At 49.4% G+C, this 57,671-nt stretch carries 56 protein-coding genes (2 of these 56 running past the window's edge); 27 read left to right on the forward strand and 29 right to left on the reverse strand.

Features of this window, described 5'->3' with window-relative positions; all coding sequences use genetic code 11:
* From GEV47_RS07785 to GEV47_RS07800, 4 genes are all read right to left on the reverse strand, one after another.
* Nucleotides 1-267 carry the start of an ABC-type transport auxiliary lipoprotein family protein gene (locus GEV47_RS07785; RefSeq protein ID WP_228124613.1) on the reverse strand. The gene continues 324 nt to the left of window position 1, outside the view, so only the first 267 of its 591 coding nucleotides appear in the window; the start codon lies at nucleotides 265-267; its stop codon lies beyond the left edge, outside the window.
* A gap of 27 nt (nucleotides 268-294) precedes the next feature.
* Nucleotides 295-1,260 carry an MlaD family protein gene (locus GEV47_RS07790; protein WP_153234164.1) on the reverse strand — a complete coding sequence of 322 codons (966 nt, stop codon included), beginning with the start codon at nucleotides 1,258-1,260 and terminating at the stop codon, nucleotides 295-297.
* Between the two features lie 80 nt (nucleotides 1,261-1,340).
* Entirely contained in the window at nucleotides 1,341-2,123 is a 783-nt protein-coding gene (locus GEV47_RS07795; RefSeq protein WP_153234165.1) for an ABC transporter ATP-binding protein, read from the reverse strand.
* Nucleotides 2,123-3,250, reverse strand: coding sequence for an MlaE family ABC transporter permease (locus tag GEV47_RS07800; protein ID WP_153234166.1), 1,128 nt, complete (start codon nucleotides 3,248-3,250; stop codon nucleotides 2,123-2,125). The genes GEV47_RS07795 and GEV47_RS07800 overlap by 1 nt, the downstream gene beginning before the upstream one ends.
* 187 nt (nucleotides 3,251-3,437) lie before the next feature.
* Here GEV47_RS07800 and GEV47_RS07805 point away from each other — a divergent pair, with 187 nt between their 5' ends.
* The 3 genes from GEV47_RS07805 to GEV47_RS07815 all read left to right on the forward strand — a co-directional run bounded on the left by GEV47_RS07805 (nucleotide 3,438) and on the right by GEV47_RS07815 (nucleotide 5,917).
* Complete coding sequence (locus GEV47_RS07805) at nucleotides 3,438-4,280, forward strand: biotin--[acetyl-CoA-carboxylase] ligase (protein ID WP_153234167.1); 843 nt, start codon at nucleotides 3,438-3,440, stop codon at nucleotides 4,278-4,280.
* A gap of 5 nt (nucleotides 4,281-4,285) precedes the next feature.
* Nucleotides 4,286-5,125 (forward strand): type III pantothenate kinase, encoded by an 840-nt coding sequence (locus GEV47_RS07810; protein ID WP_153234168.1) that lies wholly within the window; start codon nucleotides 4,286-4,288, stop codon nucleotides 5,123-5,125.
* Nucleotides 5,126-5,191: 66 nt separating this feature from the next.
* The gene (locus GEV47_RS07815) at nucleotides 5,192-5,917 is read left to right on the forward strand and encodes an SPOR domain-containing protein (RefSeq protein WP_194270610.1); all 726 of its coding nucleotides are present in this window, start codon (nucleotides 5,192-5,194) and stop codon (nucleotides 5,915-5,917) included.
* On the opposite strand, the gene GEV47_RS19845 is transcribed toward GEV47_RS07815, so the two are convergent.
* Entirely contained in the window at nucleotides 5,914-6,108 is a 195-nt protein-coding gene (locus GEV47_RS19845) for a cysteine-rich CWC family protein (RefSeq protein ID WP_407646212.1), read from the reverse strand. The two genes, GEV47_RS07815 and GEV47_RS19845, sit on opposite strands and share 4 nt — an antisense overlap.
* A gap of 306 nt (nucleotides 6,109-6,414) precedes the next feature.
* Here GEV47_RS19845 and argB point away from each other — a divergent pair, with 306 nt between their 5' ends.
* Nucleotides 6,415-7,317, forward strand: coding sequence for an acetylglutamate kinase (gene argB, locus GEV47_RS07820; RefSeq protein WP_153234170.1), 903 nt, complete (start codon nucleotides 6,415-6,417; stop codon nucleotides 7,315-7,317).
* 96 nt (nucleotides 7,318-7,413) lie between these two features.
* On the opposite strand, the gene GEV47_RS07825 is transcribed toward argB, so the two are convergent.
* Nucleotides 7,414-8,130 carry a pseudouridine synthase gene (locus GEV47_RS07825; protein WP_153234171.1) on the reverse strand — a complete coding sequence of 239 codons (717 nt, stop codon included), beginning with the start codon at nucleotides 8,128-8,130 and terminating at the stop codon, nucleotides 7,414-7,416.
* Between the two features lie 262 nt (nucleotides 8,131-8,392).
* Between GEV47_RS07825 and GEV47_RS07830 the strand changes: the two genes are divergently transcribed.
* Both GEV47_RS07830 and GEV47_RS07835 read left to right on the forward strand, forming a co-directional pair.
* A complete protein-coding gene (locus tag GEV47_RS07830; RefSeq protein ID WP_153234172.1) occupies nucleotides 8,393-8,683 on the forward strand; it encodes a hypothetical protein in 291 nt (96 codons plus the stop codon).
* A gap of 28 nt (nucleotides 8,684-8,711) precedes the next feature.
* Nucleotides 8,712-9,251: a DUF1697 domain-containing protein gene (locus tag GEV47_RS07835; protein ID WP_153234173.1), complete on the forward strand. Its 540-nt coding sequence runs from the start codon at nucleotides 8,712-8,714 to the stop codon at nucleotides 9,249-9,251.
* Between the two features lies 1 nt (nucleotide 9,252).
* Here the strand turns inward: GEV47_RS07835 and GEV47_RS07840 are convergent, their stop codons facing one another.
* Nucleotides 9,253-9,756, reverse strand: a complete 504-nt coding sequence (locus GEV47_RS07840) for a BON domain-containing protein (protein ID WP_153234174.1) — start codon at nucleotides 9,754-9,756, stop codon at nucleotides 9,253-9,255.
* Nucleotides 9,757-9,829: 73 nt separating this feature from the next.
* Here GEV47_RS07840 and GEV47_RS07845 point away from each other — a divergent pair, with 73 nt between their 5' ends.
* The 3 genes from GEV47_RS07845 to GEV47_RS07855 all read left to right on the forward strand — a co-directional run bounded on the left by GEV47_RS07845 (nucleotide 9,830) and on the right by GEV47_RS07855 (nucleotide 13,150).
* A complete protein-coding gene (locus GEV47_RS07845) occupies nucleotides 9,830-11,017 on the forward strand; it encodes an acyl-CoA dehydrogenase (protein WP_153234175.1) in 1,188 nt (395 codons plus the stop codon).
* Between the two features lie 29 nt (nucleotides 11,018-11,046).
* On the forward strand, nucleotides 11,047-11,547 hold the full coding sequence (locus GEV47_RS07850; protein ID WP_153234176.1) for a GNAT family N-acetyltransferase: 501 nt from the start codon (nucleotides 11,047-11,049) through the stop codon (nucleotides 11,545-11,547).
* Between the two features lie 169 nt (nucleotides 11,548-11,716).
* Nucleotides 11,717-13,150, forward strand: coding sequence for an NAD-dependent succinate-semialdehyde dehydrogenase (locus GEV47_RS07855; protein ID WP_153234177.1), 1,434 nt, complete (start codon nucleotides 11,717-11,719; stop codon nucleotides 13,148-13,150).
* A 39-nt stretch (nucleotides 13,151-13,189) separates the two neighbouring features.
* Here the strand turns inward: GEV47_RS07855 and GEV47_RS07860 are convergent, their stop codons facing one another.
* From GEV47_RS07860 to xdhA, 6 genes are all read right to left on the reverse strand, one after another.
* Complete coding sequence (locus GEV47_RS07860) at nucleotides 13,190-13,777, reverse strand: DNA-3-methyladenine glycosylase I (RefSeq protein WP_153234178.1); 588 nt, start codon at nucleotides 13,775-13,777, stop codon at nucleotides 13,190-13,192.
* A 143-nt stretch (nucleotides 13,778-13,920) separates the two neighbouring features.
* Nucleotides 13,921-15,240, reverse strand: coding sequence for a guanine deaminase (guaD, locus tag GEV47_RS07865; RefSeq protein WP_153234179.1), 1,320 nt, complete (start codon nucleotides 15,238-15,240; stop codon nucleotides 13,921-13,923).
* Between the two features lie 54 nt (nucleotides 15,241-15,294).
* Nucleotides 15,295-16,395, reverse strand: a complete 1,101-nt coding sequence (gene xdhC, locus GEV47_RS07870; RefSeq protein ID WP_153234180.1) for a xanthine dehydrogenase accessory protein XdhC — start codon at nucleotides 16,393-16,395, stop codon at nucleotides 15,295-15,297.
* Entirely contained in the window at nucleotides 16,392-16,673 is a 282-nt protein-coding gene (locus tag GEV47_RS07875) for a hypothetical protein (protein WP_153234181.1), read from the reverse strand. The genes xdhC and GEV47_RS07875 overlap by 4 nt, the downstream gene beginning before the upstream one ends.
* Before the next feature lie 161 nt (nucleotides 16,674-16,834).
* Nucleotides 16,835-19,201, reverse strand: a complete 2,367-nt coding sequence (xdhB, locus tag GEV47_RS07880) for a xanthine dehydrogenase molybdopterin binding subunit (RefSeq protein ID WP_153234182.1) — start codon at nucleotides 19,199-19,201, stop codon at nucleotides 16,835-16,837.
* A gap of 100 nt (nucleotides 19,202-19,301) precedes the next feature.
* Nucleotides 19,302-20,891: a xanthine dehydrogenase small subunit gene (xdhA, locus tag GEV47_RS07885; protein ID WP_322741585.1), complete on the reverse strand. Its 1,590-nt coding sequence runs from the start codon at nucleotides 20,889-20,891 to the stop codon at nucleotides 19,302-19,304.
* A 557-nt stretch (nucleotides 20,892-21,448) separates the two neighbouring features.
* Between xdhA and GEV47_RS07890 the strand changes: the two genes are divergently transcribed.
* Nucleotides 21,449-22,750, forward strand: coding sequence for an NCS2 family permease (locus tag GEV47_RS07890; RefSeq protein ID WP_153234184.1), 1,302 nt, complete (start codon nucleotides 21,449-21,451; stop codon nucleotides 22,748-22,750).
* 444 nt (nucleotides 22,751-23,194) lie between these two features.
* The gene (locus tag GEV47_RS07895) at nucleotides 23,195-24,262 is read left to right on the forward strand and encodes a sterol desaturase family protein (protein WP_228124630.1); all 1,068 of its coding nucleotides are present in this window, start codon (nucleotides 23,195-23,197) and stop codon (nucleotides 24,260-24,262) included.
* 77 nt (nucleotides 24,263-24,339) lie between these two features.
* Here GEV47_RS07895 and GEV47_RS07900 read toward each other — a convergent pair whose 3' ends face one another.
* Nucleotides 24,340-24,975 (reverse strand): LysE family translocator, encoded by a 636-nt coding sequence (locus GEV47_RS07900; RefSeq protein WP_153234186.1) that lies wholly within the window; start codon nucleotides 24,973-24,975, stop codon nucleotides 24,340-24,342.
* 217 nt (nucleotides 24,976-25,192) lie between these two features.
* Nucleotides 25,193-25,369: a hypothetical protein gene (locus GEV47_RS07905; protein WP_153234187.1), complete on the reverse strand. Its 177-nt coding sequence runs from the start codon at nucleotides 25,367-25,369 to the stop codon at nucleotides 25,193-25,195.
* 109 nt (nucleotides 25,370-25,478) lie between these two features.
* Between GEV47_RS07905 and GEV47_RS07910 the strand changes: the two genes are divergently transcribed.
* Nucleotides 25,479-26,429, forward strand: a complete 951-nt coding sequence (locus tag GEV47_RS07910; protein ID WP_153234188.1) for a helix-turn-helix transcriptional regulator — start codon at nucleotides 25,479-25,481, stop codon at nucleotides 26,427-26,429.
* Here the strand turns inward: GEV47_RS07910 and GEV47_RS07915 are convergent.
* Nucleotides 26,424-27,533, reverse strand: a complete 1,110-nt coding sequence (locus tag GEV47_RS07915; RefSeq protein ID WP_153234189.1) for a threonine aldolase family protein — start codon at nucleotides 27,531-27,533, stop codon at nucleotides 26,424-26,426. The genes GEV47_RS07910 and GEV47_RS07915 overlap by 6 nt on opposite strands.
* A gap of 342 nt (nucleotides 27,534-27,875) precedes the next feature.
* On the opposite strand from GEV47_RS07915, the gene GEV47_RS07920 reads away from it, so the two are divergent.
* The 4 genes from GEV47_RS07920 (at nucleotide 27,876) to GEV47_RS07935 (ending at nucleotide 32,975) form a co-directional block, all read left to right on the forward strand.
* Nucleotides 27,876-29,903, forward strand: a complete 2,028-nt coding sequence (locus GEV47_RS07920) for a DEAD/DEAH box helicase (RefSeq protein WP_153234190.1) — start codon at nucleotides 27,876-27,878, stop codon at nucleotides 29,901-29,903.
* A 160-nt stretch (nucleotides 29,904-30,063) separates the two neighbouring features.
* Nucleotides 30,064-31,566: a S41 family peptidase gene (locus tag GEV47_RS07925; protein WP_153234191.1), complete on the forward strand. Its 1,503-nt coding sequence runs from the start codon at nucleotides 30,064-30,066 to the stop codon at nucleotides 31,564-31,566.
* A 1-nt stretch (nucleotide 31,567) separates the two neighbouring features.
* Entirely contained in the window at nucleotides 31,568-32,359 is a 792-nt protein-coding gene (locus tag GEV47_RS07930; protein WP_153234192.1) for a GNAT family N-acetyltransferase, read from the forward strand.
* 175 nt (nucleotides 32,360-32,534) lie between these two features.
* The gene (locus GEV47_RS07935; RefSeq protein ID WP_153234193.1) at nucleotides 32,535-32,975 is read left to right on the forward strand and encodes a hypothetical protein; all 441 of its coding nucleotides are present in this window, start codon (nucleotides 32,535-32,537) and stop codon (nucleotides 32,973-32,975) included.
* Between the two features lie 72 nt (nucleotides 32,976-33,047).
* Here GEV47_RS07935 and metH read toward each other — a convergent pair whose 3' ends face one another.
* The 3 genes from metH to rocD all read right to left on the reverse strand — a co-directional run bounded on the left by metH (nucleotide 33,048) and on the right by rocD (nucleotide 39,197).
* Nucleotides 33,048-36,806, reverse strand: a complete 3,759-nt coding sequence (gene metH / locus GEV47_RS07940) for a methionine synthase (protein ID WP_153234194.1) — start codon at nucleotides 36,804-36,806, stop codon at nucleotides 33,048-33,050.
* Nucleotides 36,807-37,092: 286 nt separating this feature from the next.
* The gene (locus GEV47_RS07945; protein ID WP_153234195.1) at nucleotides 37,093-37,938 is read right to left on the reverse strand and encodes a dimethylarginine dimethylaminohydrolase family protein; all 846 of its coding nucleotides are present in this window, start codon (nucleotides 37,936-37,938) and stop codon (nucleotides 37,093-37,095) included.
* Nucleotides 37,935-39,197: an ornithine--oxo-acid transaminase gene (gene rocD, locus GEV47_RS07950; protein WP_153234196.1), complete on the reverse strand. Its 1,263-nt coding sequence runs from the start codon at nucleotides 39,195-39,197 to the stop codon at nucleotides 37,935-37,937. The genes GEV47_RS07945 and rocD overlap by 4 nt, the downstream gene beginning before the upstream one ends.
* Nucleotides 39,198-39,327: 130 nt before the next feature.
* Here rocD and GEV47_RS07955 point away from each other — a divergent pair, with 130 nt between their 5' ends.
* Both GEV47_RS07955 and GEV47_RS07960 read left to right on the forward strand, forming a co-directional pair.
* Entirely contained in the window at nucleotides 39,328-39,795 is a 468-nt protein-coding gene (locus GEV47_RS07955) for an Lrp/AsnC family transcriptional regulator (protein WP_153234197.1), read from the forward strand.
* Nucleotides 39,796-40,300: 505 nt separating this feature from the next.
* The gene (locus tag GEV47_RS07960; RefSeq protein WP_153234198.1) at nucleotides 40,301-40,918 is read left to right on the forward strand and encodes a cysteine hydrolase family protein; all 618 of its coding nucleotides are present in this window, start codon (nucleotides 40,301-40,303) and stop codon (nucleotides 40,916-40,918) included.
* Nucleotides 40,919-40,939: 21 nt separating this feature from the next.
* Here GEV47_RS07960 and GEV47_RS07965 read toward each other — a convergent pair whose 3' ends face one another.
* The 5 genes from GEV47_RS07965 to GEV47_RS07985 form a co-directional block, all read right to left on the reverse strand.
* Entirely contained in the window at nucleotides 40,940-41,842 is a 903-nt protein-coding gene (locus GEV47_RS07965; RefSeq protein WP_153234199.1) for a LysR family transcriptional regulator, read from the reverse strand.
* 52 nt (nucleotides 41,843-41,894) lie between these two features.
* Entirely contained in the window at nucleotides 41,895-42,719 is an 825-nt protein-coding gene (locus GEV47_RS07970) for an alpha/beta fold hydrolase (RefSeq protein ID WP_228124614.1), read from the reverse strand.
* Between the two features lie 57 nt (nucleotides 42,720-42,776).
* Entirely contained in the window at nucleotides 42,777-43,745 is a 969-nt protein-coding gene (gene pip, locus GEV47_RS07975; protein WP_194270611.1) for a prolyl aminopeptidase, read from the reverse strand.
* A gap of 88 nt (nucleotides 43,746-43,833) precedes the next feature.
* On the reverse strand, nucleotides 43,834-44,529 hold the full coding sequence (locus GEV47_RS07980; protein ID WP_153234200.1) for a Dph6-related ATP pyrophosphatase: 696 nt from the start codon (nucleotides 44,527-44,529) through the stop codon (nucleotides 43,834-43,836).
* Between the two features lie 166 nt (nucleotides 44,530-44,695).
* Nucleotides 44,696-45,844 (reverse strand): nucleoside hydrolase, encoded by a 1,149-nt coding sequence (locus tag GEV47_RS07985; protein WP_153234201.1) that lies wholly within the window; start codon nucleotides 45,842-45,844, stop codon nucleotides 44,696-44,698.
* Nucleotides 45,845-46,061: 217 nt separating this feature from the next.
* Here GEV47_RS07985 and GEV47_RS07990 point away from each other — a divergent pair, with 217 nt between their 5' ends.
* The 7 genes from GEV47_RS07990 (at nucleotide 46,062) to GEV47_RS08020 (ending at nucleotide 52,420) form a co-directional block, all read left to right on the forward strand.
* Entirely contained in the window at nucleotides 46,062-47,048 is a 987-nt protein-coding gene (locus tag GEV47_RS07990) for a sugar ABC transporter substrate-binding protein (RefSeq protein WP_153234293.1), read from the forward strand.
* A gap of 112 nt (nucleotides 47,049-47,160) precedes the next feature.
* A complete protein-coding gene (locus GEV47_RS07995) occupies nucleotides 47,161-48,714 on the forward strand; it encodes a sugar ABC transporter ATP-binding protein (protein ID WP_153234202.1) in 1,554 nt (517 codons plus the stop codon).
* A gap of 24 nt (nucleotides 48,715-48,738) precedes the next feature.
* Complete coding sequence (locus tag GEV47_RS08000; protein WP_153234203.1) at nucleotides 48,739-49,701, forward strand: ABC transporter permease; 963 nt, start codon at nucleotides 48,739-48,741, stop codon at nucleotides 49,699-49,701.
* A 69-nt stretch (nucleotides 49,702-49,770) separates the two neighbouring features.
* On the forward strand, nucleotides 49,771-50,802 hold the full coding sequence (locus GEV47_RS08005; protein ID WP_153234204.1) for a LacI family DNA-binding transcriptional regulator: 1,032 nt from the start codon (nucleotides 49,771-49,773) through the stop codon (nucleotides 50,800-50,802).
* Nucleotides 50,803-50,817: 15 nt separating this feature from the next.
* Nucleotides 50,818-51,741 carry a ribokinase gene (rbsK, locus tag GEV47_RS08010; RefSeq protein ID WP_153234205.1) on the forward strand — a complete coding sequence of 308 codons (924 nt, stop codon included), beginning with the start codon at nucleotides 50,818-50,820 and terminating at the stop codon, nucleotides 51,739-51,741.
* A 65-nt stretch (nucleotides 51,742-51,806) separates the two neighbouring features.
* Nucleotides 51,807-52,199, forward strand: coding sequence for a D-ribose pyranase (rbsD, locus tag GEV47_RS08015; RefSeq protein WP_153234206.1), 393 nt, complete (start codon nucleotides 51,807-51,809; stop codon nucleotides 52,197-52,199).
* 2 nt (nucleotides 52,200-52,201) lie between these two features.
* Complete coding sequence (locus GEV47_RS08020; protein WP_153234207.1) at nucleotides 52,202-52,420, forward strand: DUF3717 domain-containing protein; 219 nt, start codon at nucleotides 52,202-52,204, stop codon at nucleotides 52,418-52,420.
* Nucleotides 52,421-52,682: 262 nt separating this feature from the next.
* On the opposite strand, the gene GEV47_RS08025 is transcribed toward GEV47_RS08020, so the two are convergent.
* From GEV47_RS08025 to GEV47_RS08035, 3 genes are all read right to left on the reverse strand, one after another.
* Nucleotides 52,683-52,952: a BrnA antitoxin family protein gene (locus tag GEV47_RS08025; RefSeq protein WP_228124616.1), complete on the reverse strand. Its 270-nt coding sequence runs from the start codon at nucleotides 52,950-52,952 to the stop codon at nucleotides 52,683-52,685.
* On the reverse strand, nucleotides 52,924-53,229 hold the full coding sequence (locus GEV47_RS08030) for a BrnT family toxin (RefSeq protein ID WP_322741586.1): 306 nt from the start codon (nucleotides 53,227-53,229) through the stop codon (nucleotides 52,924-52,926). Before GEV47_RS08030 ends, GEV47_RS08025 begins: the two co-directional genes overlap by 29 nt.
* Nucleotides 53,230-53,331: 102 nt before the next feature.
* Entirely contained in the window at nucleotides 53,332-54,237 is a 906-nt protein-coding gene (locus GEV47_RS08035; protein WP_153234209.1) for an NAD-dependent epimerase/dehydratase family protein, read from the reverse strand.
* Nucleotides 54,238-54,361: 124 nt separating this feature from the next.
* Here GEV47_RS08035 and GEV47_RS08040 point away from each other — a divergent pair, with 124 nt between their 5' ends.
* On the forward strand, nucleotides 54,362-55,243 hold the full coding sequence (locus GEV47_RS08040) for a LysR family transcriptional regulator (RefSeq protein ID WP_153234210.1): 882 nt from the start codon (nucleotides 54,362-54,364) through the stop codon (nucleotides 55,241-55,243).
* Nucleotides 55,244-55,337: 94 nt separating this feature from the next.
* On the opposite strand, the gene GEV47_RS08045 is transcribed toward GEV47_RS08040, so the two are convergent.
* Complete coding sequence (locus tag GEV47_RS08045) at nucleotides 55,338-55,988, reverse strand: TetR/AcrR family transcriptional regulator (RefSeq protein ID WP_194270612.1); 651 nt, start codon at nucleotides 55,986-55,988, stop codon at nucleotides 55,338-55,340.
* A gap of 122 nt (nucleotides 55,989-56,110) precedes the next feature.
* Here GEV47_RS08045 and GEV47_RS08050 point away from each other — a divergent pair, with 122 nt between their 5' ends.
* Complete coding sequence (locus GEV47_RS08050) at nucleotides 56,111-57,376, forward strand: MFS transporter (protein ID WP_153234212.1); 1,266 nt, start codon at nucleotides 56,111-56,113, stop codon at nucleotides 57,374-57,376.
* 50 nt (nucleotides 57,377-57,426) lie between these two features.
* Here the strand turns inward: GEV47_RS08050 and GEV47_RS08055 are convergent, their stop codons facing one another.
* Nucleotides 57,427-57,671, reverse strand: the final stretch of a protein-coding gene (locus GEV47_RS08055; protein ID WP_153234213.1) for a PepSY domain-containing protein. 2,401 nt of this gene lie beyond the right edge of the window; only the last 245 of its 2,646 coding nucleotides appear in the window; its start codon lies beyond the right edge, outside the window — the gene reads right to left on this strand; it ends in the stop codon at nucleotides 57,427-57,429.

Consider the following 57,671-nt stretch of genomic DNA (forward strand, 5'->3'; position numbering starts at 1 on the left):
CTGACTGAATAACTGTCCAGGTGTCATGCTCCAGCGCGTAGTGGCATATGGATGCGGTTGCAGGTCATTGGCATAGGCCAATCGATACATCATCATCGTGTTATCAAGCCAGGCTGGCGAATCAACGTCGGCCAGGCTGATGGCTGGCAGTACCTTGGTCGTAATGGCCGTGCTTGGCAATGGACCGAAGTCATATTGCGTCGGAGGTGTTATTTTGCTGGCACATCCAGCAAGAAATATGATGGCGATTGCAGCAAAAGTTTTCATGATGTTGTGCATGTTATACCTGTTTATTTATTTAGCAGGAGTAGAAGTAGCTGCAGGTGCCGCAAAGCCAGCTTCACCCGGTCCCGGAGGCAAACCTTTGGTACCAAAGATCAAGCTTTGTGGCTGCTGATTAAAATTGTCCACTGCCTGATTAACTCCCCGCATAGTCGTCCGCACTTCGCTCACGGCACCGGAAATCTTCGGCAGGGTTTCGAACTGCACATTATCAACAGCTGAACCGGCATTTTCTGCCACTGTACCAACATGGTTGATAACGCCATTGAGCTGCGCTATCGTCCCATTTGGCGCTTGTAAATTCTGACTCAATGCCGCCACACTTTTGCTCAACACATCAATCGATGCTAATGCCTTATTGAGCTGATCAGTCATCGCCGGCAACTTGTCTAAAGTAGGCTGCATCTGGTGCGGAATCGTTTGAAATTCATTTGCCGTTTTACTGACGTCACTAAACGCTGCGACCATTGTTTTTTGATTTTCCGGGTCCAGAAAGTTATTCAGCTTGGCCACCGTTGTCTCTGCTGATGCCAAAATCGCCGCACCTTTGCTTTGAAGATTATCAAACAAGCTAGGGCGTAATTCGATACGTGCCACCTTGTTAAGACTACTCACCAATCTGGTTGGTTGAGTGCCGTCATCGTCAAGCTGCACATAGGCGATACCGGTCACACCTTGATAGCCCAGCGTGCCATAAGTCGAATGGGTCATCGGCGTATCAGGATTGACTTTCAAACGGATTAATACTTGCCCCGGCGTGCTGGGATCAAATTTAATGCTGTCTACTTTGCCGACATCCAAACCGCGATAACGTACATCGGCTTGCGCATTCAAACCCGGCACCGATAACTTGGTAGCTATATCATATGGAACGCGCACCACACGGTCGCTGTTGAACCACATTACGCCGAGAATCGCCGCCGCCAATAAGACGATGGTGAACAATCCGGCCATCAGGGCATGTGCTTTATTTTCCATGGCTTATTTCCATAATTCGTTTCCTGGTCTCCTAAGTACGCTGCTTTACAACATTTAGGATAGACGCAATTGTTTTGTTGTTATCCAACAGTATGTTGTTCTTCTCGTGCCGAAAGGAAGAATTTTTCTATAAACGGATGTTTCACTTTCATCACGTTTTCCGGGGTGTCATAAGCAATCACGTGCTTGTCAGCCAACACCGCGATTTTGGTGCACATGGATAACAATGATTCCAGATCGTGCGTAATCATCACCACCGTCAAACGCATGTCTTTGTGCAGGGATAGAATCAGTTGCACAAAGGCTGCAGACGATGCCGGGTCGAGGCCGGCGGTTGGTTCGTCGAGAAACAGCAATTCTGGCTCCAGCGACAAGGCACGCGCCAGGGCAACCCGCTTAATCATACCGCCAGATAAATCCGACGGCATTTTTAATGCATGTTCCGGGCCGATGCCCGCCAGTTGCAATTTCAGCAAAGCTGCGTCTTTGATCAAATAATCCGGTAAAGCACGCAATTCACGCATCGGCAATGCCACATTATCAATGACTGTCAAAGCCGAAAACAATGCGCCCATCTGGAACAACATGCCCCAGCGGTTTTGCAACGCCATCATTTGATTGACATTGGCTTTACTCAAATCAGTACCGAATACGGTAACTTTACCGCGAGTTGGTCGATTTAAACCCAGAATTTGTCGCACCAGCGTGGTTTTACCAGAACCGGAACCGCCCACAAGACCGACGATTTCACCTGGCTCAACTGTCAGATCCAGATCCTGATGAATTACCGTCTCGCCAAATTGCGTCCACAGTTTTTCAATCTGAATGACAGGCTGCGCATGCGTGCTGTTTGTATCGGCCATCAGAACCCCACGCTACTAAAAATAATCGCAAACACTGCATCTGCCAGAATCACAATGGTAATCGCCGTCACGACCGAAGTAGTGGTGCCGTGACCTAAACTCTCGGTATTAGGTTCAATTCGCAACCCGAAATAACAGGCAACCAACGCAATCAAGCTACCAAATACCGCTCCTTTGCCCAAACCAATCAGATAATTTGGCAGAGGCACTGCACCCGGCAATTGTTGCAAAAAATAAGTCGGCGACAAGCCTAGCTGTACTTGAGCCGCAAACATGCCGCCTATCAGTGCCACCGCATCAGTCCAAATCACCAGTAGCGGCATCGCAATTAATAAGGCCAGTACGCGCGGCAAGATCAGGCGGAATCCATGCGGCAATCCCATCACTTCCATCGCGTCAAGTTCCTGTGTTACTCGCATCACGCCCAGCTGCGCGGTAATCGCTGAACCGGAACGGCCTGCCACCAAAATCGCAGCCAGCAACGGTCCCAACTCACGGATGATACTCATGCCCAAAATGTTAACCAGATAAACGTCACCGCCGAAAGTATGCAATTGTTGTGCCGACAGAAAGGACAGCACGACTCCAATCAAAAAACCGACAACGGCCGTAATTCCCAACGCTTGATATCCAGCGTGATAAATATTGGCGGAAATTTCTTTCCAAGGCGCGCGATGCGGCATTTTCAACATCCGCGCAAAATCCAGTATCAATTGCCCTATCAGTGTGATGAAGCCGGTCACATGTACATAGGCGGCACGCCAAAAATCATAAATGACCGTAAACAGTCTGCGACGCGGTGGCTTCGGCGGCAAAGCCAACGGTCCGGCATCGGCCAGGCGTTGGAAGAAATCTTGATGTTGTGGCGAAATCACCAGCTGGGCCGGACGCGCTTTACCCCAGACATCCCAGAGTAATTGCGCACCGATATGATCGATTCCAGTGATGCTGGACAAGTCCCAATGCAGCGACGACGGGGCATTTTTTGCGGCGACTTTCTTCAATTGCGCCAGCAATGAGCGCATCACCCCCGGCGGTGTGAAGGAATGCACTTGCCAGTTACCACTCACGGTAACTACGCCCTGAGCAATTGCCAGAGCGGGCAAAGAAGTGTCTGAATTTGGCATTGCGCAAGTTTAAATGAGAATTAGTGGAAAAGTGCACTTATGGTCAAATTACTTGTAAAAATGGTTATTTTTCTCACAAGCAAAAAACTTGCTAGTTGTTTGGCATCGCTTGAGCAATAAACGGCAATTCGCATAACCCCTCGTCAGCCCATTCCGTCTTAACCAGCATCCCGTTACAATGCGCACTATGACATCTCATCTCTCCGCAGAGCGCATCTTTGCCCTATCCGCAGTACAGCCCGACGACATCACGATTGAGGTTGTGACTGAGACCGGCTCAACCAATGCCGATTTATTAACACGGATTCAATCTGCTCCGACCGCAACCAAGCCCATTTTACGTATTGCAGAAAACCAAACCGCTGGTCGCGGTCGTGCCGGACGAGCTTGGCTATCAACTCCTGAGACCGCGTTGATGTTTTCTTTTGCATGGCCTTTCGCCCGATCTGTGCAAGATTTGGTGGGATTGCCGCTGGCGGTTGGCGCGACGATAGCAACAGCCATTACACATTTTTTAGGTAAGGATGTCGGGATTCGTCTGAAATGGCCGAATGACTTGATGCTGGACAGCAATAAATTAGGCGGCATCCTGATTGAAACCACCAGTACCACCAACGCCGCGGCCAAGATTGCTGGCGGTGCCGCCAAGAAACAAACCTGGGCAGTTATCGGTGTCGGCTTGAATCTGGCCGTTCCAGCTAGTTTGCAACAGGATATTGGTCGCAATATCGCCAATCTGCCCGCACCGGTTGATCTGGATCGTGATGCCCTCATGGCGGCATTACTATGCGATTTAATCCTAGCCTTACAAAGTTTTGAGCAACATGGATTACACGACTTTATTGGGCAATGGAATCAGCTCGATGCGTACGCCAATCAGGAAGTGAAGATTTTAGATCAGGAAAAAGTTGTGCATGAAGGTACTGCCTTGGGTATTGATCAGACCGGACGTTTATTGCTGCAAACAACAGATCAGCGCATCGCCATCATGGCTGGCGACATTTCACTACGCGTGAAAGTGTCGCAATGAAATCCATGAAAACAACATTGCCGACATTATTGATTGATGCTGGCAACACCCGTGTTAAATGGGCATTGCTGACATCTCATGTCGAGAATATCCAGGCATCGACTTCGATGTGGAGCACATCCGACTCCGTCACGCATGCAGAGATGGCAACATTGCAGGATCAATGGCGCGACCGGATAAACATCGATCACAAATTACACGTTCTGATCTCCAATGTCGCTGGCAAGACCATGCATGCGCAATTGGAATCTGCTTTAACCGCCGCCTTTGGCGACAATCTGGCGGTGACTTGGTTTGCCTCTGAAGCGCAGTTAGCCGGTATCCGTAATGCTTATCGCGACCCGACTCAATTAGGTTGCGACCGTTTTGCAACGGCGATTGCGGCGCATTATTTGTTTCCGCAACAAACTTTGTTAGTCGTCACTTGCGGCACAGCAACCACCATAGACGCCATCAGTGCTGAAGGCGTATTCATGGGCGGTATGATTTTGCCGGGGCTAGGCACGATGGCAACTTCGCTGGCGAGAAATACCGCGCAACTACCACGCATAACCGATTACGTCGGCATCGCAGCACATTTTGCGGACAATACGGATGATGCCATTGTCAGCGGCTGCATCGCCGCGCAAGTTGGTGCGATAAACCATGCCATCACACTGCAACAGGAGCACATGCTGCAAATGCCGCACATGTCTACCGACGACATCAAATGCATACTGTCCGGTGGCGGAGCGCCTTACATTGCACCGCATATGCTGCACGCATGTGAAATAGTCGATAATTTAGTGCTGACCGGATTGGCGCTGGTTGCCTCATCTCCTCAACATTCAGCTTCGAACGCCTGACTATAACCATTCACAATCACACCTCATCCCCAATCACTCATGTTGAAATATTTTTTCGGACTACTTTTGCTATTAAATATCGGGCTGTTTGCTTTGCAAAAAGGCTATTTCGATGGCATCTACAGTAACGGCAGAGAACCAGAGCGCATGTCGACGCAACTTGCCTCCGACAAAATCGTATTGTTAGCAAACATGCCCGAGCCATCAGTTGTTACGCCAACGGATACGCCCGCAGCAACACCGACCGCGCCGATTGCAGCGAAACCTGAGGTCGCAACGCCGACCAAACCCGCCGTGGCAAAACCTGCTGCGTCGCTGGCTGTGGTGTCTGCTTGTACGGAAATAGGAAATTTCAGTGCTGCTGAAGCACGCAAATTTGCCAGTCTGGTAGCCGAAAAAATACCTGCCATTACGGTCAATCGCCACGAAGCGCAAGACGTCAGCAGTTACATGGTGTATTTACCCTCGCTTGGCAGCAAAGAAGCAGCAGATAAAAAATCGGATGAACTACGCGGTCTGGGAATTAATGATTTTTTTGTCATTCAAGACAGCACAAGCAATTTGCGTTACGGCATATCACTCGGTATTTTCAAGACTTCTGAAAACGCAAACACACAGATTGCCAATCTGGCCAAGAAGGGCATCAGCGGCGCGCAAATCAGTCCGCGGAATAGCACTGGCAGCAACATCAAAGTCGCCTTCCAATTGCACTCTTTGACAGCAGCAGCGAAAACCGAATTCGATAGTATCAAAGCCAGTTTCCCGCAACAGGAAGTGCGTAGCTGTCATTAAGAGTGAGGTTGTGCCTGGTCTCGTAATAAATCCTGCAGACAGTCCGGGCAATAACAACCGGGCGGTTCAGTTGTGTGTAGCACTGTGGCTGGCAACGTTATCAACAACGGCACAGCATCGCACCAGCACGCCGCACAAGGCACTGCAGGTCCGCAAAAAAATGTTTTTCGGCAACTAGGGCACTGCTTCATGATGATAACTTTTGTATTGATTTACGACAGTGAAGCACTATTATGGGACGTCATCAACTTTGACGCATCAGCGATATAACAAAGCTGAACATTTCCATGTAAAATTCGGCACATTCGCCGCACATCTCTGCGCAATACATTAGGACTTACACAAAATTGCCCCAGCAAGGCATTCCGACGAAGACGGTACGAACGTACGGCCAGACGAAGTAACGCAGCTGGAGCAGTTTTGTGGAGGTCCTGTTATTGCACATTTATTACCGGTCACCTGTCCATCCCCTTTTAGACTTTCATGCAGGACACGCTATGCTCGACTTGACCGAAGAACTTGCCAAAATTGCGCCAGCAATAAAAGCCGGAATCCTGGCTGAGGCGTTGCCGTATATACGAAAATTTCACGGCAAAACCATTGTTATTAAATACGGCGGTAACGCCATGGTTGAAGAGCGCTTAAAACACGGCTTTGCGCGGGATGTGATTTTGCTGAAACTGGTCGGTATGAATCCGGTCGTAGTGCATGGCGGTGGTCCACAAATTGAGAATGCACTGAAAAAAATCGGCAAGCAAGGCACCTTCGTCCAAGGCATGCGCGTCACCGACGAAGAAACCATGGAAGTGGTCGAATGGGTGCTGGGCGGTGAAGTGCAGCAAGATATTGTGATGCTGATTAACCACTACGGCGGTCAGGCTGTGGGTTTGACTGGCAAAGATGGCGGCCTGATTCGCGCACGTCGCATGCAAATGCCGGATAAACAACATCCTGGCGAATTTTTGGATATCGGTTTCGTTGGTGAAATTGAAGCCATCAATCCTGCCGTCGTCAAAGCGTTGCAGGACGATGCCTTTATTCCTATCATTTCACCTATCGGTTTCGGTGTGGATGGCCAAGCCTACAACATTAATGCTGACGTTGTTGCCGGCAAAATTGCCGAAATTCTGCACGCAGAAAAGTTGATCATGATGACCAACATCGCTGGCGTACAGAACAAAAAAGGTGAGTTGCTGACCGATCTGACAGCCCGTGAAATCGACGAAATGTTTGAAGATGGCACCATCTCCGGCGGCATGCTGCCAAAGATTTCTTCCGCGCTCGACGCCGCTAAATCCGGTGTCAATGCAGTCCACATCATTGATGGTCGTATCGAACACTCATTGCTGCTGGAAGTGTTGAGTGAACAGTTCTTCGGTACGATGATTCGATCGCATTAATTCAGTCGTACCAAAGCACTGCATTAGTGCTTGATTAATACTCGCATGGTTCGCCGTCTTCATTCACGTGAAGACGGCGAAATTTTTAGTGCATCCTCAAGCTGGCACTAACAACGCCAGTTGTTCCGGCTCCAGATAACACCAATCCCCCTCATCCAGCGCCAATGCCGCCAAGGTCAAGCCACCAATCGCGGTGCGTTCCAAAGCCGTGCAGTGATTCCCAGCCGCGACCAGCATGCGTTTGACCTGGTGGTATTTGCCTTGCTCCAGCACGATTTCAATATGATGCGTATCGACCATTTTGCAGCTCACTGCAGCCAATGGCGCTGGCTCGTCGTTCAACTGCACACCGCTTAATAGCTGCGCAACCAGTTCAGGCGTGACAGGATCATGCGTAGTCGCCACATAGATTTTAGGGACATGACGTTTCGGTGACGATTGCGCGTGGATAAAGCTGCCGTCGTCCGACATCAATAACAAGCCTGTGGTGTCATGATCCAGACGGCCAACCGGTTGCAGATCACGCCAGGTAAATTCCTCCGGCAAGATCGTTAATACGCCGGGATGATGACTAGGTTTGCGCGAACATTCGATATTGGGCGGTTTATGTAGCGCGATATACACGTGTTCGCGGTACTGCCATTCCTCACCAAACAGCGTGAAAATCAAACCATCGGTTTCGATTTTTTCGCGGTAATCGTTAATCACCTCACCATTGATGGTGATTTCATCATCGACGATTAAGGTACGGCAGTATTTACGTGTGCCGATGCCTTGGGATTGCAAAATACGATCTAGTGTTAATTTACTCATCAGTTTTAATATAGGACTTACGCAATAAAAAGGTCGTTTGGAAAAGCGTAGCGCTTTCCGACAACAAGCAATACTTCACCCATCTTTGCATGATTTGGAAACCGCAACGACGGAAGGCGCTACGCTTTTCCGCGCTACTTTGTTGGGTTCCATGCACAAATCAGCAAGATACCTTACGTAAGAGTAAATTAGCGTAAATATTGCTTTGCAAAATAATGCTATTTTGATTAAATGCTCAGAAAAAATGAAACAGGATCATACAATGAAGCAGCAAATTATTCATATCTCGCCGCTACAAACGGCTAAAGTATTCGCCATTCTTTATTTTGTCATTTCGCTACCATTGATAGCGATCTTTTCGCTGCAGATAATGCTGTCGCCTGAGTCAGAAACGCCATACCCGGTTTTCTTCTTCATTTTATTGCCATTTATATATGCAATTTTCGGCTTTATTTTCACAATTACGGGTGCCTGGATATATAACCGTATCGCCCGTAGCTTTATCGGCGGCCTGGAATATACCACCAGAGAAGTTGAGAACAATAAAGAGTAAATAAACACGTCACGCAAAATTCCATGCCATGAAATATATCGCTTTCCTGCGCGCCATCAACGTCGGTGGTCACACCGTCAAGATGGAGCTGTTGCGCGAATTGTTTGAAACGATGGGCATGAAAAACGTGGAAACGTACATCGCCAGCGGTAATGTACTCTTCGAATCCACTCTAACGGCTGAAAAATGCCAGGCACAGATTGAAGCGCATCTGCATGCAGCATTAGGCTATGAAGTAGCGACTTTCGTCCGCACCAACGCAGAAGTAACGGCTATCGCCAAACAGCCATGCATGCAGAACTGGGGCAAAAATAGTGACAATGGCGCGCTCAACATCGCATTTCTGAAGCAAGCATTGAACAAAGATGCCAGCCAGGCCCTGATGCAATTTAAGACTGAGATAGATGACTTCTCCGTCCACGGTCGCGAAATCTATTGGCATTGCGCCGTCAAGCAAAGTGACTCCACTTTTTCCAACGCCCGTTTTGAAAAAACATTGAAACTGCAAAGCACTTTTCGTGGCGCCAATACAGTGTTGAAATTGGCGGCGAAATTTCAAACTGAGTAAATTACGGTTTCGGCATCACTGCATACGGCACATGCTCATCACCAATCTGCTTTACATTGACTATCACGCGCTCGACATCCGGCTCAGCACGTACAAACGCGTCTAGCACATCAGCCGTCACCGTCGTATCATCGGCGCATCCCTCCACCCAGACAAAACGACGCTGTACCGTAATCCACAAACTGCTACGAGAAAATCTCGGATCGTTCGCAAAATGTGCGGCGACTGATTTAGCGATGCCAGCATCGTACGCATAAGAATTGGGCTTGCTACATAAGCCTTGTAACCAGCAACTGGTTCCCCGTTCAAGACGCCAATGCGACTCCTGCTGCGCTTCCTCTTTTGTGGACATCGGCCCCAACGGCATGGGACAAGTTGGAATGTTGCTGCGTACCTGAATGAAGGGGTCGTTGTACCAGTTTTGCAAACTGGCATCCGCAAATGACAACGGTGCAGCAAGCACCATCATTATTGCCAGAAAAATTGGTTGATGTAAGGGCTTCATCTCAACATCCCTTTGGTCTGATCCGACTTCTATTGGTATCATGAAAATATATCAGCTCACCTATTTAAACATCATGGCAAGTTCCAAAGCACAATTCAACTGGTCAGATCCGTTATTGCTGGATCAACAACTCACCACCGAAGAACGCATGGTGCGCGACGCTGTGCGGGAATATGCGCAAGACAAACTCGCACCGCGCGTGTTGCAATCATTTCGTCATGAACAAACCGATCCGGCGATTTTCCGCGAGATGGGCGCGCTAGGTTTACTGGGTGCGACGATCCCGGCGCAATATGGCGGCGGCGGTTTGAATTACGTCTCTTATGGCTTAATTGCGCGTGAAGTCGAACGGGTCGATTCTGGCTATCGTTCAATGATGAGTGTCCAATCATCGCTGGTGATGCTACCAATTTATGCCTTTGGTTCGGAAGCACAGAAACAACAATATCTGCCGCGCTTAGCCAGCGGCGAATTGATCGGTTGCTTCGGCTTGACCGAACCCAACCACGGCTCCGATCCCGGTAGCATGATAACGCAGGCGAAAAAAATCGATGGTGGCTATCAACTCTCCGGCAGCAAAATGTGGATCACCAATGCGCCGATTGCCGATGTGTTTGTGGTGTGGGCAAAAACGGAAGATGGCATCATTCGTGGTTTCATTTTAGAAAAAGGCTGGAAAGGGTTATCGACCCCGACCATCCACGGCAAAGTCGGTTTGCGTACTTCCATCACAGGCGAAATCGTGATGGATGAGGTGTTCGTCCCGGAAGAAAACCTGCTACCGAATGTCAGTGGGCTGAAAGGGCCATTTACCTGCCTCGATTCGGCGCGTTTCGGTATCGCATGGGGCGCATTGGGAGCTGCAGAAGATTGCTGGCACCGGGCACGACAATATGTCATGGATCGTACGCAATTCAATCGACCGTTGGCGGCGAATCAATTGATACAGCTAAAACTAGTCAACATGCAAACTGAAATTACCTTGGGCTTGCAAGGCTGTTTGCGTTTAGGCCGAATGAAAGAAGAGGGCAGCGCCGCCGTCGAGATTACATCCATGATGAAACGCAACTCCTGCGGCAAAGCTTTGGAAGTCGCCCGACTGGCACGCGATATGTTGGGTGGTAACGGCATCTCTGACGAATACGGCGTGATTCGTCACATGGTAAATCTGGAAGTGGTCAACACTTACGAAGGTACGCATGATGTGCATGCCTTAATTTTAGGCAGGGCGCAAACTGGCATTGCGGCGTTTGCAAATTAATCCATTGGATAGAAATCGGATAGCAACCCATGTATCAAATCTCCCTGGCAAAAATCACCGATCTCGACGGAATCACTGATCTGCTGCAGGCCAATTCGCCCTCACAAAAGGGCGCGCTGACCGGCGAGTTCCCACGCGAAAAAGTCGCCATCATGGCTGCCAGCGGCTCGCCGGTGATCGTTGCGCGCAGAGATGCCAAAGTGGTTGGCGTGCTATTTACTTCCCCCAAAGAAAATCACACCGCGCCTTCAGTGCTAGCGATGCTCGCGGTGTGGCCGGGCGAACCTGATGCCTATGTCTACGGTCCGGTGTGCATCGCCGAGTCTGAGCGCGGCCGCGGCTTGCTGCCACAATTGTATGCAGAGCTACTGAAACATTGTGCTAACCGCGAAGCCGTGCTGTTCATTCGCAATGACAACATCGGTTCGCTGAAAGCCCATGAACGACTGAATATGCACAAAGTCGGGAGCTTCATTTTGGAAAATGATGATTACGCCATATTGAGCAATCGGAAAGTCTCAAACAAATAAATCATTGCCTTGCTTTATTGCGTGACATTGTCGGCAAGCGCCACGCTTGCCGCCTTAGCGGCACCGGCAGCTCCAGCAACGAATGGCGATGAAGTATAGAATTGTCGCCACCGCAGTTTTCACAATCTGCAGTCTTTCGCAATTTTCCCTGTTTCAAGAAAGCACCATCATGTACAAAGACGTATTGCTATTTATCGACGGCGAATGGCGCCCTAGCGTATCGGGCCGTACTTTGCCGGTATTTGATCCAGCCACCGATGCAGAAATCGGTCGAATTCCGCATGCCAATCAAGCAGACTTGGATGCCGCGTTAGCCGCTGCGCAACGCGGTTTTGAAATCTGGCGTAACACCAGTGCATTTGAACGTTCCAAAATCATGCGTAAAGCCGCTGAATTATTACGACAGCGCGCCCCTGAAATCGCCGAACTGATGACGCGTGAACAAGGCAAGCCTCTTGCCGAAGCCAAAGCAGAAACGCTGGCATCGGCCGACATCATTGACTGGTTTGCGGAGGAAAGCAAGCGCGCTTATGGTCGCATTATTCCCGCGCGTTCGGCAGGTGTACAGCAGATGGTCATCAAAGAGCCAGTCGGCCCGGTGGCGGCGTTTACGCCATGGAATTTCCCGATCAATCAAGTTGTACGCAAACTCTCGGCGGCATTAGCTGCGGGGTGCTCCATCATTGTCAAAGCCCCGGAAGAAACGCCTGCGTCACCGGCAGAATTGATTCGTGCTTATGCCGATGCTGGCGTACCTGCGGGCGTCATCAATCTGGTGTACGGCGTACCGGCCGAGATTTCGGAATATTTGATTCCGCATCCAGTGATACAAAAAATTTCCTTCACTGGCTCGACACCCGTCGGCAAGCACCTGGCCGCATTGGCCGGTCAACATATGAAAAGGGCGACAATGGAATTGGGCGGTCACGGTCCGGCCTTGATTTTTAACGATGCCGATATCGATACCGCCGTCAAGATTCTGGTTGCTGCCAAGTTCCGTAATGCCGGCCAGGTCTGCGTTTCGCCGACGCGCTTTATTGTGCAAAAAGATGTGTTTGAACGCTTTGTCGATAAATTCGTCACCGCTGCAAGTGCGCTCAAAGTCGGCAATGGTTTGGAGGCTGGCACCACGATGGGACCATTAGCCAATGACCGTCGTTTGGCGGCGATGGAAATCTTGACTGCAGATGCCGTCAAACTCGGCGCACAATTGCGCATCGGTGGCAAACGTATCGGCAATCAAGGTAATTTTTTCGAGCCGACCGTGCTGACCAATGTGCCTTTACAGGCACGCGCCATGACCGAAGAACCTTTCGGTCCGTTAGCACTGATCAATGCCTACGACACGGTCGATGAAATGATAGCTGAAGCCAATCGCTTGCCATATGGTTTGGCAGCTTACGCCTACACCAGCTCGCAAAAAACCGCACTCGCTGTATCCAGTCGCGTCGCTAGCGGCATGGTAAGCATTAACCACCATGGCTTAGGTTTGCCGGAAGTGCCGTTCGGCGGCATCAAGGATAGTGGTTACGGATCGGAGGGTGGCTCCGAAGCGATTGAAGCGTACTTGAATACCAAGTTCGTTTCGCAATTGGCGATATAAAGAGTCTTGGGACACGGCGTGCCGCCGTGTCCTGTTTTTCTATTTCCGCTTTCCCACTTTCGACGCATGTAAAAAGCACGTCGCCGGATGATCATTGACCATTCCTATGCCTTGCATATACGCATAGATAATCGTTGAACCAACAAACTTGAATCCACGTTTGAGCAAGTCTTTGGAAATTTGATCCGATAGCGCCGTTTTCGCTGGCATCGCATGTTTGTCTGACCACTTACCTAGCAGCGGCTTGCCACCCACGTACGCCCATAGATAAGCATCCAGGCTACCCACTTCATCGCACAAGCGCAAATACGCTTTGGCATTATTGATGGTCGCGGCGATTTTCAAACGGTTACGTACTATCCCCGCATTTGCCATCAACTCAGCAAATTTGTGCTCGTCGTACTGCGCAATTTTGCGCGCATCCCAGTTATCAAACGCCGCTCGATAGTTGACGCGTTTGTTAAGGATGGTTTCCCAACTCAGCCCCGCTTGCGCGCCTTCCAGATTGAGCATCTCAAACAAACGCACCTCATCGTGACAGGGAACACCCCATTCATGATCGTGATATTCAATATAAAGTGGGTTGGCTGGATTAGCCCAAGTGCAACGCTGGATGGTCTCTGTCATTTTTTATCGTATTACGGTGATTTGATGGAACACGATATTAACAAAAGTTGAGAATTATTTTCTTACTATGAAATTAAGCAAAAAAAATCCCCGCAAGCTTTGCAGGGATTTTTGAAAGATGCATGCGAGAGCAAAGGAAAAAATTAACGCTGATACACCTTCACACCAGCCGCATACGTCGCGTTGATGCTGCGATCATCTCCCAACATCGCCAATGCAAACAGTAATTCTTCCAGGCTTTCCGAGTGCCCGGTGCGACGCTCCAGTAGCGGCGTAGCTTGTGGATCGAGAATGATGAAATCGGCTTCTGCGCCTTTGACGAAATTACCGATCGTGCCTTCCAGTTGCATGCTGCGTGCACCACCCAGCGTTGCCATATAAAACATGCGCAATGCCGGCAAATAAGTACTGCCCAAACGCGCCATTTTGTAAGCGGCATTCATGGTTTGCAGCATGGAGAAACTAGTACCTCCGCCGACGTCAGTCGCCAAAGACAAAGGAACATGCAGTTCGTCAGCACGTGAAAAATTGAACAGGCCACTGCCTAAGAACATATTTGAGGTTGGACAAACCGAAACAGCCGATTTGGTTTCTGCCATGCGTTTGCGATCGCTGTCATCCAGATAAATACAGTGACCATACATAGAACGCGGGCGCAGCATGCCGTATTTGTCATATACATCCAGATAGCTGCGCGCTTCTGGAAACAGCGATTTAACCCATGCTACTTCATCGGTGTTTTCAGCAACGTGAGTCTGCAAATAAACGTCCGGGTATTTCTGCGCCAACTCACCAGCCAATTGCAATTGTGCGTCAGTCGATGTTGGCGCAAAACGCGGTGTAATCGCATACATCTGGCGACCTTTGTTATGCCAGCGCTCGATCAGCTCTTCGCTTTCGCGCACACCACCTTCGGCGGTATCGCGCAAAAATTCCGGGCAATTTCTATCCATCAGCACCTTCCCAGCTGCCATCCGCAAATTGCGTTTTGTACTTTCGTGGAAGAAGGCATGCACCGATTCTTGATGCACCGTGCAATACACCATCGCACTGGTCGTACCACAGCTAAGCAATTGGTCTAAAAAGAAATCCGCAACTTGTGCCGCATGTGCTCTGTCTTCAAATTTGCGTTCCGTCGGAAAAGTATATTTTTCCAGCCATGGCAACAAACCCGGTGATGGCGATGCGATCATGTCAGTCTGCGGATAATGCACGTGGGTATCAATGAAACCCGGCATGATGATCTTGCCGCGATAATCCAGTGGCATCACATCATGCGGCAATTTATCTTTCAAATGTTGATAGTCGCCGGCCGCGACAATATGACCGTCTTTAACAATTAACAAACCATCTTCATGCCAGGAGTAGGCATTTTCATGAAAAGCCGGGTCAGCCGTAAAGTGCAATACGCTGGCGCGGTAAGCTTGAACTTCTGGAACATGGTGATTGATATTGACTGACATGAAATTCTTTCTTTAATTTTTTGGAGCTTATTCAAAAATATTTTGAACTCACTCTCAAGTCTCAAATAAATTTTCTGATAGTTGTTGTGTATTTCTTTGCTGTTTTTTTGCGGCATCCTGTGCCAATAGTGCCGCGCTCGCAATCTGCTCCCACACTTGCAGCAACTGCGCCGTTACCGATGCCGCAATCACCGCTGGCTGTTTGCCAATGATGCCCGGCACGCCGATCGGACAGATCATATCTGCCAACCGCTCTTCAGAAATACCGCGCTCGTGCAAACGATGCTCAAATTGCATGCGCTTGGATTTGGATCCGATCAAACCAAACCACGCCACATCATCGCGTTTCAAGACCAATTCAGATAAACGTTGATCCAACGCGTGGTTATGCGTCATGACTAAAAAGCTGGAACCGGCAGGAGCCGTTTTCACCACGGCTTCAGGCACATCGGTGATTTCGATCAGCACATTAGCTGGCTGTAAAACCGGGAACAATTCTTCTCGTTCATCCACCCATACGACCCGGCAAGGTAAGTCGGCCAAGGCTTTGACAATGGCAGCACCAACATGACCGGCACCGAATAAAAATAATTGTGGTCGCGGCGCTAAACAACTATCAAGCAACCAACGCTGACCAAGCGTATCTTGCAGCACCATCGCACCATTCACAGACGATAAAAGCGGTAGCGATGGCAATTTTCCGGGGCCATGCAAACGTACGCCATTGTGGTCGCATAAAGTCGGCACTGCTGCAGTATCCAGGCTCAGCAAACGCCAGCTATCCTGTCCGCTACGCAGGCGTCCCTGCAAATAATTGAGATAATCAAGCGCTTGTGCATCAATTCGATCAAACGCCAGATGCACCACACCACCGCAACATTGCCCTAACGCCGGGCCAAGCGGGAAACGTTGCAAACGACGTTGCGCACCAATCGACGCCGTATCTTCCAGCAACATTTCACGGGCAATTTCGATGGCGCGATGTTCCAGATGGCCGCCACCTATGGTGTCAAATTGTGCCAAGGATGTGACCACCATTTTGGCACCTGGTTCCCGCGGGCCAGAACCTTCTACCTGCGCAACGCTAATCAGAATGGCATCGCCAGCCGATGGTTGTGCCATGATCGCGGTTAATGATTCCAGCCAGTTGCTCATTTCTTTTCCCATGTTGCGGACTGCGAATTATCTTTTGATTGCTCTTCAAATATATAGTTGACGAGCTGTTCCATCGTTTCAAAAAACGGTGCCAGAGACGGCCGTAACGTTATATGGCATCGGCTTCCAACTAAACGAAAAATATTTTTCACTTCATCCTGACTCAGATCGAAATCGCGGGTAAGAACAGTAGCCAAGGACATGCTATTAGCTTTATCGCCTTTAGAATGCAGCAAACTTTCTTTTATTCTGGATAAGATTTCATCTTTGCTTGCCATGATGATTTCTCCATCACCATACGTCGCAGAATCACACTAATAAAGCCAAATAAGTAAGGCAAAAAAAACACTTCGAAAATATTTTCGTCATTCCCGCAAACACGGGAATTCGCCTTACGCGCCTTGGATCCCCGCTTTCGCGAGGATGACGACGACATTTTTCAAATCGATTGTGCCGCCATTTCTTCCACTGCTGTCAGTGCTTTCAAAATCGCCTCGCTCGTTGCTGGTGCTTGCAACGGCGGGTTAAAGCGATAGTCAGCAACGCTGGCAATCGCATCACGAATCGCGAAGAAAACCGAGAACGGCAACAATAATGGTGGTTCACCGACCGCTTTGGAACGGTGAATACTGTCGGCGACGTTACGGTTTTTGAATAAATTAGTGCGGAAATCTTTCGGGCAATCGGAGACGCCGGGAATCTTGTAAGTCGAAGGTGCATGCGTCATCAATTTGCCGTCTTTGTTCCACCATAATTCTTCAGTCGTCAGCCAACCCATGCCTTGTATGAACGCACCTTCAACCTGACCGATATCAATCGCCGGATTCAACGAGTTACCGGCATCGTATAAAGAATCTGCGCGCAGCAATCTCCATTCGCCAGTGAGCGTATCAACGATCACTTCGGAAACCGATGCGCCGTAGGCGTAATACGAGAACGGGCTGCCGTTCATGGTCTTGGAGTCCCATGACAAACCGGGCGTTGCATAGAATCCGTCCGACCACAATTGCACACGTGCCAAATAGGCTTTTTGCGCCAGATCAGCAAAGCTCATGCTGTGCTCGCCGAGCTGGATAAAACCCGCTGCGAAAGTAACTGCGGTGACTTCACCGTTGTGCAATTTGGCGAAAAATTCGGCCAGACGTTGACGGATTTTGTTCGCGGCATCTTGCGCTGCCTTGCCATTCAAATCGGCACCAGTCGACGCGGCAGTTGCCGATGTGTTGGCGATCTTGCTGGTGTCGGTTGCGCTGACGCGCACGTTTTCCAGTGGCACACCCAATTCGTGCGCAACCACCTGCGCTACCTTGGTATTGACGCCTTGACCCATTTCTGTGCCGCCGTGATTGACCAATACGGAACCATCGGTGTAGACATGGACCAAAGCACCGGCTTGATTCAAATGCGTCACGTTGAAAGCGATACCGAATTTAAGCGGTGTCAGTGCCAGGCCTTTTTTCAAGACCGGACTAGTCGCATTAAACGCAGCAATGTCCATACGGCGTTGACGATATTCACTGGTATCTTCTAACTCAGCAACCAATTCGTGGATAACGTTATCGACTACTTTTTGACCGTACTGCGTAACGTTGCGGCCTTCTTCATCGTTGCGACCATAGAAATTGACTTTACGAATATCGAGTGCATCGCGACCTAAATTACGAGCGATTTCATCAACGATATATTCAATCGCAATCGCGCCTTGCGGGCCACCGAAACCGCGGAAAGCAGTATTCGATTGCGTATTGGTTTTACCGCATGCTGCACGAATATCAACATCAGATAAGTAGTAAGTGTTATCGAAATGACAGACAGCGCGTGTCGCCACTGGTGCCGACAAGTCGGCAGAGAATCCGGCACGACTCACCATATCTACCTTGGCGGCGAGAATCAGACCATTGTCGTCGTAACCGACTTCGTAATCGTAATGGAAGCAGTGACGTTTGCCGGTGACGATCATGTCGTCGTCACGGTCGGCGCGCAATTTAACCGGGCGCTTCAGCTTCTGTGCGCACACTGCCGCGACGCAAGCCCATAATCCTGATTGCGATTCTTTACCGCCGAAACCACCGCCCATGCGACGGCATTCGACCACGATGTTGTGTGCATGCAAACCCAACGCGTGGGCGACGTGATGCTGCATTTCCGATGGATGTTGGGTAGAACATAGCACCAACATGCCGTTACCTTCTTTTGGAATAGCGTAGGAAATCTGACCTTCCAGATAGAACTGTTCCTGACCGCCGACCAGCAATTCGCCTTTGACGACATGCGCCGCCTTTTCGAATGCTTGCTTTACATCGCCGCGTGCCAGATGCATCGGAGGCAACACATAAGATTTCGCCGCATGTGCTGCTTGCGGTGTCAGAATTGCTGGCAATTCCTCATAATCAATCACCACTTTACGCACTGCACGGCGGGCATTATCGTGGCTATCGGCGACGACCGCAAAAATCGGTTGTCCAATGTACTGCACCAAACCATCGGCCAGAATCGGATCGTCATGAATGATCGCGCCACAATCATTAACCCCGGGAATGTCGCTAGCCAGAAGCACATCGACCACGCCGACAGCAGAACGTACCGCGTCCAGATTAATCGAACGTATCCTGGCGTGTGCTTTTTGTGATAAGCCGAGTGCCGCATGCAAAGTGCCTTGTGATTCAGCGATGTCATCGGTGTAAGTGGCTTCACCAACCACGTGCAAAATTGCCGATTCATGCGGATGTGACTTGCCGACTTCCTTCCATGCGGAAGTATCAGTAGGGTTCAAGGCTTTCAAGAAAGCATCATTTTGCGTATTCATATTCGTCTCGGTCTTTTACTCAGTCTTTTACTCGGTTTTTTCGCAGTATTTCGCAGCTTTTATTCAGGACTGCATTCTTAGAACATTCTCAGATCGTCCGTTAAGCGAACGCATAAGCGTTTACTTGCTCGGTTTGCAACGGCGCATCAACCCGCGTTTCCAACCAGAAGCGACGTAATAGATTTTGCGCTGTTTTCATGCGGTAGGTGTTCGAAGCACGCATGTCGGATAATGGGATGTAATCTTCAGCCATCAATACCATCGCCGCTTTCAGATTAGCTTCGCTCCAGACTTGACCGAGCAATGCAGCTTCTGCTTTCGCGGCGCGCTTCGGGGTTGCGGCCATACCGCCGAAAGCGATGCGAATTGCTGCCACTTTATCGTCCTCAAGCGCGATAGAAAACGCTGCGCAGACCGCAGAGATATCCTGATCAAAACGTTTTGCCAGTTTGTAGGTACGGAACTGAATCGCTTTACTTGGTAACGGCACACGTACGGCCTCAACGAATTCTTCCGGGCGCATGTCTTTTTTCATGTAGTCCAGATATAGCGCTTCCAATGGCATGATGCGTTGGCCTTCTGGACCGCGTAAAACCACTTCCGCGCCCAGTGCGATCAGCCAAGGTGGCGAGTCACCAATCGGCGAACCGTTAGCCACATTGCCGCCCAAGGTACCCGCGTTACGAATCGGTAGCGAAGCAAAACGCTGCCACATTTCGTTCAATTCCGGATAGTGTGCAGCGAGAGCGGCATAAGCATCGTTCAATGTCACGCCGGCACCGATTTCAATTTTGCCGCTGCCGGTAGTGGCAACGGTTGCCAGTTCACTCACTTGACCCAGGAAAATGATATCGCCTAAATCACGCATTTGTTTGGTAACCCACAGACCGACGTCAGTGGAGCCGGCCAGCATTCGCGCGGTTGGATTTGCAGCGCGCACTTCTACCAATTGTGCCAAAGTACGTGGCGCATAGAAAGTTTGGGTGCCATGTTTATAGACAAACATCTCTTCGCGCTGTAATCCTTGCAACGCTTGCTGCAAAGTGGCGCGATCAAAACTCACCGCTGGCAATTCACCCATGCGGTGTGCAGCATCAATGATCGGACGATAGCCGGTGCAACGGCATAGATTGCCGGAGAGGGCGATGTCGATGGTTTTACGCGCTAACGGTTGATGTGCCGGTTGTGTGCCGGATTTGCTTGAGCATGCGCCCGATGAAGCACAAGATGGTGCCTGGCTGCCATCGTTCTTCAAATACAGATCCCACAACGACATCACGAAACCCGGCGTGCAGAAGCCGCATTGCGAGCCGTGGCATTCCACCATGGCTTGTTGCACAGGATGCAAAATTTCTTCTTTTTGCGCATTTGTTTGTTTCAGATCTTCGACCGTAAACAACGCTTTGCCATCCAACGTAGGCAAAAACTGGATACAGGAATTGACCGATTTCATCACCACGCCGTCCGGTCCCATTTCACCGACGACCACGGTACATGCTCCGCAATCGCCTTCAGCACAACCTTCTTTAGTACCGGTGCAATGCAAATCTTCACGCAGATGCTGCAAGATGGTACGGGTTGGCGCCGCCTGATCAACACTGTGCACTTCACCACGGTAAAAGAAGCGAATAGGGCTGGTGCTGGTGTTTGCAGTATGTTCAGAATGAATTTGCGGGGCGAGCGTAGACACGAGAGTCTCCAATGTGGTTTATTTATGGTTGCAGGTTAGCAGCCACGTCAGCCCTGTGCGTAGCAGACAAATGATGTTGAGTATTTACAGAATGAAATAGCATATGCAATTTTCGCCCTATAGAGACTTGCCAAAATGACGCCCGGCTTTCCGATCTTGTTTTTGATGTATTAATTCGTGTATTAATTAGACAAATAATTTAGTCAATTAATGCATGTATAAAAACAAAAAATTGCATCGCGGAATACGTGCTTTTAGCAGCTATTTACCTATACAGCCTCAGGGGATACACCGCAATAAATATCATCCGATTGAAATAATAATTATTTCAAATATGGAATGTTTGATATTACAATCTAGCCGACATTAACATTGTCATAAGGCATCATATTTTGACCGACCTTATGCACCGCGTTAGTCAAAAATTTCTGGAAAAAGTAGGTGAGGCAGTTGTAGCTTGGTTGTAACTTAATTTTGGCTTAGTTATAACTTTATTGCTAGTTTAGCTAACTTACTACCGCCACCACCTCTTTCACGTGACCCTCAAGGAGACGACTATGCAGTTCCTCGACAATTTCTTTAAAATAAAAGAAAGCGGTAGCGATATTCGCACCGAATTAATTGCCGGATTAACCACCTTCTTGACGATGGCCTATATCATCTTCGTCAATCCTTCCATTCTTGGCGATGCGGGCATGCCCAAAGATGCGGTGTTCGTTGCCACTTGTGTGGCCGCCGCGATTGGCACCTTGATTATGGCAATGTATGCCAATTACCCGATCGCACTGGCACCGGGCATGGGACTCAACGCTTACTTTGCCTATGCTGTTGTCAAAGGCATGGGCGTGCCTTGGGAAGTCGCGCTGGGCGCGGTATTTATTTCCGGCTGTTTGTTCATCATTATCAGCCTGGTCGGCGTTCGAGAAGTGATAGTCAACGGCATTCCTCCCTCGATCCGAATTTCCATTACCGCCGGTATCGGCTTGTTTCTTGGTTTGATTGCCTTGAAAAGCGCTGGCATCGTTGCCGCCAATCCTGCCACTTATGTGACCTTGGGCGACCTGCATAAAATGCCAGCAATTTTGGCGATTATCGGTTTCATTACCATCGTGGTACTCGACAAACTGAAAGTCAAAGGCGCGATCTTGATCGGTATTCTCGCCATAACGATACTGAGTTTCTTCATCGGTGATAACAAATTCATGGGCGTGTTCTCCACACCGCCTTCGATAACACCAACCTTGTTCAAACTGGATATCAAGGGCGCATTCAATATGGGAATATTGAATATCGTTCTGGTGTTCTTCCTGGTTGAATTGTTTGATGCCACAGGTACTTTGATGGGAGTTGCCAGCCGCGCCGGATTACTCAAAGACGGCAAAATGCCGCGTCTGAACAAAGCGCTGCTAGCCGACAGTACCGCGATTGTTGCCGGTACGATGTTAGGGACTTCAAGCACCACTGCTTATGTTGAAAGCGCCGCAGGTGTACAAGCAGGTGGCCGTACTGGCTTGACCGCATTGACGGTGGGCGTATTGTTCCTGGCCAGCTTGTTCGTCGCACCACTGGCTGGCGCCGTACCAAGTTACGCTACCGCACCAGCATTGTTTTATGTCGCTTGTCTGATGCTGCGTGAAGTCACACATCTGAATTGGGAAGACACCACGGAAAGCGTACCTGCTGTGATCACCGTGTTGATGATGCCTTTCACTTACTCAATCGCCAACGGTATTGCTTTCGGTTTCATCGCCTATGCCGCCTTGAAATTACTGACAGGTCAATACAAACAAGTGAAGCTGATCGTGTGGATTATTGCTGCTGTGTTCCTGTTTAAGTATATTCACTTGGGTGGGGATTGAGCGATAGTTTCAGTTGATACATCAATAAAAAGGAGCGTTTTGAACGCTCCTTTTTTTGTACTTTTTTTAGGTAGTCCCACCTCAGAAAACTCCACCTTTCGCAACAAATCTTGTTTGAGTTCTGACTCTTGATAGTAACGATTTTTGTCGCTATCACCCGCGTTCGAATCGACTGAACTGGCATACAAAATGTCATGAGAAATTTCACCGTTATTGCGGTTGCTTAAAATTTCAACACTACTGCACTAATTTTTACGTCTGGATGATCCACCTAAAGTAGAATAAGAATTTCCAAATTAATAATTAAATTCCATGGATCAACTTCAAACACCGAAATTGAAAGAGGCGGTACGAGCTGTTACCAAATCGTCGAAACTGGCAAGAGCTGTAGGAGACACTGGCAATTTGCTTAAAGAGAGCGGCGAAATTCGCCCTGGCAAAGGAATGGTAACCAGCATCGTGGCGCTAACTTTGAGTTTCTTGAGTTTGCTCGGCGTTATGGCTTTTCATTTCCCTCAATATCTGACAACACCTGAATTGCGTCATATGTATTCGGTAGAAGTCATGCGCAAAGTTTTGTTTGCTGCGTTACTGGTGGCTGGTGCTTTATCGGTTGGTAATCTGATATTAGGTCAAAAACGCAGCTTCAATGCAGTGGCATTTTTGATGGTGTTAGTTGCCGTATTTTTTGGTGGTTCACGTGTGCCGGTGGGGAATTTCCCTGACCATACACCGTACATCGGTCTTGATTGGTTTATCGTCGATCTACTCGGTTCGACTATTATTTTTATCGTGATCGAAAAACTCTTCCCACTCTATAAAAAGCAAGCCGTATTCCGCAAGGAATGGCAAACCGATATGGTACATTTTGCTGTCAATCATTTCATTATTGGTCTGGCGTTGTTAGTAGTTAACTTTTTTATTCATAGAATTTTCGGCTGGATGGTACATGCCGATTTTCAAGTAATGATCGCAAGTATCCCGGTTTTACCACAGCTATTTTTATGTATCCTGGTTGCTGATTTGATGCAATATGGCGCGCATAGGGCATATCACGAAATACCATTTTTCTGGCGCTTTCATGCCGTCCATCACAGCGTCAAAACCATGGATTGGCTAGCTGGCTCTCGCCAACACATGCTGGAACTGATCACGACACGTGTATTAGTTTTAGGTCCATTGTTTGTTCTCGGCTTTGATAAGTCTGTCGTTGACATGTATATCATCGTCGTCGGCTTTCAAGCTGTGTTTAATCATTCCAATGTACATTTGCCGTGGGGTCCGTTGAAATATATTTTTGTGACGCCTGATTTCCATCACTGGCACCATTCGTCTGAAGCTGAGGCAATTGATAAGAACTACGCAGCACATTTCGCATTTATTGATTACTTCCTCGGTACCGCAGTGAAATCAACTCGCGCATTCCCGGAGGAATACGGCGTCGTCGGTGATTACATGCCTGATGGCTTTTTGAAGCAGCAAGCTTTCCCGTTCAAAAAACAGCCAGAGTAAATCTCGACTTCAGTGCGCTTTGGCCAAAGGGATGTTAAAAATATCCCTTTCATCCCGCCACGCAGCAACCTCATCCATCAAATCCCTTGCCAGCCCTGCACCCCAGTAAACAGCGCCGTTGCGATCAACACCACACCAACCACCCGCGCAACTTTGATCGTTCCGCCTGGATTGGTCACAAACCAATGACTGGCACGACTAGATAGGATCGTGATGACGCCGTACACGCCAAACTGCGTCGATGTCGTAATCGCGCCAAGCGCGATCGCTTGTGCCCAGATCGGCTCTGCGCCTATCCGCAAAAACTGTGGAAAGATCGCCAGCATAAAGACGTAGGCTTTAGGATTGAGCAGACTGGTCAGCATCGCTTGCCGGAAAGTGATGGCGACTGGTGGCGCATGCTGTTGGCGCGTCATATGAAACACGGAATTACTGCGCAAAAATGACCATCCTATCCATGCTATATACGCGCCGCCAGCCAGTAACATCAGGTTGAATAAAGCCGGCCATAATTTCAATACTGCGGCAATCCCCAAGGCACCCATAGTGATATGACAAACACCGCCAGCGACGATGCCGGCTACCGCCGCAAAGCCTGATCGACGCCCACCCACCAAAGAGCTGGCAAGCACAAAAGCCATGTCCATGCCCGGCAAGATGACGACGCCGAAAACAATCAGAAAGAACAACCAAAGATGTAAAGATGTTTGCATTTTTATCTCCTGAAGGGTGCAAAGTTATTCCAAATAATTAATTTAAAAAATGCCTGCGTCATCCTCGCGAACGCGGGGATCCAAATTGCACAACATGGATTCCCGCGTTTGCGGGAAAGACGATGATTTTCAAGCCGGCTATTTTTTCTTATTTAATAAATAGTAATTTTTAAAAATCGAAGAAAACGAATTGCCATTTCAATATCGCAGCTACGCCTTATGCCCATACTGATAGTGCAAACACCACTACCGACGATGCCAGTAACCGCAGCAAATCCGGGACGACTTCTGCCAACCAAAATGAGAGCAAACCGGCAGCCATATCCAACCCCGGCAAGATGACGACGCCCAATGAGGTAATTAGAAACACCCAAAATGGTAAAAACTTATGCATTTCCCATCTCCTTACAACAGTGCCAACAAACAGTTTTTTTGGAACAGTTGTAAGGTTAAAGTTTATTTAGGGCATTATTTGTCCTATTTATCTGCTATTTTTCGTCTTTATGTACCATCCAACCACACGAGTCCTGGCGGTCCTGGAACTGCTGCAAACGCATAGCCGTATTAGCGGTGCGGAGATAGCTGCGCGTCTGGAGATTGACGGCCGCACTTTGCGCCGTTACATCGTCACTTTGGAAGAAATGGGCATACCGATTACCACTGAGCGTGGCCGCCACGGCGGTTATGCTTTAGTCGCCGGGTATAAATTGCCACCTATGATGTTTACCGACGACGAAGCGCTGGCCTTATCCGTCGGTCTGTTAGCGGCACGCAGTCTGGGGCTGGCCGAGGCGGCGCCGGCCGTCGCCAGCGCGCAAGCCAAGTTAGAACGCATCATGCCGAAAAACTTGCAAAGCCGCGTCCGCGCAATCGACGAAACCGTCAAACTGGATTTATCGCACCCGGGCGGTATTCCCAAAAATAACGCTGCACTCATCGTCTTAAGCACCGCAGCGCAATCGCAGCGACGCGTGCATCTGCATTACCGTACCGCACAGAAGGAAGAAAGCCAACGTGACTTTGATGCTTACGGCCTGGCTTATCGCGGTGGTTCCTGGTATGTGGCGGGCATGTGCCATTTGCGCAAAGGCTTGCGCTCTTTCCGCTTAGATCGGATCGCACAAGTTGAATTGCTTGATGCGCACTTTCAGCGCCCGACTGATTTTGATGCGCTGGCACATCTGACCTTTTCGATTGCTACTTTGCCGCGCGCTTACAGCATTGAGGTGTTATTGAAAACGGATCTGAACACCGCTCGTCAATATTTGTATTCAACACTAGGCATCCTTGAACAAACTGTAGAAGGTGTGATGATACGCAGTCAATCCGATGATCTTGACTGGTCTGCACGACAGCTGGCGAGCTTGCCGTTTGAATTTGAGATACGCCAGCCGGCACAATTGCGCGATGCCGTTAAAGCCTGCGCCGAAAAATTATTGCGGGGTACTTTATAGGTTTATCGAACGACTGTCGTCAATCAAGCGTTTAAAATACGGCAACACCTGCGCATTGCTTAACGCGAGCAAATTGTCTCCCACGTACAGTTCGGTAGTGCTCCAACCCGGCACTTCCGCCGCTTGCACAGTCCCAACCACCCAATGCTTTTCTTCTTCGGCAATCTTGTCCCGCGCGGCCATGACTTTGTCATGATGCGCATCAAAATAAATATGCATCATATTGGTTTGCGGTATAGCAGGATTGACCCTGATGCCCGGTAGCGCTTGCAAACCTTCGGCCAGTGCCTGCGCTCTTTGCAGACAGGCATCCATCTGGGCCAGGCGCGCATCGAAATGCATTGCGGCTGATGCCACCATAGGACTTTGATGTACCAGCGTGCCGCCCATGCGGCGTTGCCAGATGCGTGCATTGGCAATGAATTTTTCATCCCCGAGCAAGACCGCGCCGGCGATTCCGCCTATGCCCTTGTACATCGAGACGTAGACCGAATCAAAACCGTCAGCGATTTCTGCATATGTTTTGCCATAAAAGGCACGGCTTTCCCATAGTCGGGCGCCATCCATATGCAAAGCAATGTCGCGCTCCCGCGCTTTATCTTTCAGAGCTTGCAGTTGCTCCCAGCTGGGTAATTGGCCGCCAGCACAGCGGATCGGCAGCTCTACCAACAGGCAAGCCAGATCTTGTTTGATCGCGTCCAGATCGGCAGCCAGCATAGGAGTCAGCCGATTCCCCACTGGCACTCCATGTAACTTCAGCAGCGCCTGATACGCTTGTTCTTCATGACCGATCAGGTGTGAGGTAGGATGCAGGCCAAAACGTGGCAGCGCGCTTTGTTCCGCCCACATCTGAACTGCGATCAATTGCGCCATCACGCCACTGGGCATGAAGACGGCGGCAGGTTTGCCTAATAGTGTGGCTATTTTCTGCTCAAAGCCGCTCAGCAGCTCGCCCTCACCATACACATCGTGCTCTACATTATTTGCCTCGCACCATGCTGCTATCGCGCGAAATTCTTCAGCCGGGCTGGGACTATGGAAGCCCGGGAAAACGACCTGAGATTGCTTGCGGAGCTGTTGGCGCTGAAGATTTGTGTTGGTCATAAAATAAAACCTGAGTAATGGTAAAAGGATAAATGCCGCTAAAAAGGTTTAGTCTGGATGAAAGCTGACACTGTCGTCAATGCCATTTGCGCCATCCGCGTGCATCGAAGTTATGATTTCAACATGGCTTTCTGCCTTCGCGGGAGTAACGATGATTTAATTCACACTCCAACTATGTCTGAACGGCCTCTAAAATGGGCTTTACAGCGCTTTATCCATCAATTCGACTCCAATCTCGTCACAACAGAGTAAACTACGCATCTAATTGTTTTGCATTGTCAGCACCTCTCAACTGACCACTGGTGCGATTCGAATCAACAAGCACAACCAGCGAGTAATCCCATGTCTGAAAAACCAGTTCCCCTATTTACCGATTTAAACCTGAGCGAGCCACTGATACGTGCGCTTAAGGAAGTCGGTTACGAATCACCATCGCCGATCCAAGCGGCCACTATCCCTGCCTTACTGAACAATCGTGATGTATTGGGACAAGCGCAAACCGGTACCGGTAAGACCGCCGCTTTCGCGCTGCCTATCCTGTCACGTATCGATCTCAAGCAAACCACGCCACAAGCGTTGGTATTAGCGCCAACCCGCGAACTGGCCATTCAAGTCGCGGAAGCCTTCCAACGTTACGCTACACATATTCCCGGTTTTCACGTATTGCCGATTTACGGCGGTCAAAGTTACGGTCCGCAACTAAGTGCGTTGCGTCGTGGCGTACACGTGGTGGTTGGTACACCTGGTCGCGTGATTGACCATTTGGATAAAGGTTCGCTGGATTTATCCAAACTAAAAACATTGGTGCTGGACGAAGCCGACGAAATGCTGCGTATGGGTTTCATTGACGATGTTGAGCGGATTTTGCAAGAAACGCCGGAAAGCCGCCAGACCACATTGTTCTCCGCCACCATGCCAGCAGTGATCAAGCGCATCGCCAAAACGTATTTGCGCGATCCGGCAGAAATCACTGTCGCCGCCAAAACCGGTACTGCCGATAACATTCGCCAGCGCTATTGGTTAGTCAGCGGTATGCATAAGCTCGATGCGTTAACACGCATTTTGGAAGCTGAAACTTTTGACGGCATGATCATTTTTTCGCGCACCAAAATGGGCACGGAAGAATTGGCCAGTAAATTACAGGCACGCGGATTTTCCGCAGCCGCGATTAACGGTGATATCAATCAACAGCAACGCGAACGCACTATCCAGCAGCTGAAAGACGGCAAGATCGATATTCTGGTTGCCACTGACGTCGCTGCGCGTGGTCTGGATGTTGAACGCATCAGTCACGTCATCAATTACGACGTTCCACACGATCCGGAAAGCTATACCCACCGTATCGGCCGTACTGGCCGTGCTGGCCGTAGCGGCGAAGCGATTTTGTTCATCACACCACGTGAAAAAAATCTGCTGAAAGCCATTGAGCGTGCAACGCGTCAGCCCGTATCGCCATTGACTTTGCCGACCGTACAAGCGGTTAACGACGTCCGCATCGCCAGATTTAAAGAGCAGATCAGCGCTACTCTAGCGTTAGGTGAATTGGAAGAATACGCTTCCATCATTGAAGATTTTGAACGCGAACAAAATATTCCTGCAGTAGAAATCGCTGCCGCACTGGCCAAAATGGCGCGTGGTAATGAGCCATTGTTGTTGGATAAAAAACCGAGCACATTCGAAAAGTTCGAGCCATCTGAAGCACGTAAATCTTCATCAGGCAAATCCTGGTCAGACGAAAAGCCAGTGCGTGGCGGTCGCTTTGAACGTGGCGAACGTTTTGAAAGGTCAGCACCATCCGAGCGTTTCGAACGCCCGGCACCATCAGAGCGCTTTGAACGTCCTGAGCGCTCAGTACGCCCTGATCAGCTTGAACGCCCAGAACGTGCCGAACGTAGCGAACGCAGCGAACGTCCGGCAGCACCAAGAAAAGATCGCGGGCACAACAACGATTTCGACATGGCGCATTTCCGCATTGAAGTCGGTCACAGTCACGGCGTCAAACCCGGCAACATCGTCGGCGCAATTGCCAACGAAGCTGGCTTGGAAGCCAAACACATCGGCCGCATCGAAATCTTTGATGACTACAGCACCTTGGATTTACCAGCAGGGATGCCGAAAGACTTGATGGAGCATCTGAAAAAAGTCTGGGTGGCGGGACAACAATTGAAGATTGCTCCGGCTGACGAAGCAATGTCGTATAGTGATCAGCCAGTCAAAAAATTCGCTGGCAAACTTAGTCCAGGAAAAACTGGTGGTGATAGAAGAGTTTCTGAAAAAGATGGCGCTAAAAAACCACCGTTTGCGGGCAAAGACAGAGCAGGTAAAGGTGCCCCTGCCAAGCCGCATCGCAAGGGAACCAAGCCTGCCTGATGTGCATAGGTGATTAAAATAAAATGGCGGTGTTCGCAAGAACATCGCCATTTTTGTATCTAACACTACAATCACTTCAAATGGCAAAAAGTCGGTGTAGTATCTTGTCTGAAATTTTACTTCTCACATCGTTCAGCGCTTTCTAAACAATGAGGAAATAATGGTATCAACAATACGATTCGCAATCCCACGCCGATTACTGATACTGCCACTTCTCATTTTCTCCACAGCTCTTGCCAGCTATCCCGCTCACGCTGATCCAGCCACCATCGATTGGAATGCGGCAGCAAAGCAAGACATCAAATTCGCAGCAGACTCAATTCGCACTAGTCATGCCGGCGCAGTAAGCGGCCAGTTGAATGTCACTGTCCCGCTAGAATCTGGCGTACTCGCGGATACGGTGGAAGCTGAAAAAATACAAACACAGCAAGATTATCGCCGTTTAATGACGCGCTTTATCGCTAGCTTCGGTGATCCGCATACCGGCCTTTACTTGCATCTGACAACACATGCTTGGACTGGTTTGGTAATCGATCGCATAGCCGGTCAATATCGGGTGATCTGGTCTGAGCCTGACTGGCCTACACCGTTGCCACCCAAAAACGCCACGGTGCAAAGTTGCGACGGCGTCTGGATCGGCACATATTTGAAAACGAATGTCGCGCCATTCGTCAATCACAGCACAGAATACCCGACTACTTTCAGCGAGCTTGCCCGTCAAACGATGTTTGACACCGGCCTGGGCTGGACACCAAAACAGTGTGTATTCACGCTGCAGGATCACAGCACTAAGCGTTTCGACTTGCCGCTACGGTCAGTACCGGACAATGTAAGTAAAGAAAGAATAAAGGAAATACGCCAGCAGTACACTGCAAAAGCCAAGCCAGTCGGCCTCTACACGCTGGCCAACGACAGGCACTGGGTCGGCATGCCGGATTTCAACGGTAGCGTCTCTGCTGCCGCCTATGAAAATCTATACAAACAGCTGGCGACGCTGAAAAAATCGGGATGGATTATCTTCGACCTGCGTGGCAATGGCGGCGGTGATTCCAGTTGGGGCACCCGCGCACTGCAAGCTGTGTATGGGACTGAGTACGGAGAAAAACTGGGTAACACCGCCACCTATAGCAAAGCGATGATCGTCAATCAGGCCACCATCAATTTATTCAAGCGCTTTGCCAGCCTGCCTGAATACGCCGCATCGAAAGATGAGTTTGACCATGCGGTGCAAAAACTCGAAGCAGCGCAGCGCGCTGGCGATAAAATGGCCATAGTGGAAGATATGACACCGGCGGATGCAACAACACTCGCGTTGCAAGCCAGCGCTCGGCCGCATGGACCACGGATTGCTGCCGTAATTGACCGCGGATGCTTCAGTTCCTGCATGAACTTTCTGCAACAAATTGAATCGATTTCAGACACCGTTGTGCTAGGTGAACCGACTATCGGTTACTCCCCTTATGGTGAAATCAACGAATTCAATCTGCCAAGTGGCAACGGCGCTATCTATATCCCGTCTGCGGTATATACGTCTTTGCAGGCGACAAGAGAACCGTTTATGCCGGATATTGCCTATCCAGGCAATATCGCTGACGACGACGCGTTGATGAAATGGGTGAACGGAATTCTGACGTCGTTAAAACCCGGTCAGAAAAAACCATAAAATGCATGCATTAGGAATTGCTTCCGAACTGATGTTCCATCGCATCAGTGGAAACGTCAGACGAGACGGCAGTTATACCGTGATTGAAACCAAAAACAATCCTGACTCTTATTCTGGCAATACTTTATTGCTGGCCCGTTCTCCAACATATAAAAATCGCGCTACACTCGAAACGGATTTCGCGTCACTCATCGGCAAACCACCAACTATTCGACACCGCTCTTTCATGTGGCCGCTGGATGATGCTGAAGTATTTGATCCCTCTGCGTTCGTTCAGGATGGTTACGAATATTGCGAAAACATCGTACTGGTAGCAACCAAAGATAACTTGCGTGCTCCGCTGCGGCTTAATCATGAGATAGAAATACGATCATTCTCGTCGGATCAAGACTGGCAGGATCTTGAGTCTATGCAGATTAGAGAAAACGACAATGTCTATCCTGAGGCAGAGTTTCGCAACTATTTAGCAGGGCAGCGGCGCACCTATCAAACGTTAATTGACGCTGATCGAGGCAACTGGTGGGGCGCATATAAAGATGGCAAACAAGTCGCCAGTCTCGGACTGTTCTTTGATGAAAACATCGGACGTTTTCAATCTGTGTTGACGGATGCTGTATATCGCAATCAGGGGATTGCCAGGACTTTGGTGCATCATGTTGCGCAACTAGGATTTGCTGAAGTCGAGCGATTGGTGATGGTGGCTGATCGCAGTCACCATGCTTTGCGGATGTATGAGGAACTTGGGTTTAAGGCGGCTGAGAGATTTGGTACGATGCTTTGGGTATTGAAGTAATTTATCTTTATGTGATGCTGCGATAGGGCATCAATAGCGTAGCGTATTGCGCCGCATGCGACACAAATCAAATTACAGAATATCGAACCATTTGAGTTTTACAAAACATCAGCAATGAAAATGTTCAGCGTGATGAAATCATTCGCCTACTTAATTTCTTTAGAATTACAAAATAATGGACTTAGTTAAAGTTAAACTTGATCGAGTTTTTGATATCGTAAAAATACAAGGTCGTAGTGGCAGACATACACTCTTTAGCTTTGAAAGTAGTGGTGTTAAACACTATGGAATCAGTGTCAGAGATTGGCCAAAAATTGAATCTGGAATGGTAATTTCAGCTCTACTTGAACGAGATGAAGATTGGCAATCAATTTTTGGTTGGGTTGACCATAGCACCGGGGAAGTTTTTAACAGTGAAGGTTATACAGCAGTATTTGTTTGTATTCTTTTATTATTTTTAAGCGTGGTTTCTGCTGGGGCATTTTTGGCCGACTGGAGAGGAAATTGGTTTGCACTCCTGATATCACTCGGACTAATTTATTATGCAATAGTCAACGTGACGAGAGCGTTGAGAGCAAAGAAAATATTGGGCGAATTTGCAGCCACCTTGAAATAAAGCGAACACTTTAAATTTCATACAGTATTGTAATTGATGGGTATCGCAACGCTCTACCCATCCTACCTACCATTACAAATTCGGCGCCAACCACCGCTCTACATCTTCCTTGCTCTCACCCCGTCGCGCCGCCATATCACTGACCTGATCATCGGCAATTTTGCCAACCACAAAATACTTAGATTCAGGATGCGCGAAATAGAAACCGGACACCGCAGCTCCCGGATACATCGCAAAGGATTCAGTCAGTTCCATCCCGATTTCTTCACATTGCATGGTCTTGAACATCTCTGCTTTGACGGTGTGTTCAGGACAGGCAGGATAACCGGGTGCAGGGCGGATACCGAGGTATTCTTCTTTGATCAACGCAGCGTTGGATAGCTCTTCAGTCGGTACATAACCCCACAAATCTTTGCGCACGCGTTCGTGCAGGTATTCGGCGAAGGCTTCGGCTAAACGGTCGGCCAGTGACTTGAGCATGATGGAGGAGTAATCGTCATGCGCATCTTCAAAGCGCTTTTCGTATTTCTCTATGCCGAGGCCAGCAGTCACCGCGAACATGCCAATGTAATCAGCAATGCCGGACGATTTCGGGGCGATAAAATCAGATAGGCATTGGTTCGGGCGTGCCACGCCGTCGACCACTGGTTTGACGGTTTGCTGGCGTGTACCGTAGTAAGTGAAGGCGACTTTGGTGCGCGTGTCATCGGTGTAGATTTCGATGTCGTCGTCGTTGACGGTATTTGCCGGCAGCAGTGCAACCACGCCGTTGGCGGTGAGCCAGCGACCGTCGATGACTTTCTTCAAGAGTGCCTGGCCTTCTTCAAACACTTTGGTGGCGGCTTCACCTACCACTTCATCGGTCAGGATGGCTGGATATGGGCCGGCCAAATCCCAGGTCTGGAAGAATGGTCCCCAGTCAATGTATTTCGCCAATGTAGCCAGATCGACGTTTTTAAAGACGCGACGGCCGATAAATTTTGGTTTGACTGGTGCAAAACTGAGTTGCATTTTGTTGGCGCGCGCTTCGGCCAGACTCAACATCGGCACGGCTTTTTTATTCGCATGTTGTACACGAATACGTTCGTAATCGACTGCGATTTCTTCGATGTAGGCATCGCGACTTTCCGGCGTCAACAACGATTGCGCAACCGATACCGAGCGCGAAGCATCTGGCACGTACACTACCGGGCCTTCATATCCTGGTGCGATTTTTACCGCAGTATGCGCGCGGCTGGTGGTGGCGCCACCAATCAGTAACGGCATTTTGACGCTGCGGAAGTAGGGGTCACGCTGCATTTCTTTGGCGACGTGCGCCATTTCTTCCAGCGACGGCGTGATCAAACCCGAAAGGCCGATGATGTCGGCATTTTCTGCTTTTGCCATCGCCAAAATTTCGGAACACGGCACCATCACGCCCATGTTCACGACTTCAAAGTTATTACATTGCAGGACGACTGAAACGATGTTTTTCCCGATGTCATGTACGTCACCTTTGACGGTAGCGATGACGATTTTGCCTTTCGGTTTGGCGACGATACCGGTACGCTCTTCATCCAGACGTTTTTCTTCTTCGATGAACGGGATCAAATGCGCTACCGCTTGTTTCATCACGCGAGCGGATTTCACTACCTGCGGTAAAAACATTTTCCCTTGGCCGAACAAATCACCGACCACGTTCATGCCATCCATCAACGGACCTTCGATCACATGGATAGGGCGTCCGCCGTTGGCTAGCAATTCCTGACGTGCTTCTTCGGTGTCTTCAACGATCCATTGCGTGATGCCCTGCACCAGCGCGTGCGACAAACGTTGTTGTACGGTGCCGCTGCGCCACTCTAAGGTTTCTTCTTCTTTCTTCGCACCGGCTTTTAAAGTCGAGGCGATTTCGATCATGCGTTCGGTCGCATCTTCACGGCGATTGAGCACCACGTCTTCGACGCGTTCGCGCAATTCGGCTGGCAAGTTGTCATAGACGCCGACCATACCGGCGTTGACAATACCCATGGTCATACCGGCTTTAATCGCGTGATACAGAAATACCGTGTGAATCGCTTCACGTGCGGGATCATTGCCGCGGAAGCTGAAACTCACATTGGAAACACCGCCGCTGATTTTTGCGTATGGCAGATTTTCATGTATCCAGCGCGTGGCGTTGATGAAATCGACTGCGTAATTGTTGTGTTCTTCGATACCAGTGGCGATCGCAAAAATGTTGGGGTCGAAAATAATATCTTCTGGTGGAAAGCCGATTTCTTCCACCAAAATATCGTAAGCACGTTTGCAAATTTCGATCTTGCGCTCGAAGGTATCGGCCTGGCCTTTTTCATCGAAGGCCATGACAATCACTGCTGCACCGTAACGGCGGCAGAGCTTTGCCTGGCGCAAGAATTCCGGCAAGCCTTCTTTCATCGAAATCGAATTGACGATGGCTTTACCTTGCACGCATTTCAAACCCGCTTCAATCACCGACCATTTCGACGAATCGATCATGATAGGCACGCGAGCGATGTCCGGTTCCGATGCAATCAGATTCAAGAAGCGCGTCATCGCCGCCAATGAATCGAGCATCGCTTCATCCATATTGATGTCGATGATTTGCGCGCCGTTTTCAACTTGCTGACGAGCGACAGCCAGAGCTTCGTCGTATTGCTCGTTCAGAATCAAACGTGCAAAGGCTTTGGAACCGGTAACGTTGGTGCGTTCGCCGACATTGACGAACAAGGAAGTATCGTCGATGGTGAATGGTTCCAGACCGGACAAACGCATTTCGTGTGTGGTCTCCGGCACCGTACGCGGCGCGATGCTGGCGACGGTATCGGCAATCGCTTTGATATGTGCTGGTGTGGTACCACAGCAGCCACCGGCGATATTGACAAAACCGCTTTCGGCGAAATCTTTTAACAACGATGACGTCACATCCGGAGTTTCATCAAAACCGGTATCGCTCATCGGGTTAGGCAAACCGGCGTTCGGATAAATACAAACGAAGGTGTCGGCAATTTTCGATAATTCTTCAGCGTACGGCCGCATCAATGCGGCACCCAACGCGCAATTGAGACCGACTGTCAGTGGCTTCGCATGGCGTACTGAATTCCAGAACGCGGGCACAGTTTGTCCGGACAAAATACGACCGGATGCATCCGTGACCGTGCCGGAAATCATGATAGGCAAGCGCAAACCAGATTCTTCAAAGAAGGCGTCAATCGCAAACAGCGCAGCCTTACAGTTGAGCGTGTCGAAAATGGTTTCAACCAGCAGCACATCGGCACCGCCTTCCACCAACGCCCGCGTCTGATCCAGATAGGCGGTGGCGAGTTGATCGAAGGTGACGTTACGCGCCGCCGGATCGTTGACATCTGGTGAGATGGAAGCCGTTTTAGGCGTAGGGCCAAGTGCCCCGGCGACGAAGCGTGGCTTATTCGGGGTTGAGTATTTATCGCAAGCCGCACGTGCTAAACGTGCCGATTGCACGTTCATTTCATACACTAGATGCGCCATCTGATAATCATCTTGCGCTACCGTGGTGGCACCAAAGGTATTGGTTTCGATCAGATCCGCACCGGCAGCCAGATATTGTTCATGCACTTCGCTGATGATGTGCGGTTGTGTAAGGGAGAGTAATTCGTTGTTCCCTTTGACGAACAATTCGCGCTCTGACTCCGCACCTTTAAAATCTATAAAGCGTCCATTGGGGCCGCCGCGATAATCTTCTTCCGTCAGCTTATATTGCTGAATCATGGTTCCCATCGCGCCATCCAGAATCAGGATGCGTTTGGCGAGTAGCTCGCGCAAAATGGTTTCGGTCGAAGAAGTGGCGTTTAGCTTCATGAATATGCCCTGATGTAGTCTGTATGGTGCAGAAAAGACGCAAAAAACCCGGTCGTTGAAAACGCCGGGTTAGTTAAGTGTATTCAAACAACTGTTTAGACTAGGCGTACCGACGAAGGCAGTACGATTGTACGGCTAGGAGGTACAACAACGTATAAACAATTGTTTGACTACACTTATGCGATGTATGCGGGAAATTATACGTTAAATCAAGGACTTGATCAGCGAACAAGTCGGATAGACACCATTCCTTCCGACTTATTCATTGTCTTTCAGCCAATTCCAATTACGCAGCTGCTTTTTTCTCTAATACAGGCTCATTCAGTTTCAAGGTCAGACATTTCGCCGCACCGCCGGCTTTGAGGAATTCAGTCAATGGCGTTTGATGCACGGTGAAGCCGTACATATGCAGCATTTTGACCAATGTTTCAGAGGCGCGATTCAGGAAAATATGGGTTCCGCAATTGACGGTGTTACCGGCAAAATGCAGCGCGTCTTCTTCTTGAATCAAGATACGACGATGAGCTGGTACGCGCTCTTCAATCGCTGCTTGCGAAGCGGCGTCGAAAGCGGCCGGGTAATACATCACGTAACCGCCATCCAATGGACAGAAGCAAGTGTCGAGATGGTAGAAACGTTCGTCCACCAAGCGCAGCGGTTGCACTTCGACATCCAACTGTTCGGCAAGTATCTCTGCGCATTTCAAGTCAGAACGATGACCATGACCAAACCACAACAAATCTTCATGACGATCCAACAAAGCATCGCCGGCGCCTTCAAATGGTAAATCGGCAGGTGTTTTCAATACCGTGTAACCGTTATCCGAAAACCATTTTTCAAAATACTGTTCTTCTTCTTGACGCTCTTTGTGGCGGAATCGTGACAACACCACTTTTTGACCGCGCACAACGCCTGCGTTAGCGGTAAATACCAGATCCGGCACACCACGCTCTGCTGGCATGCAAACGACATTGGCGACCGTGGAAATTTTGTCGACCAGCGCTTGCCATTGTTGATGGGCGATGCTGCGATTACCGTGTGCGATATTTCCCGCCATCCACGGGTTGATGACGTAAGACACCTCGAAATGGTCGGGGGCGCACATCAAGTAAGTGGTGGAAAATGCGGTCATGCATAGCTCCTTTCAGCTGTAGTAGTTTCGGTTGTGGTGGTAAGACGGTTGAAGGCTTGATGAATAATATCGAGCGCAGTATCAATTTCACTGGCGCTAATGGTCAACGGTGGGGCAAAGCGCACCACGGTATCGTGCGTATCTTTAGAGAGTAAGCCAAGTTCCAGTAACATTTCGCAGAATTCGCGCGCGGAAATCACGGCAGGGTCCAGATCCATCCCGATCAACAATCCTTTGCCCCGCACAACGCGTATCGCAGGATGGTTAATCGCACGCAATCCTGCTTGCAAACGTTGTCCCATGCGTTCTGCAGCATCGGCCAAATGGTCATGACGCAGTAGCGTCAGTGCTGCCAGACCTACCGCTGCAGACAAAGGATTACCACCAAATGTGCTGCCATGATCGCCCGGAGTAAATACGCCCATCACCTCTTCAGTGGCAAGGAATGCTGAGACCGGCAACAGGCCGCCGCCGAGCGCTTTACCTAAAATCAAACCATCCGGTTTGATGTTTTCATGATCGCAAGCGAGCAATTTTCCAGTGCGACCGAGGCCGGTTTGTACTTCATCGCAAATCAATAAAACATTGTGGCGCGTGCAAATTTCACGGCAAGCGGCGAGATAGCCATCGGGTGGCACGATGATGCCGCCCTCACCTTGAATCGGCTCTACCAAAAACGCCGCAGTGCGCGGTGTGATGGCAGCTTCCAGTGCAGCAGCATCGCCAAATGGCACAGACACAAAGCCCGGCGCGAATGGGCCAAAACCATCCTTGTATTGCGCTTCCGTGGAGAAGCCGACGATGGTAGTGGTGCGACCGGCAAAATTGCCGATACAAGTAATGATTTCAGCAGTGTTATCGGGGATACCCTTAACTTTATGCCCCCATTTACGGGCGGCTTTCAAGGCGGTTTCGACGGCTTCTGCGCCGCTATTCATCGGCAATGCTTTTGGCATCCCGGTCATCTCGCACAATAATCGCAAAAATGGCGCGAGCTGGTCGCTATAGAACGCCCGTGAAACGATCGCTAATTTTTCTGCCTGATGCGTTAACGCGTGCACTAAAACGGGATTGCTGTGCCCGAAACTGACCGCCGAATAGGCTGACATCATATCGATATAGTGCTTGCCGTATTGATCGGTTAGCCAGACACCTTTGCCGCTGCTGAGCACCACAGGCAAGGGTTCGTAGTTATGTGCGCAATAGCGGTTTTCTAAAGCGATCGTGGGGTTTTGCGTGGGCTTAATGTGCGTGCTCATGATACGTTTGCTCCCGTTTTGATTTAATTTTTTCTGATTACATGATAATCACAATCGATAGAAATATTTGTGCATAATGCAGCATGATTTATAAAAACTATGCACGAATCGTGCGTCAACGAGGTTAAAAATGGAAAAGCTTGATCGTTATGACCAAATTTTGTTGCGAACATTGCAAGTCAGTGGTCGCGCCTCCAATGTGGAGTTGTCGGAGCAAGTCAATTTATCGCCGCCGCAATGCTATCGGCGTGTGCAGCGTCTGGAAAATGAAGGTGTGATCCGCAGTTATACGGCACAAGTCGATCCAGCCAAAATCGGCCTCGGCGTTACGGCATTTGTCAGTTTAAGCATCGCACGGGAACAATTTAAGCAGGTACGCACGCTAGAAAAGGGGATACGCGCGTTCCCGGAAATTTTGGAGTGCTATACGATTTCTGGTGATTTTGATTATTTACTGAAAGTTGTGGCGACTGATTTGAAATCGTTGTCTTCGTTTCTTACGGACAGATTGATGCAGGTGCAGGGGGTGGCTAGCGTTAAGTCTATGGTTTGTCTGGAGGAGATTAAGCCGCCTAGTCCGTTGCCGGTGTTGGATTGAGGCTGCTTATTTGTGTAATGTCGTTCAGCGATCTTAATTAAGTCGCCACTCCGTGGTTCCGGCAATGTCGGGGGTAGCCCGACAGCTACTCACTTTTCTTGCTTCGCCAAGAAAAGTAAGCAAAAGAAGGGTTGGAGCACTGCTCCAACAACAGCCGTTGCCCGCCGTTGGCGGGTTCCCAAAAGTGCGGCTGCTTATTCGGGAGGAAAGACCAACTCGCTGCGCTCAAACATGTCTTCCCTCTTTTTCCGAATAAGCAGCCGCACTTTTGGCAACGTCAGCATCGGGGTACGTCAAAAGCAACAGCCTTGGCGGCGCTGATGTATTTTATAGGGCAACTTCAGGTAAATGGATTTGCTCTTCACTTAACTGCATACGTTATTTGTGCGATTTCCGCACAAATACTGTGTGATTTGTCAGCTGTGCTTCCGACTCTTACATGGTTATGCTGTGTTCATGCTTCATCGCTTCACAGGTAATCAACTTAATCATTAGGAGAATCAGCATGAGCCATCCCACTATCCGCACTATCGTCGGCGCACCTGCGACTACACAATTGGATCCAAATACCACGGCCCTCATCGTCGTTGATATACAAAACGAATATTTCAGTGGGATGCTGCCGATTCCAGATGGCATGACCGTGCTGCGCCAGTCTAATCGCTTGATTGCGCTGGCTGATCGTCACAACATGGCAGTGTTTCATATTCAACATTTCGCGCCTGCTAGCAGTCCAATTTTTGCTGAGGGTTCAGTCATGGCTGAAATACACGCAGATGTACTGCGCAGTCCGCAGCATAGTCTTATCAAAAAAGGTGGGCCGAGCTCTTTCGCTGGCACGCAATTGCACGCGCAATTACAAGCGCGCGGGATTAAAACGTTAATTATTAGTGGTTTGATGACCAACAATTGTATTGCGGCGACTACTTTGGATGGCGCTGGATTGGGTTATCAAAATATTGTTGCCAGTGATGCGAGTGCCACCCGCGATCTGGATGCAGGTAACGGCGAGGTGCTTAACCACAAAGATATTCATCGTGCCATATTGGTGGGATTGTCGGATGCGGCTGCTGAAGTGCGGACTACTGATGACATTCTTGAATTTCGTTTTGCCAGCGCTTAAGCTGGACAACCAAGCAACAAGTTAGTCCCAGCGTGGCTTGCTATACCACTCCACCGCGAAGTCGACGAATGCCCGTACTTTAGGAGACAAATGTCGATTTTGCGGATACAACACAAACAGTTCTTGTGATTTGAGAGTGAATGCAGGCAGCACTTGCACCAAGGTGCCGCGCTGCAAATCCTCGTCGACAATAAAAGATGTCGTGGCGGCGATTCCCAACCCAGCTAAAGCAGCTACACGTAACGCAATACCTGTATTGGCTTGCATGCTGCCTTCCACTGTTACGTGATGATTTGCGCCATCCTGATCTACGAAATTGAATTCATTGAATTTTTGCATCAATGAATAGGTCAGACAGTTGTGTTGGAGCAGATTATCGGGTGTCTGTGGCACGCCATGTCGCTCCAAATATGCTGGTGACGCGACTAGCAAAGTCGCACTGGATGCCAAATGTCTGGCAATTAAATTGGAATCCTCAAGCCTGCGGGTGACACGCAAGGTGACATCGAAACCCTCTTCGATCACATCAACAAATCGGTCATTGCACACCAAATCAACCCGCACTTGCGGATATTGCATGATGAATTTGGGTAACCAGTGCACCAGTTCGCAGGTACCAAATGCCTGTGGCGCGTTGATACGTAATAATCCGGAAGGACGCGCCTGATGTGCTGAAATCGACAATGCTGCATCATCAATCTGATCCAGTATTTGTTTGCAGCGGTCGTAATATTCTTGCCCAGCTTCAGTCAACGCAAAACGACGCGTAGTGCGATTGAGCAGCTGCGCTTTCAATTCTGTTTCCAACTGACGTATCTGACGAGAAACGATGGTGTGCGACTGGTTCAGTTCCGCTGCAGCAGCAGTGAAACTTCCCGATTCCACCACCCGTCTGAATGCGCGCATTGCTGCCAGTTGGTCCATGCTGTTCCCATAAAAAAGAAAAATATGCCTTGAGGCAGTGCCTGATTTTGCATCAGCTAGGTGGCAACTTCCGTATCGCATCCAATACAGTCTGCCAGGCGCTGCTGCGCGGATCTATCAATGCATAATGGCCGGTATCTGGCAAATTAAGCAAACGTGTATTGGGAAAGATTGCATGATAAGCAGTTGCTACTGAGGCTGGTACTTCTTCATCGTCGTTGCCCTGCACTATCGTCACAGCAACAGCAGGCGCGGGCAGTTGCATCGGGTCGACATCTGGACGCTCCTGAGGATCAGCGCCGAGAAAACTCCGAACCGCGCCACCGCCTAGTCGTAATTTATCCGCAAAACGCAAATCCGCTACCGGAGCCAATGCCACAACACCCTGTAATGCTGGCCAAGTACACTTGGCCGCCGCCCACAATACCAGCTGCCCTCCGGCAGAATGACCAATCAATACTATCTTGCCATTGTGATGCTCCACCTTGTTCGGCAAAGTTTGCAATGCGTTGGCGACGTCTTGCAGCGTCACATCGGGCTTGCCGGAGATCCTTCGATATTCCAGTGTCAGCACGGTCCAGCCTGCCGCCGCCAATGCGGCTGACATGGCATCCAGATGCGCGCGGTCATATTCCGGCTTCCAAAAACCACCATGTATTAACACCAACAGCGGCAATGCGTCGCCATGTCGGCCATAGCGAATATCGGCTACCTGATCCGGCTCACTGCCGTAAGCTACGGTCAGATCAGGTGGAGTCGCCTTCAGGCTCAGGATAGATAAATCTTCATCCATAGAGGCTCCAAATACATCAATGTACGGTGTTGCTGCAATCAAAAACACCAACAACACAAACAGAAAAGCTTGTTTCGTTTTCATGATTCCTCCACACACAATGGATGGAATTGAATTGAAAACCTCTATTTTAGAATGCCGTTAAGCCTTGGCAAATCTATCCGTTGCTGAAATCAATTGATGCAAGATGCCAGGCTCACTCACGGAATGACCAGCATCCGGGATCATGTGAAATTCCGCCTCTGGCCATGCTTTATGCAATTCCCAGGCGGTGACCGGTGGGCAAATCACATCGTAGCGACCTTGCACAATCACGGCAGGAATGTTTTTCAGCAAATGCGCATTGTCGATCAATTGATTCGGGGTGAACCACGAATTGTTCATGAAATAATGATTTTCGATGCGTGCCACGGCCAAGGCATGATGCGCTTCGGCGAAGAAATCAACGAACTCTGGATCTGGCAAAAAACTGATCGCGCCACCTTCCCATTCACTCCAGGCTTGTGCTGCTTTGATTTGCACTTCTTGATCTTCGTGATTCAACAAGCGGTGATAAGCGCTCATCAAGTCGCCGCGTTCCGCTTCTGGCACGGGCGCGATATAGCCTTGCCAATTATCGGGAAAAATCAGCGAAGCACCTTCCTGATAGAACCAGTCGATTTCTAATTTGCGGCAAGTGAAAATGCCACGTATCACCAATTCCGTCACGCGTTGCGGATGTGTTTGTGCATAAGCCAGCGCCAACGTGCTACCCCACGAACCGCCAAATACTTGCCAGCGTTCGATGTTAAATTGCTTACGCAATTTTTCGATATCTTCCACCAGATGCCAGGTTGTGTTCGCCTCCAGGCAAGCGTGCGGCGTACTACGACCGCAGCCGCGTTGGTCAAACAAAATAATGTGATACAGCTCCGGATTAAATAAGCGACGATGATTGTCGGAACAACCAGAACCGGGGCCACCATGCAAGAACACCACCGGCTTGCCATCCGGATTACCGCAAGCTTCCCAGTACACACTGTGACCGTCACCGACGTCTAACATGCCGTGTTGGTAGGGAGTGATTTCTGGGTAATATCCGCGCAAGGCATTGGTTGTTGCTGAATTCATCTTTTATTCCTTAAAAATTTATTCCGACCGCGTAATTGTAGTACGGCTGATGAAAATCTCGGTAGGGCGTAAAGCTGTTTATTTATTTTTACACGCACTCACGCAAGGTCTGAAAATAATATAGCGCGCCACCAAGTTCAGGCGGCGATTGGTAATCTTCAATTTGTACGCGCTCAAATGCAACGGGCTGAGCGAAGTTGGGGCCGTCGTAGACAAAAGTGTGAAACTCGCCATTTTCACCGCAAGCGTCTACTGTCTCGGGTAAATCGGCGATAAAGGCAGCGTCGAATTCACGACCGCAAAATTCTTTTGACAGATGTTTGCCATTTACGCAGACAACGACGGCTTTAAATCCCAGTGACAGAAATTCTTGCACCAACTTTAATCTAGCCTCATCCCATAAAGGCAGGGCGACTTGAAGATCGGCTTGCGCACATACTTTTTCTTCCCAATCGCGATGCGCTTGTAAATCGATGTCGCCGAAGATGGCGTGACGAATGCCATCGCCATGTGCTTTACGCAGTGTTTCAATAAATATGGCTTCGTAGGTTTGCCAGCTGGTGTGATAGAAGGTGATTTCTGTTCCTAACGCGACAGCTTGCGCCGCTAACAAGCTTGGTGGCACACCGTGTGAGCGCGCCCGTTGGCCGCTTTCATCCATAGCGGTGATTAAGCGCTGTATGGTCATGCCGCTTTTTTGTGCGCGCCATAAAGCCAGGCAGGAGTCTTTGCCACCGCTCCATGAGACCAAGGCGGTGTCAGATTTTGTTTCAGAATTATTCATACTTATTTATTTTCCTATTACGTACCGGTGTTACACACACTACCGTCATTCCCGCGAACGCGGGAATCCACTTTGCGAACGGCAACGACTAGAGAGATTTGTCCTTTACGTTATTGAGATCGTAACTTGGATCTCCGCGTACGCGAGGATGACGGCGGTGCGACTATCACTGCAATTTAACTGGTACTGGCCGTGTCAGCAAATCGACATAGGCGTCAAAGAAGCGCGCATTATCAAAACGTTGAACCACTGTCACTTTTTGCAATACAACTCCGGCAGGGGAGCCATTTCGATAGCCGACGGAACGGCCATCGTTGGCACCGAAACGCGTATCGACATCCACCCACATCTGCTCTGTTTTAGTCGCATAACTTGGATCCATCAAATACATGATGGTCAGTGTGTCCCAGATGTTGATGGTGTAATGCGGATTCGTTTCAAAACCATTTTTACCATCGAAGCCATAACCAACTAATTGCTTAAACAATTTAGTAACGATGGTTTGCTTATGCGGATCGTTGGCAATCCTGTCGTAGTTTTTCTTATCCAGAATCACGGTGTCCGTGACATCGAGCGGGATCACCACTTGTCGTATCGGTAAACGCAAAACGGTCTGCGCCGCTTCCGGATCAAACCACCAGTTAAATTCAGCCGTCGGCGTGGTATTTCCCTTTACATCTATCGCGCCGCCCATGTATATGATTTGCTTAATTAGCGGGATGATTTCTGGATTTTTATGGACAGCCAACGCCACATTGGTCATCGGACCTATCGCCAGAATGGTGACCTCGTGCGGATATTTTTTGACTGATTCGATAATGAAGTCGACCGCGCCTTTGGATTGCAATTTTGCCGTCGTTGCAAAACCGTCTGGCGGCGCTTTCAGATCACTTTGCGAAGTCGGTTCTGGCGAACTCCATGCACCTAAATAGCCATCTCCACCGGGGAAAAGTGCCTGTTCTTTTTTGATAGTGGCGAAATCGTGGGACAACGCATAATTGGCTCCGCCATACACGCCAATACGATCAGCAACACCTAAACGCTCTACCGATTTGAGTGCATCAGCGACACCTTGTTTTAGCCATTGATTGCCCGATACCACCGTGATGCCCAACACATTGATCTTGCCCTGCGCCTGTAACTGCGCCGCCATCACGCCGAGCTGACCGTCATCGCTCATGGTGTTGTAATCGCTGTCGATAATCACTTTAGGTGCCGTCGCGGTGCGCGCCGTAGCAATGTCAGCGCAACTGGCCAGGCTGACGACAGAAATTATGCAAAACACAATGGAAGATATTTTCTTGATATTTTTCATAAAGCCCCAGATGTTTTTTGTTATTCCATTTGCAATTCTATGTGTAATCAAGTGACATATCCCACTTTTTTTCCTGAGATTCTGGTGCTATGATCACTTCGCGCAAACGTTTGCGCGTTTGTTTTATCCATACACATATGACATGCTACTCAATAGTTGGTCTGGCGAAACTGGACCGATTGCTAGTGGACATATCAACCTAAGGAGACTTTTGATGATGCCGAATAGCCCGAAAAATAGTAAAAAGCGCTTAAATATAAAGTTATTAGCAGCCGCAATATTGGTCAGCGCATTACCTGCTTTGCCTGCAATGGCGCAGACCGCCGCGCCAGCAGCCAAACCAAAAATTGCATTGGTAATGAAATCACTCGCCAATGAATTCTTTTTGACGATGGAAACCGGCGCGAAGGATCATCAAAAAGCGCATGCAGCACAATACGATTTGATCGCCAACGGCATCAAGGATGAAACAGATACCTCCAGCCAAATCAAGATGGTGGAACAGATGATCGTCTCCAAAGTCAACGGATTGGTAATCGCTCCTGCAGATTCGAAAGCGCTGGTTCCGGTGCTTAAGAAAGCGATTGATGCGGGCATCATCGTCGTCAATATCGACAACAAATTAGACGACGCCGCACTCAAAGAAAAAGGCATCACTGTTCCATTCGTCGGTCCGGATAATCGCAAAGGCGCGAAACTGGCGGGCGATTATTTAGGCAAGCAAATCAAGAGCGGTGACAAAGTTGGCATTATCGAAGGCGTTTCCACTACCTTCAATGCGCAACAGCGTACTGCTGGTTTCCAGGATGCGATGAAAGCCGTCGGCGCCAATGTCGTCAGCGTGCAATCAGGCCAATGGGAACTTGATCCGGGCAATAAAGTGGCGGCAGCGATGTTAAATGCCCACCCTGATATCAAAGCGCTGTTAGCCGGTAACGACAACATGGCTCTGGGCGCCGTAGCTGCCATTAAAGCCGCTGGTAAAACCGGTAAAGTCTTGGTGGTTGGCTATGACAACATCACTGCAATCAAACCAATGTTGAAAGATGGCCGTGTATTGGCTACCGTCGATCAGTTCGGTTCGCAACAAGCAGTATTTGGTATCGACACTGTGTTGAAAGCGCTGGCTGAAAAGAAAAAGCAAGCTAGCTTGAGCGGAACAGTAGAAACCAAAGTCGAGTTGGTGACTAAAGATAGTAAGTAACGCAGCAATTAACTCAGCAATTGAGTAACCGATAAGCTTGCTCCCTCACCCGCCTGCGGAAGAGGGAGCAAGCTTATTTCAATACCATTTTCCATACTCTCCGGTGGAACCCATGTCCCAAATACCCCTACTGTCCCTAACCAACATTGGGAAAACCTACGTTGAACCCGTGTTGGCTGGCGTTTCGCTGCAAATTCGTTCAGGCCAGGTGTTAGCGCTGACCGGTGAAAACGGTGCAGGGAAAAGTACTTTATCGAAAATTATCTGCGGTCTGATCAACGCCACCGATGGCACCATGCTGCTCGATGGTCACGCGTATCAGCCAGGCTCACGGCAAGATGCCGAACGCCTTGGTATCCGGATGGTGATGCAAGAATTGAATCTGATTCCCACTCTCAGCATCGCAGAAAATTTATTCCTGCAACAAATGCCACAACGATTTGGCTGGATAGACAAACCACGTCTGGCCAAGATGGCAAAGGAGCAAATGGCGACCGTTGGCTTGGATGATCTGGATCCTTGGACGCTGGTTGGCGAGCTGGGTGTCGGCCACCAGCAAATGGTAGAAATCGCGCGTAATCTGATTGGTCATTGCCGCTTGCTGGTGTTGGATGAGCCTACGGCGATGTTGACTGATCGTGAAGTCGAACTATTATTTTTACAAATCGCGCGCTTACAAGCTGAAGGCGTGGCGATCATTTATATCTCGCATCGCCTGGAAGAATTGAAACGAGTTGCCAATACCATTGCCGTATTACGCGATGGTGAACTGGTATGTGACGCCGACATTGCCGGCTATAGCAGCGACGACCTGGTACGCCTGATGGTAGGCCGCGCAGTCGATGCGGAGCGCGAACATGGCGCACGACACTTTGGCGCTCCTTTGCTACGAGTACGCGATATTGCCCGACGCGGCGTGGTGCAACCCACATCGTTCGATTTGCGCGCCGGCGAAGTTCTTGGCATCGCCGGCTTGATAGGATCAGGACGTACCGAATTGCTACGCTTGATTTTCGGCGCCGATCGCGCCGATCAAGGCGAACTGTTTTTTGGCGAGCAAACTACGGCGACCAGGATCAACTCACCCAAAGCAGCGATTGCCGCTGGCATTGCGATGATTACCGAAGATCGCAAAGGCCAGGGTTTGCTGTTGCCGCAAGCGATTGCCAGCAATACGACATTGGCAAAACTAACCACCGTCAGCAAGCGCGGCTGGATTGATAACGACGCAGAAACCGCGGTAGCAGATCAGTATATAAAGCGCCTGAATGTGCGCTGCCGCAATGGCGCACAGGCAGTTGGTGAATTATCCGGTGGCAATCAACAAAAAGTAGTGATCGCACGTTGGTTGTATCGTGATTGTCCTATTATGTTATTCGACGAACCTACGCGCGGTATCGACATAGGTGCCAAGTTTGAGATTTATCAATTGCTGGCAGAACTGGCACAGCAAGGCAAAGGGTTGGTGATTGTTTCCAGTGACTTGCGCGAATTGATGTTGATCAGCGACCGGATTGCGGTGATGAGTGCTGGCAGTCTGGTCAAGACCTTTGAACGTGGACAGTGGAGTCAGGATGCGATTTTGCAGGCTGCGTTTAGTGGCTATGCAAAACCAACTGATGCCGCTGATGTCATCAAAACAGCCGCAACATCGCAAGCTGCGTAAATCACAATAAAACTAAAATTAATCATGAAAAATTCCTCCCAAAAAAGCAGATTTTCCGGCCTGATGAATTACATCGGTCTGCTCGGCGCACTGGTCGCGATGTGTGCATTGTTCTCTTTTCTCAGCGAAAATTTTCTGACGCTGGAGACATTTAAAACCTTGTCGAACGATATCCCTACGCTGGTGGTGATGGCGGTCGGGATGACATTCGTGCTGATCATCGGCGGCATTGATTTATCAGTCGGTTCGGTGATGGCATTGGCGGCATCCGTATTGTCGACGGCGATGGTGCAATGGGGCTGGAGCTTGTTTCCCGCCTGCGTGTTGGGCGTACTGGCGGCGACACTGTGCGGTGTCGTTACCGGATCGATTTCAGTGGGCTGGCGAATTCCTTCTTTTATCGTTTCTTTAGGTGTGCTGGAAATGGCGCGTGGCCTGGCCTATCAAGTAACTGACTCGCGCACGGTGTATATCGGCAGTGCAGTCGAATCGATCAGCTCTCCTATTTTTCTTGGCCTTTCACCGGCATTCATAGCATCTGTTCTGATCGTCGTTGGTGGCCATTTATTGCTGACAAAAACGGTGATCGGTCGCCACTGGATCGGCATCGGTACCAATGAAGAGGCGATGCGTTTAGCCGGTATCAATCCGCGACCAAGCAAGATCATGGTGTTCGCGTTGATGGGTTTATTAGCGGGTATCGGTGCTTTGTTTCAAGTATCCCGTCTGGAAGCGGCTGATCCTAATGGCGGTGTCGGCCTGGAATTGCAAGTCATCGCCGCTGTGGTCATCGGCGGTACCAGTTTGATGGGTGGCCGTGGCTCCGTGATCAGCACTTTTATTGGTGTACTGATTATTTCGATATTGGCGGCCGGTCTGGCGCAAGTTGGCGTAAGTGAGCCTATGAAGCGCATCATTACCGGTTTGGTAATCGTCGGCGCGGTCGTGTTTGATGCTTACCGTCGACGTAACGAACGAGCGGCTTAACAACTGATTTCTCCCCTCACCGATAAGCAAGAAGAGGGGAGCAACTTCTAGTGCAAACATTGGTAAATAATGGCAACAATTAAAGAAGTCGCACGTGTAGCCGGTGTGTCTTACACCACGGTATCGCACGTATTAAATCAGACTCGCCCGGTGAGTGATGCTGCGCGTGAAAGTGTGATGGCGGCGGTAACGACATTAGGCTATGTGCCAAGTGCATTGGCACGTTCGATGAAGAGTAAAACCACCGGTACCATCGGTTTGATTATTCCGAACAATGCCAACCCGTATTTTTCCGAAGTCGCTCGTGGCATTGAAGACAGTTGTTATGCCGCTGGCTATAGCGTGATTTTGTGTAATTCCGATGACGATTCAGATAAACAGCGCGACTATCTGAATATGCTGTTAACCAAGCGCTGCGACGGCATCATTTTGGCGACATTGGACGACATCGATAGCGCTTTGTTACGCAAGATGAAAGTGCCAACCGTTTTGCTCGATAGAGCGCACAAAGATGCTGCGATTGATATTTCAATTGACAGTGTCTCTGTCGACAACGTTGCTGGCGGCGCTTTGGCGGCGGAACATTTGTTGGGAAGCGGGCGAAAACGCATTGCCTGTATCGCTGGCCCGGAAGAGCTGGCGATTACACAAGCGCGCGTTTCCGGGTTGCGCAAAACGCTGCTCAAGGCAGACAAATTTTTACCGGATAATTTATGTATCTATAGCGATTTCACTAGCGCTGGCGGCTATGCGGCGGCATGTCATTTATTGGATAATCTGCCGCGCCCGGATGCACTATTTTGTTGCAACGATTTGATGGCAATCGGCGCTTTACGTGCCGCAGCAGAACGCGGTATTGCAGTACCAGAAGAACTGGCTGTAGTTGGCTTCGATGATATTGAATTGGCGCAATTTGTGCATCCAACCTTAACCAGCATTGCGCAAAATATCCGCTTGCTCGGACAACTTACCGCGCAATTTTTGTTGGCGCGGATTGCTACGCCGGAACTGCCGGTGCAACAGCAAATCATCATGCCAGAATTGCATGTGCGGGATTCGTCGCTTAATCGTCAAAACGCGCATCAAGAGCCCAGCGCATAGAATAGGAATAGAGAAATGATCGTCATCATTGGCAGCATTAACATGGATTTAGTCATGCGGGTTCCACGTATTCCGCATCCGGGTGAAACCTTATCTGGTGGGCCGTTCCAAACTATTCCCGGCGGCAAAGGTGCCAATCAGGCTGTCGCTTGCGCACGCCTGGTGAAACAAACTGAGCGATCGGCACCACAAAAAGTGGCAATGGTTGCATGTCTCGGTGACGATGCATTCGGCGTTCAGTTGCGTGCCGCGTTGCGCAGTGACGGCATAGACGATACGCATGTCTCAACAGTTGCGAACATATCTTCCGGCGTGGCGGCAATTCAGGTTGATGCTAATGGCCAGAACAGTATTGCACTGGCCGCAGGTGCCAACGATGCTCTGACGCCTGCACATATAGATGCCGCGCGCAACTTGATAGCGCAGGCAAAAATCGTGGTGCTACAACTGGAAACACCGTTGGCAACAATCAGCCACGCGATAAAAATGGCGCATGATTTAGGCAAAATTGTGGTGTTAAATCCGGCCCCGGCGCAAGCTCTGCCGACTGCATTATTGGCGCAAATAGATTATCTGATTCCGAATGAAATTGAAGCGGGCATGCTAGCTGAATTACCTTTGACTGCTTCGATGTCTGATGCCGACATCGATGCTGCAATGGCTAAGCTGCAGGCGCACGGCTGCCGTAATGTGCTGGTCACATTAGGTGCTAAAGGTGTGCAAGCTGGACTGGCAAATGGAGCGCAGCATTTCCCCGCGCAAGTTGTCAAAGCAATCGATACTACCGCAGCCGGTGATACCTTCATTGGTGGTTTTGTTGCAGCCTTGGCCGATGGCTTGAGTGAAGCGGAAGCAATCCAGTTCGGCCAGCGTGCGGCAGCGCTCAGCGTCACACGCATTGGTGCACAAACGTCGATACCTTATCGACACGAACTTTAGTAGTCAGACTAAGCATCCATTTTCTGCGACAATACAGCGTGTCAAATACAGGATGATCACTCACTATGAAAAAGACTCCTCTGCTCAACATCGCTCTATCACAGTTAATCGCATCATTGGGTCATGGCGACACTGTCGTAATTGCGGATGCCGGATTGCCCGTGCCACCTGGCGTGCCATTGATTGATCTGGCGCTCACACGCGGCATTCCTGGTTTTATGGACACACTCAATGCGGTATTGAGTGAAATGGAAGTAGAACATCATTTGCTAGCCGATGAACTGGTAGAAAAAAATCCACAGCTAGTCGAAAAAATCGATGCGCTAGCTTTGGCTGATCAGCGCACTTTATCGCACTCCGAATTCAAACGTCTGACCCAAAGCGCGCGCGCGATTGTGCGTACCGGCGAATGCACGCCGTATGCCAATATCATTCTGTATGCCGGCGTGGCCTTTTAGCAATGACTATTTCATTGCAAGAACTGGAACAAGCGATCAATTACTGGCGCATACAACGCCCGGCGACCGGCGAAGAATGTGCGTTATCGCCGGAAGTAAATGCACTGGCAAGCGTCTATGCATTGATGATTTTCCATCAAACCAGCGCACTGCCGTTTGAGATGATAGACACCATTGCGCAGCAGTTGATTAATGCGTGGCGAAATCAAAAAGCGTTGTAATTTACTTATGCCGGTTGCCGGTTTGCCACATCAAACGCATCCTGTCGAGTCCAACTTTGGAATATCTTCCAAGGGCGCTTTCCTTAGCTTTATGAGATAGTTCTTTTGATCTGAGTTCGGCCAATCTTTTCAATTGTTCATCAGTCTGTGCGCGTGGCATAAGAATATCTCCATTGATGCTTAAAAATTCAGCATAGCAGATGGCTGGGGAAATGATAGGTCAATTCTTGTTCTTGATTGGCTGACCGATTATTAAACAAGGTTAAGCAATTAAATCTTCTGGCGAATGCTCTTTAAGCCAATCCGTCAGCGCCGCATCCATGCGTGTTTGCCAGCCTTTGCCGGTGGCACGAAATCTTTCAACGGTTGCGGGGGTCATTCGTATCGTGACAGGTGTTTTGGTAACTTCAGCAACAGGGCGTCCGCGCTTAATCAGCTTTTTCCCGTCATATAAGTCGGCTTGCGCTACCCATGTATCGGTAATTTCAGGGGCATCATCAGTATCAATCCAGATATCTTTTGACTTTGGCAATTTCGCGCTCATTGGCTTTCCTCATTGAGATAATTCGCTTATATTTTCCACGTGAGGTCCACACCACCATCACAATTCTGCCTTCCAGCCACCCCATCGTCTGAAAACGTGGTTCGCTATAAGCATTGCGTGTATCTTCAACCGTCAGATGCTTGAGAGTAAATATTTCAGCGGCGCTGGCAAATTCCAGCCCGCGCTCGATATATGTTTTATCGCGTTTACTTTGATCAAATTCAATACACATAATTATTGTACGTACATTTAATGTGATTTTCAAGTGGAGTGAAAATTTCCCACTTGCCTTATGACATTTTTGACATCACAAACACATGGTGCTATGTACGTACAACGTCAGATAGCCTGCTTCATAGGCAATAACTTATTTGTCTAGTTTCATATCCCGCTTCACCCACTCAATCACCGAACGATGTTCCGGTAGCCAGCCTAATTCTGTACGTGCACGCTGCGCCGAGACACGGCTATTGGAACCGAATGAATACACCGCATGCCCAAACCCCCATTCTTCGATGGCTGCTTCGACCGGCCATGGTTGTGGCGCACCTAAGCCCAAGCGTTCGGCGATAGCGGTGACAATTTCAGCATACGAAGCCTGGCCATTTTCAACGTAATAAAACGATCCTGCCGATGCTTTTTTCAATGCTAAAAGATACAGCTCTGCCACATCGGCAATGTGTACGTTGGACCAAATATTGACACCTTTACCAACGAAACGGGCGATGCCGCTTTTACGTGCTTGCGCCACCAATGGTGGAATTTGCACACTATGCGGATTCAAACCCAAGCCATTCCCATAAATCATCGTGTTGCATAAAATGATCGAATGCACACCACGTTTAACTGCATCCAGAATTAACTTGTCCAGAGCAGCACGTTTTGCTTTCTCTGGCGCTGGCGTATAGACAGTCGCTTCATCGAAAATTTGCTCAGAAGCCCACTCACCACGCGCATCATCACCCACCACGCTAGAGCCGCTGGTGTGAATAAATGCTTTATTTGAACCAGCCAATGCATCAAGCAAGGTTGTCACTGCAAGCACATTGTCCGAGCTCGCCGCATTCACCACTGCATCGGCAGACTGTGCCTCACGCGTCAATACATCCGCATCTTCCAGCATGCCCAACACTGGCTCTATGCCACGTTGCGCCAGCAACGCTGCCTGTGCTTCGGTACGCACCAAACCACGCACTGAGTAACCTTCGGCTACCAAACGCGCGGCGACAGAGCCACCGATAAAGCCCGTTGCGCCGGTGATAAAAACCTTCATGATTTTCCTTTAGAAATTATTTGCACAAGCGATACTATGAACCTTTTATATTTTGTGAAAAATAGCTGTAATAGGAATTCATATTTGACTCATAATCAAGAATAGATTTTTTGAAAGTAAGGTTATGGATATCAATTCAGACGATCTCAATGTCTTTATCGCAGTAGTTGACAGTGGCACACTCAGCGCCGCCGCTGCACATTTAGGGCAAACCTCTTCGGGCGTTAGCCGTGCGTTGTCACGCCTGGAAGAAAAGTTATCCTGCACATTGTTAACCCGTACCACACGGCGCATGATATTGACTGAAGAGGGGCATTTATTACTAGAGAAAGCACGGGCTATTCTGGCAGCGATGGATGAAGCTGAAGAATCGATACGTATTCGCCGTCAACAATTAGCAGGGCGCTTGCGAGTTGATGCCGCATCACCTTTCATGTTGCATTGTATTGTTCCGCATGTGGCAGAGTTTCGCGAAAAATATCCTGATATAACTTTGGAATTGACCAGTCATGATCAAATCATCGACTTGCTGGAGCATCGCATTGATATCGCGATCCGACATGGCGCATTACCAGATTCCAGCCTGCATGCGCGTGCCCTCAGCACCAGCGCACGACACTTGCTTGCCAGTCCTGCTTATCTGGAACGTCACGGTCGGCCCACTAATATCGCAGCACTTACGCGGCATCAGTTACTAGGTTTCACCAATTATGAGGCCGGCAATATCTGGCCGATTCGCCATAAAAACGGCGAGACACTCTCCATCACGCCTACTTTGTTCGCATCCAGCGGCGAAACGCTGCGACAACTGGCGCTACAAGACTTAGGCATTGTGTGTCTGGCCGACTACATGACACGCGACGATATCGCCGCTGGGCGATTGATTAAAATCCTTCCCAACGCGAATAATGGCGTTCATCAGGCTATCCATGCGGTCTATTATCGCAATACGCAATTGTCACGAAGGATTAGCTGTTTTTTGGAGTTTTTACATAAAAAACTGTGACTGAATTCGTTAAACATCAATACGCGTCCCTTCGACCACATTCCTCGTATTAACAGTTGTTTCCATTGCAATCCCGCAAGCGACGTATATTCTTTTACGCCGCTTGAGACGTCGTCAAATAGGCGACAAAGCTGTGCACAAGACTCTCCGCTAATTCCGATTCGCTGGTAGAAGGCTCTGTGTGCCACAACGAACGAGGATCCAACGTGAATGTCTCAATCGAACACGTCACATTAAGAACTGCAAATCGCAGCGCCGATTCCGGTAATCCGTGCGCAATTTCGCTCCTATGCATAAGCAGGATTTCGACTATGACGTCAACGTTCGCGCTCATAATCGACCGCGCTTCGTTGGCGAATTCCGAATTCGAGTCAGCATCAATGAAGTGAGACAGCGCGCGAAACAAATGAGGATGTTGCTGAAACTGCTTGAACAGCAGGGTGATCAAGCATTTTGAAGTCGACGCCAAGGTGTCACGCAGTATTAGCGTTTTGAGCTGTTGATGATTCGCCTGATTGCTTTGTTTGAGCACGTGCATAAATGCGGCTCGCAATAAAGCTTCCTTGTCAGCGAAACGCCGATAAACGCTTGCGGGTGCGACTTTCGCAACTGCCGCAATGCGCGGAATGACCGCGCCGTCGAGACCTGATTCGTCAAGGATGCGTATCGTGGCGTTTAGCAGGCGCTCGGCGGTTGCACGGCTGCGTTCTTGACGTGGCTGGTGAGGGGATTCTTCTGAATTCATACACATAGTATAGACAAAACACGATATTTATGTGAAAGTGAATACGCATTTACATTTTATCGGCCAGCAAAACCTTAAAAAACTGACTTAATTGATAAGTTTGTCAAAAATGGGGGGCACCAATGGAAACCGAAAAATCGCTGTCTAATACAGAGTCATCGGATAAGGAGCTTGCTTCGACTGACAAAGGCGAACTGAACACCTTAGTCGATCTTTTGAAGATGACACCATTTCGTAACGTGTGGATAGCTTCGACCATTTCGTTAATCGGTGATGTTTGCTTCATGGTTGCCCTGCCATGGCTGGTGCTCCAATTGACGGGTTCAAGTTTGGCTTTAGGGTCGGTCATGATGGCACTGGCAGTACCACGTGCCTTGCTATTGCTTATCGGGGGCGCGATGAGCGATAAGTTCCCGGCTCGAACCATCCTGGCGATGGCATATAGCGTTCAATTAGTCTGCGTTGGCGTTGTCTCGGCGCTCATTTGGTACCACTCGCTCCACTTGAATGCGCTTTATATACTGGCATTCTGCTTTGGGATTGCCGATGCTTTCACCTCTCCGGCATTGCGTGTTCTACTGCCGGAACTGGTGCCGCGCGAGCAACTGCCACGCGCCAATTCGTTACTGAGTTCCACCAGTCAAGTTTGCTTACTGGGAGGCGCTGCCATAGTAGGTTTGCTAATTGCGAAATGGGGTCTGTTCTTCGCATTTTTTGTGGACACAATCAGCTATGTATTTATCATTTTTGTTTTATTCGGCATTGCCGCCAAAGCGCGCACCAAGTTGTCCTCTCAGAATATGCGCAGCGCCATCGCAGAGGGTCTACGCTACGTCTGGAGCGACACAGCGTTGCGTTCGCTTCTCACTGTCATGACGTGCATAAATTTCTGTATGATTGGGGCAACGCAAGTCGGTTTTGCCGCTTTGGCAAACTCCCGATTTGAATCTTCTGCCGATTTTGGATTTTTGCTGATGAGCGCCGGGATCGGGTCGTTGATTGGGATCGTGCTGGCTGGATCCCCGCTGCCAAAAATGAACTTACAGAGCACTTTCACGACAGCGTGCTTAACCCTCAGTTTTTTACTGGCTGCGCTGGCCATTCAACTTCAGATATGGGGCGTTTGCATCATCTCGTTATCATTAGGCATCGTCGCTGGCTACGTCAACATTCAAGTCGTGTCATGGCTTCAGGCTACTGTCAGAAGTGATATGTTGGGACGGGTGATGAGTGTATTGGCACTTGGCTCCGTGGGAATAGCGCCTTTGTCACTCGCAATCAGCGGATTAGTGGCGCAATCCCATGTCCATATTTTATTTTTGTCCGCAGGTGCAATTCTGTTTCTGACGACGCTACTTATGGGCCGGCATCAATCCGTCAACATCTAACTTAGGTGACGTGCTTGAGATGGTAACGGGTATGTGTGTTCTGCTATCGCTTAATACACATCCCGCCGATACCGTCCTGCCGCAATCAAATCATCCATCCCAGCTTCGCCGAGAATATCAACCAGCACCGCATCAATCCCGGCAGCCATTCCATCAAGACTGCCGCAAACATAGATTACCGCACCGTGATGCAGCCATTTACGCACTGTATCGGCTGCTGCGCGTAGTTTGTCTTGCACATAAACCCGCTCTTCCTGATCGCGTGAAAAAGCCATATCAACGACAGACAGCACAC

It is taken from the genome of Glaciimonas soli (assembly GCF_009497155.1).
GTDB classification, from domain to species: domain Bacteria; phylum Pseudomonadota; class Gammaproteobacteria; order Burkholderiales; family Burkholderiaceae_D; genus Glaciimonas; species Glaciimonas soli.

Bases quoted from the DNA above. Each gene is read 5' to 3' on its own strand.
- GEV47_RS07790 (WP_153234164.1), bottom strand. From the start codon at position 1,260: ATGGAAAATAAAGCACATGCCCTGATGGCCGGATTGTTCACCATCGTC.
- GEV47_RS07795 (WP_153234165.1), bottom strand. From the start codon at position 2,123: ATGGCCGATACAAACAGCACGCATGCGCAGCCTGTCATTCAGATTGAA.
- GEV47_RS07800 (WP_153234166.1), bottom strand. From the start codon at position 3,250: ATGCCAAATTCAGACACTTCTTTGCCCGCTCTGGCAATTGCTCAGGGC.
- GEV47_RS07805 (WP_153234167.1), top strand. From the start codon at position 3,438: ATGACATCTCATCTCTCCGCAGAGCGCATCTTTGCCCTATCCGCAGTA.
- GEV47_RS07810 (WP_153234168.1), top strand. From the start codon at position 4,286: ATGAAAACAACATTGCCGACATTATTGATTGATGCTGGCAACACCCGT.
- GEV47_RS19845 (WP_407646212.1), bottom strand. From the start codon at position 6,108: ATGAAGCAGTGCCCTAGTTGCCGAAAAACATTTTTTTGCGGACCTGCA.
- argB (WP_153234170.1), top strand. From the start codon at position 6,415: ATGCTCGACTTGACCGAAGAACTTGCCAAAATTGCGCCAGCAATAAAA.
- GEV47_RS07825 (WP_153234171.1), bottom strand. From the start codon at position 8,130: ATGAGTAAATTAACACTAGATCGTATTTTGCAATCCCAAGGCATCGGC.
- GEV47_RS07830 (WP_153234172.1), top strand. From the start codon at position 8,393: ATGAAGCAGCAAATTATTCATATCTCGCCGCTACAAACGGCTAAAGTA.
- GEV47_RS07835 (WP_153234173.1), top strand. From the start codon at position 8,712: ATGAAATATATCGCTTTCCTGCGCGCCATCAACGTCGGTGGTCACACC.
- GEV47_RS07840 (WP_153234174.1), bottom strand. From the start codon at position 9,756: ATGAAGCCCTTACATCAACCAATTTTTCTGGCAATAATGATGGTGCTT.
- GEV47_RS07845 (WP_153234175.1), top strand. From the start codon at position 9,830: ATGGCAAGTTCCAAAGCACAATTCAACTGGTCAGATCCGTTATTGCTG.
- GEV47_RS07850 (WP_153234176.1), top strand. From the start codon at position 11,047: ATGTATCAAATCTCCCTGGCAAAAATCACCGATCTCGACGGAATCACT.
- GEV47_RS07855 (WP_153234177.1), top strand. From the start codon at position 11,717: ATGTACAAAGACGTATTGCTATTTATCGACGGCGAATGGCGCCCTAGC.
- GEV47_RS07860 (WP_153234178.1), bottom strand. From the start codon at position 13,777: ATGACAGAGACCATCCAGCGTTGCACTTGGGCTAATCCAGCCAACCCA.
- guaD (WP_153234179.1), bottom strand. From the start codon at position 15,240: ATGTCAGTCAATATCAATCACCATGTTCCAGAAGTTCAAGCTTACCGC.
- xdhC (WP_153234180.1), bottom strand. From the start codon at position 16,395: ATGAGCAACTGGCTGGAATCATTAACCGCGATCATGGCACAACCATCG.
- GEV47_RS07875 (WP_153234181.1), bottom strand. From the start codon at position 16,673: ATGGCAAGCAAAGATGAAATCTTATCCAGAATAAAAGAAAGTTTGCTG.
- xdhB (WP_153234182.1), bottom strand. From the start codon at position 19,201: ATGAATACGCAAAATGATGCTTTCTTGAAAGCCTTGAACCCTACTGAT.
- GEV47_RS07890 (WP_153234184.1), top strand. From the start codon at position 21,449: ATGCAGTTCCTCGACAATTTCTTTAAAATAAAAGAAAGCGGTAGCGAT.
- GEV47_RS07895 (WP_228124630.1), top strand. From the start codon at position 23,195: ATGGTAACCAGCATCGTGGCGCTAACTTTGAGTTTCTTGAGTTTGCTC.
- GEV47_RS07900 (WP_153234186.1), bottom strand. From the start codon at position 24,975: ATGCAAACATCTTTACATCTTTGGTTGTTCTTTCTGATTGTTTTCGGC.
- GEV47_RS07905 (WP_153234187.1), bottom strand. From the start codon at position 25,369: ATGCATAAGTTTTTACCATTTTGGGTGTTTCTAATTACCTCATTGGGC.
- GEV47_RS07910 (WP_153234188.1), top strand. From the start codon at position 25,479: ATGTACCATCCAACCACACGAGTCCTGGCGGTCCTGGAACTGCTGCAA.
- GEV47_RS07915 (WP_153234189.1), bottom strand. From the start codon at position 27,533: ATGACCAACACAAATCTTCAGCGCCAACAGCTCCGCAAGCAATCTCAG.
- GEV47_RS07920 (WP_153234190.1), top strand. From the start codon at position 27,876: ATGTCTGAAAAACCAGTTCCCCTATTTACCGATTTAAACCTGAGCGAG.
- GEV47_RS07925 (WP_153234191.1), top strand. From the start codon at position 30,064: ATGGTATCAACAATACGATTCGCAATCCCACGCCGATTACTGATACTG.
- GEV47_RS07930 (WP_153234192.1), top strand. From the start codon at position 31,568: ATGCATGCATTAGGAATTGCTTCCGAACTGATGTTCCATCGCATCAGT.
- GEV47_RS07935 (WP_153234193.1), top strand. From the start codon at position 32,535: ATGGACTTAGTTAAAGTTAAACTTGATCGAGTTTTTGATATCGTAAAA.
- metH (WP_153234194.1), bottom strand. From the start codon at position 36,806: ATGAAGCTAAACGCCACTTCTTCGACCGAAACCATTTTGCGCGAGCTA.
- GEV47_RS07945 (WP_153234195.1), bottom strand. From the start codon at position 37,938: ATGACCGCATTTTCCACCACTTACTTGATGTGCGCCCCCGACCATTTC.
- rocD (WP_153234196.1), bottom strand. From the start codon at position 39,197: ATGAGCACGCACATTAAGCCCACGCAAAACCCCACGATCGCTTTAGAA.
- GEV47_RS07955 (WP_153234197.1), top strand. From the start codon at position 39,328: ATGGAAAAGCTTGATCGTTATGACCAAATTTTGTTGCGAACATTGCAA.
- GEV47_RS07960 (WP_153234198.1), top strand. From the start codon at position 40,301: ATGAGCCATCCCACTATCCGCACTATCGTCGGCGCACCTGCGACTACA.
- GEV47_RS07965 (WP_153234199.1), bottom strand. From the start codon at position 41,842: ATGGACCAACTGGCAGCAATGCGCGCATTCAGACGGGTGGTGGAATCG.
- GEV47_RS07970 (WP_228124614.1), bottom strand. From the start codon at position 42,719: ATGAAAACGAAACAAGCTTTTCTGTTTGTGTTGTTGGTGTTTTTGATT.
- pip (WP_194270611.1), bottom strand. From the start codon at position 43,745: ATGAATTCAGCAACAACCAATGCCTTGCGCGGATATTACCCAGAAATC.
- GEV47_RS07980 (WP_153234200.1), bottom strand. From the start codon at position 44,529: ATGAATAATTCTGAAACAAAATCTGACACCGCCTTGGTCTCATGGAGC.
- GEV47_RS07985 (WP_153234201.1), bottom strand. From the start codon at position 45,844: ATGAAAAATATCAAGAAAATATCTTCCATTGTGTTTTGCATAATTTCT.
- GEV47_RS07990 (WP_153234293.1), top strand. From the start codon at position 46,062: ATGCCGAATAGCCCGAAAAATAGTAAAAAGCGCTTAAATATAAAGTTA.
- GEV47_RS07995 (WP_153234202.1), top strand. From the start codon at position 47,161: ATGTCCCAAATACCCCTACTGTCCCTAACCAACATTGGGAAAACCTAC.
- GEV47_RS08000 (WP_153234203.1), top strand. From the start codon at position 48,739: ATGAAAAATTCCTCCCAAAAAAGCAGATTTTCCGGCCTGATGAATTAC.
- GEV47_RS08005 (WP_153234204.1), top strand. From the start codon at position 49,771: ATGGCAACAATTAAAGAAGTCGCACGTGTAGCCGGTGTGTCTTACACC.
- rbsK (WP_153234205.1), top strand. From the start codon at position 50,818: ATGATCGTCATCATTGGCAGCATTAACATGGATTTAGTCATGCGGGTT.
- rbsD (WP_153234206.1), top strand. From the start codon at position 51,807: ATGAAAAAGACTCCTCTGCTCAACATCGCTCTATCACAGTTAATCGCA.
- GEV47_RS08020 (WP_153234207.1), top strand. From the start codon at position 52,202: ATGACTATTTCATTGCAAGAACTGGAACAAGCGATCAATTACTGGCGC.
- GEV47_RS08035 (WP_153234209.1), bottom strand. From the start codon at position 54,237: ATGAAGGTTTTTATCACCGGCGCAACGGGCTTTATCGGTGGCTCTGTC.
- GEV47_RS08040 (WP_153234210.1), top strand. From the start codon at position 54,362: ATGGATATCAATTCAGACGATCTCAATGTCTTTATCGCAGTAGTTGAC.
- GEV47_RS08045 (WP_194270612.1), bottom strand. From the start codon at position 55,988: ATGAATTCAGAAGAATCCCCTCACCAGCCACGTCAAGAACGCAGCCGT.
- GEV47_RS08050 (WP_153234212.1), top strand. From the start codon at position 56,111: ATGGAAACCGAAAAATCGCTGTCTAATACAGAGTCATCGGATAAGGAG.